The organism is Lysobacter sp. Root690, from assembly GCF_001427785.1.
Taxonomy (GTDB): Bacteria; Pseudomonadota; Gammaproteobacteria; order Xanthomonadales; family Xanthomonadaceae; genus Lysobacter.
Genome location: NZ_LMHM01000016.1, coordinates 206900 through 263493, shown reverse-complemented (window position 1 = coordinate 263493; position 56594 = coordinate 206900). Strand labels below are relative to the sequence as shown.

The 56594-nt window shown below is 66.0% G+C and carries 54 protein-coding genes (1 of these 54 cut by a window edge); 25 read left to right on the top strand and 29 right to left on the bottom strand.

Annotated elements, in window-relative coordinates:
* The 3 genes from ASD86_RS18815 to ASD86_RS18805 form a co-directional block, all read right to left on the bottom strand.
* Positions 1–381: the 5' end (the start) of a S8 family serine peptidase gene (locus tag ASD86_RS18815; RefSeq protein ID WP_056114130.1), read on the bottom strand. It extends 1269 nt beyond the left edge of the window; the window shows 381 of its 1650 coding nt (coding positions 1–381); the start codon lies at positions 379–381; its stop codon lies beyond the left edge, outside the window.
* 254 nt (positions 382–635) lie between these two features.
* Complete coding sequence (gene alr / locus ASD86_RS18810; RefSeq protein ID WP_056114127.1) at positions 636–1727, bottom strand: alanine racemase; 1092 nt, start codon at positions 1725–1727, stop codon at positions 636–638.
* Between the two features lie 190 nt (positions 1728–1917).
* Complete coding sequence (locus ASD86_RS18805) at positions 1918–2205, bottom strand: glycine zipper 2TM domain-containing protein (protein WP_235567838.1); 288 nt, start codon at positions 2203–2205, stop codon at positions 1918–1920.
* A gap of 658 nt (positions 2206–2863) precedes the next feature.
* Here ASD86_RS18805 and ASD86_RS18800 point away from each other — a divergent pair.
* Positions 2864–4318 carry an FAD-dependent oxidoreductase gene (locus ASD86_RS18800; RefSeq protein WP_056114120.1) on the top strand — a complete coding sequence of 485 codons (1455 nt, stop codon included), beginning with the start codon at positions 2864–2866 and terminating at the stop codon, positions 4316–4318.
* A gap of 10 nt (positions 4319–4328) precedes the next feature.
* On the opposite strand, the gene ASD86_RS18795 is transcribed toward ASD86_RS18800, so the two are convergent.
* From ASD86_RS18795 to ASD86_RS18780, 6 genes are all read right to left on the bottom strand, one after another.
* Entirely contained in the window at positions 4329–5177 is an 849-nt protein-coding gene (locus tag ASD86_RS18795; protein WP_162253696.1) for a class I SAM-dependent methyltransferase, read from the bottom strand.
* A gap of 70 nt (positions 5178–5247) precedes the next feature.
* Positions 5248–5400 (bottom strand): hypothetical protein, encoded by a 153-nt coding sequence (locus ASD86_RS27480; RefSeq protein WP_187313394.1) that lies wholly within the window; start codon positions 5398–5400, stop codon positions 5248–5250.
* Positions 5401–5525: 125 nt separating this feature from the next.
* On the bottom strand, positions 5526–5813 hold the full coding sequence (locus ASD86_RS27475) for a hypothetical protein (RefSeq protein ID WP_200899834.1): 288 nt from the start codon (positions 5811–5813) through the stop codon (positions 5526–5528).
* Positions 5798–6961, bottom strand: coding sequence for an HEXXH motif-containing putative peptide modification protein (locus ASD86_RS18790; RefSeq protein ID WP_200957266.1), 1164 nt, complete (start codon positions 6959–6961; stop codon positions 5798–5800). The genes ASD86_RS27475 and ASD86_RS18790 overlap by 16 nt, the downstream gene beginning before the upstream one ends.
* Positions 6958–8475 (bottom strand): PqqD family protein, encoded by a 1518-nt coding sequence (locus tag ASD86_RS18785; protein WP_056114114.1) that lies wholly within the window; start codon positions 8473–8475, stop codon positions 6958–6960. The genes ASD86_RS18790 and ASD86_RS18785 overlap by 4 nt, the downstream gene beginning before the upstream one ends.
* 412 nt (positions 8476–8887) lie before the next feature.
* Positions 8888–9631, bottom strand: coding sequence for a hypothetical protein (locus tag ASD86_RS18780; RefSeq protein WP_157476842.1), 744 nt, complete (start codon positions 9629–9631; stop codon positions 8888–8890).
* Positions 9632–9781: 150 nt separating this feature from the next.
* On the opposite strand from ASD86_RS18780, the gene ASD86_RS18775 reads away from it, so the two are divergent.
* Positions 9782–9988: a hypothetical protein gene (locus tag ASD86_RS18775; protein ID WP_157476841.1), complete on the top strand. Its 207-nt coding sequence runs from the start codon at positions 9782–9784 to the stop codon at positions 9986–9988.
* 94 nt (positions 9989–10082) lie between these two features.
* Here the strand turns inward: ASD86_RS18775 and ASD86_RS18770 are convergent, their stop codons facing one another.
* From ASD86_RS18770 to ASD86_RS18740, 7 genes are all read right to left on the bottom strand, one after another.
* Positions 10083–11498: a replicative DNA helicase gene (locus tag ASD86_RS18770; protein ID WP_056114106.1), complete on the bottom strand. Its 1416-nt coding sequence runs from the start codon at positions 11496–11498 to the stop codon at positions 10083–10085.
* Positions 11499–11857: 359 nt separating this feature from the next.
* Entirely contained in the window at positions 11858–12310 is a 453-nt protein-coding gene (gene rplI / locus ASD86_RS18765; protein WP_046656666.1) for a 50S ribosomal protein L9, read from the bottom strand.
* 202 nt (positions 12311–12512) lie between these two features.
* Positions 12513–12743: a 30S ribosomal protein S18 gene (gene rpsR, locus ASD86_RS18760; RefSeq protein ID WP_031372470.1), complete on the bottom strand. Its 231-nt coding sequence runs from the start codon at positions 12741–12743 to the stop codon at positions 12513–12515.
* A gap of 11 nt (positions 12744–12754) precedes the next feature.
* Positions 12755–13183, bottom strand: coding sequence for a 30S ribosomal protein S6 (gene rpsF, locus ASD86_RS18755; RefSeq protein WP_056114103.1), 429 nt, complete (start codon positions 13181–13183; stop codon positions 12755–12757).
* A 397-nt stretch (positions 13184–13580) separates the two neighbouring features.
* Positions 13581–15386, bottom strand: a complete 1806-nt coding sequence (locus ASD86_RS18750; RefSeq protein WP_056114100.1) for a DUF885 domain-containing protein — start codon at positions 15384–15386, stop codon at positions 13581–13583.
* A gap of 268 nt (positions 15387–15654) precedes the next feature.
* Entirely contained in the window at positions 15655–15993 is a 339-nt protein-coding gene (locus ASD86_RS18745) for an iron-sulfur cluster assembly accessory protein (protein WP_056114097.1), read from the bottom strand.
* Positions 15994–16316: 323 nt separating this feature from the next.
* Complete coding sequence (locus ASD86_RS18740) at positions 16317–17456, bottom strand: DUF2891 domain-containing protein (protein WP_235567837.1); 1140 nt, start codon at positions 17454–17456, stop codon at positions 16317–16319.
* Positions 17457–17653: 197 nt separating this feature from the next.
* Between ASD86_RS18740 and asnS the strand changes: the two genes are divergently transcribed.
* The 5 genes from asnS to ASD86_RS18715 all read left to right on the top strand — a co-directional run bounded on the left by asnS (position 17654) and on the right by ASD86_RS18715 (position 21447).
* Positions 17654–19054, top strand: a complete 1401-nt coding sequence (asnS, locus tag ASD86_RS18735) for an asparagine--tRNA ligase (protein ID WP_056114093.1) — start codon at positions 17654–17656, stop codon at positions 19052–19054.
* Between the two features lie 281 nt (positions 19055–19335).
* Complete coding sequence (locus tag ASD86_RS18730; RefSeq protein WP_056114090.1) at positions 19336–19641, top strand: hypothetical protein; 306 nt, start codon at positions 19336–19338, stop codon at positions 19639–19641.
* Positions 19641–19949 carry a hypothetical protein gene (locus ASD86_RS18725; protein ID WP_056114087.1) on the top strand — a complete coding sequence of 103 codons (309 nt, stop codon included), beginning with the start codon at positions 19641–19643 and terminating at the stop codon, positions 19947–19949. Before ASD86_RS18730 ends, ASD86_RS18725 begins: the two co-directional genes overlap by 1 nt.
* Positions 19950–19957: 8 nt before the next feature.
* Positions 19958–20593 (top strand): FMN-binding negative transcriptional regulator, encoded by a 636-nt coding sequence (locus ASD86_RS18720; protein ID WP_056114086.1) that lies wholly within the window; start codon positions 19958–19960, stop codon positions 20591–20593.
* 68 nt (positions 20594–20661) lie between these two features.
* The gene (locus tag ASD86_RS18715; RefSeq protein ID WP_056114082.1) at positions 20662–21447 is read left to right on the top strand and encodes an SDR family oxidoreductase; all 786 of its coding nucleotides are present in this window, start codon (positions 20662–20664) and stop codon (positions 21445–21447) included.
* Positions 21448–21507: 60 nt separating this feature from the next.
* Here ASD86_RS18715 and ASD86_RS18710 read toward each other — a convergent pair whose 3' ends face one another.
* The 9 genes from ASD86_RS18710 to ASD86_RS18670 form a co-directional block, all read right to left on the bottom strand.
* Positions 21508–23397, bottom strand: coding sequence for a carboxypeptidase regulatory-like domain-containing protein (locus tag ASD86_RS18710; protein ID WP_157476839.1), 1890 nt, complete (start codon positions 23395–23397; stop codon positions 21508–21510).
* 8 nt (positions 23398–23405) lie between these two features.
* Complete coding sequence (locus ASD86_RS18705; protein WP_056115156.1) at positions 23406–25598, bottom strand: hypothetical protein; 2193 nt, start codon at positions 25596–25598, stop codon at positions 23406–23408.
* Positions 25595–26803 (bottom strand): BatA domain-containing protein, encoded by a 1209-nt coding sequence (locus ASD86_RS18700; RefSeq protein WP_056114077.1) that lies wholly within the window; start codon positions 26801–26803, stop codon positions 25595–25597. The genes ASD86_RS18705 and ASD86_RS18700 overlap by 4 nt, the downstream gene beginning before the upstream one ends.
* Positions 26800–27681, bottom strand: coding sequence for a DUF58 domain-containing protein (locus ASD86_RS18695; protein WP_056114075.1), 882 nt, complete (start codon positions 27679–27681; stop codon positions 26800–26802). Before ASD86_RS18695 ends, ASD86_RS18700 begins: the two co-directional genes overlap by 4 nt.
* A gap of 19 nt (positions 27682–27700) precedes the next feature.
* Positions 27701–28723: a MoxR family ATPase gene (locus tag ASD86_RS18690; protein ID WP_056114072.1), complete on the bottom strand. Its 1023-nt coding sequence runs from the start codon at positions 28721–28723 to the stop codon at positions 27701–27703.
* Positions 28724–28943: 220 nt separating this feature from the next.
* The gene (locus ASD86_RS18685) at positions 28944–29618 is read right to left on the bottom strand and encodes a DUF4159 domain-containing protein (RefSeq protein ID WP_082578564.1); all 675 of its coding nucleotides are present in this window, start codon (positions 29616–29618) and stop codon (positions 28944–28946) included.
* An 89-nt stretch (positions 29619–29707) separates the two neighbouring features.
* On the bottom strand, positions 29708–31333 hold the full coding sequence (locus tag ASD86_RS18680; RefSeq protein ID WP_056114065.1) for a TldD/PmbA family protein: 1626 nt from the start codon (positions 31331–31333) through the stop codon (positions 29708–29710).
* 98 nt (positions 31334–31431) lie between these two features.
* Positions 31432–32766: a TldD/PmbA family protein gene (locus tag ASD86_RS18675; protein ID WP_056114062.1), complete on the bottom strand. Its 1335-nt coding sequence runs from the start codon at positions 32764–32766 to the stop codon at positions 31432–31434.
* Between the two features lie 20 nt (positions 32767–32786).
* Positions 32787–34415, bottom strand: coding sequence for a TldD/PmbA family protein (locus ASD86_RS18670; protein WP_056114059.1), 1629 nt, complete (start codon positions 34413–34415; stop codon positions 32787–32789).
* A gap of 579 nt (positions 34416–34994) precedes the next feature.
* Here ASD86_RS18670 and ASD86_RS18665 point away from each other — a divergent pair.
* The 12 genes from ASD86_RS18665 (at position 34995) to ASD86_RS18615 (ending at position 46125) form a co-directional block, all read left to right on the top strand.
* Positions 34995–36422: an aldehyde dehydrogenase gene (locus ASD86_RS18665; RefSeq protein WP_056114057.1), complete on the top strand. Its 1428-nt coding sequence runs from the start codon at positions 34995–34997 to the stop codon at positions 36420–36422.
* Between the two features lie 7 nt (positions 36423–36429).
* Entirely contained in the window at positions 36430–37158 is a 729-nt protein-coding gene (gene can, locus ASD86_RS18660) for a carbonate dehydratase (RefSeq protein WP_082578490.1), read from the top strand.
* A complete protein-coding gene (locus ASD86_RS18655) occupies positions 37155–37607 on the top strand; it encodes a RidA family protein (protein ID WP_056114054.1) in 453 nt (150 codons plus the stop codon). Before can ends, ASD86_RS18655 begins: the two co-directional genes overlap by 4 nt.
* A gap of 4 nt (positions 37608–37611) precedes the next feature.
* Complete coding sequence (locus tag ASD86_RS18650) at positions 37612–38142, top strand: 3-hydroxyanthranilate 3,4-dioxygenase (protein WP_056114052.1); 531 nt, start codon at positions 37612–37614, stop codon at positions 38140–38142.
* 43 nt (positions 38143–38185) lie between these two features.
* Entirely contained in the window at positions 38186–39028 is an 843-nt protein-coding gene (locus tag ASD86_RS26935) for a hypothetical protein (RefSeq protein ID WP_157476838.1), read from the top strand.
* A gap of 4 nt (positions 39029–39032) precedes the next feature.
* Positions 39033–40049 carry an amidohydrolase family protein gene (locus tag ASD86_RS18645; protein WP_056114048.1) on the top strand — a complete coding sequence of 339 codons (1017 nt, stop codon included), beginning with the start codon at positions 39033–39035 and terminating at the stop codon, positions 40047–40049.
* A 43-nt stretch (positions 40050–40092) separates the two neighbouring features.
* Entirely contained in the window at positions 40093–40479 is a 387-nt protein-coding gene (locus tag ASD86_RS18640; protein ID WP_157476836.1) for a hypothetical protein, read from the top strand.
* Between the two features lie 82 nt (positions 40480–40561).
* Positions 40562–41848: a kynureninase gene (gene kynU, locus ASD86_RS18635; protein WP_056114044.1), complete on the top strand. Its 1287-nt coding sequence runs from the start codon at positions 40562–40564 to the stop codon at positions 41846–41848.
* Positions 41849–41931: 83 nt separating this feature from the next.
* Positions 41932–42267 (top strand): GIY-YIG nuclease family protein, encoded by a 336-nt coding sequence (locus tag ASD86_RS18630; protein ID WP_343123611.1) that lies wholly within the window; start codon positions 41932–41934, stop codon positions 42265–42267.
* A 145-nt stretch (positions 42268–42412) separates the two neighbouring features.
* Positions 42413–43783, top strand: coding sequence for an NAD(P)/FAD-dependent oxidoreductase (locus ASD86_RS18625; RefSeq protein WP_056114037.1), 1371 nt, complete (start codon positions 42413–42415; stop codon positions 43781–43783).
* Between the two features lie 13 nt (positions 43784–43796).
* Positions 43797–45248 carry an exodeoxyribonuclease I gene (sbcB, locus tag ASD86_RS18620; RefSeq protein ID WP_056114034.1) on the top strand — a complete coding sequence of 484 codons (1452 nt, stop codon included), beginning with the start codon at positions 43797–43799 and terminating at the stop codon, positions 45246–45248.
* A 190-nt stretch (positions 45249–45438) separates the two neighbouring features.
* Positions 45439–46125 (top strand): DUF2461 domain-containing protein, encoded by a 687-nt coding sequence (locus ASD86_RS18615; protein WP_056114031.1) that lies wholly within the window; start codon positions 45439–45441, stop codon positions 46123–46125.
* 125 nt (positions 46126–46250) lie between these two features.
* Here the strand turns inward: ASD86_RS18615 and ASD86_RS18610 are convergent, their stop codons facing one another.
* A complete protein-coding gene (locus ASD86_RS18610) occupies positions 46251–46469 on the bottom strand; it encodes a hypothetical protein (protein WP_056114028.1) in 219 nt (72 codons plus the stop codon).
* A gap of 448 nt (positions 46470–46917) precedes the next feature.
* Between ASD86_RS18610 and ASD86_RS18605 the strand changes: the two genes are divergently transcribed.
* The 5 genes from ASD86_RS18605 to ASD86_RS18585 all read left to right on the top strand — a co-directional run bounded on the left by ASD86_RS18605 (position 46918) and on the right by ASD86_RS18585 (position 51935).
* Entirely contained in the window at positions 46918–48075 is a 1158-nt protein-coding gene (locus ASD86_RS18605) for an MFS transporter (protein ID WP_056114025.1), read from the top strand.
* A gap of 431 nt (positions 48076–48506) precedes the next feature.
* Complete coding sequence (locus ASD86_RS18600) at positions 48507–49358, top strand: hypothetical protein (RefSeq protein WP_157476933.1); 852 nt, start codon at positions 48507–48509, stop codon at positions 49356–49358.
* 11 nt (positions 49359–49369) lie between these two features.
* Entirely contained in the window at positions 49370–50545 is a 1176-nt protein-coding gene (locus ASD86_RS18595) for a DUF4785 domain-containing protein (RefSeq protein ID WP_056114020.1), read from the top strand.
* 240 nt (positions 50546–50785) lie between these two features.
* A complete protein-coding gene (locus ASD86_RS18590; RefSeq protein WP_056114016.1) occupies positions 50786–51337 on the top strand; it encodes a DUF2939 domain-containing protein in 552 nt (183 codons plus the stop codon).
* Positions 51338–51545: 208 nt separating this feature from the next.
* Positions 51546–51935 (top strand): lysozyme inhibitor LprI family protein, encoded by a 390-nt coding sequence (locus ASD86_RS18585; protein ID WP_036104107.1) that lies wholly within the window; start codon positions 51546–51548, stop codon positions 51933–51935.
* Between the two features lie 732 nt (positions 51936–52667).
* Here ASD86_RS18585 and ASD86_RS18580 read toward each other — a convergent pair.
* Entirely contained in the window at positions 52668–53588 is a 921-nt protein-coding gene (locus ASD86_RS18580) for a 5'-nucleotidase (protein ID WP_056114013.1), read from the bottom strand.
* A gap of 241 nt (positions 53589–53829) precedes the next feature.
* Here ASD86_RS18580 and ASD86_RS18575 point away from each other — a divergent pair, with 241 nt between their 5' ends.
* Positions 53830–55206: an amino acid permease gene (locus ASD86_RS18575; RefSeq protein ID WP_056114010.1), complete on the top strand. Its 1377-nt coding sequence runs from the start codon at positions 53830–53832 to the stop codon at positions 55204–55206.
* A 160-nt stretch (positions 55207–55366) separates the two neighbouring features.
* Here ASD86_RS18575 and ASD86_RS18570 read toward each other — a convergent pair whose 3' ends face one another.
* Together ASD86_RS18570 and ASD86_RS18565 are read right to left on the bottom strand one after the other, a co-directional pair.
* Positions 55367–55717 (bottom strand): hypothetical protein, encoded by a 351-nt coding sequence (locus ASD86_RS18570; protein ID WP_056114007.1) that lies wholly within the window; start codon positions 55715–55717, stop codon positions 55367–55369.
* Positions 55718–55724: 7 nt separating this feature from the next.
* Positions 55725–56504: an NAD kinase gene (locus ASD86_RS18565; RefSeq protein WP_056114004.1), complete on the bottom strand. Its 780-nt coding sequence runs from the start codon at positions 56502–56504 to the stop codon at positions 55725–55727.
* Between the last annotated feature and the right edge of the window lie 90 nt (positions 56505–56594).

The window sequence follows — 56594 nt, the reverse complement described above, 5'->3', positions numbered from 1 at the left end:
GGGAACGCTCTGCGCCATCGGATATCGCGGGTAGTCGATCTCGACCGATTCGACATCGGGATTGGCGCGCAAGGCCTTGATCGCGTCGGCCGACGGCAGGGTCAGCACCGCAGCATTGAGCTTGTCGAACTGGAAGTTCACCGCCGCATCGCCGGCCTTCAAGGCGGCCAGCTTGCCGCGCAATGCGCTCACCCGCTGCTGCAGGCTGAGCGGAACCGCGCCCGCGCTCTTGCCCAGGGCGCCGGCCGCGGTGGTGTTGTTCTGCTTGAACTTGACCCACACGCGGTTCGGATTGGGCTGTTCCTGCGCCATCGAAGTCGCCGACGACACCATCGCGGCCAGACCCAGGCCCAACGCGCATACCAACTTGCTCTGCTTCATCGATCCCCCTGCTTGCAACCATGGGCCGGACTCCGGGCGGAGCGGCCGCCGGCGCGCATCGCGCGCCCGACATGGGTGCAAACGGGCCGATGGATGAGCACCCCTACCCAGAAATCGCCTTTTCAGACCAATCCGAGCATCACGAGGCACAAAAGACGGACCTGATGCACAGAACACGCATGCATTGCAGGTATCGACCCGGCTGGTTCGCTGCAGGCCGAACACGGATGCAGTGACCGCAGCGTCCGGCCGGCTCAGCTCTCGACGAAACGGACCCGTCGGGTGATCGAACAGGTCAGCTCGTACCCGATCGTGCCGCTGACCTGGGCGATGCGTTCGACCGGCAGCTCCGGCCCCCACAGCACCACCGGGTCGCCGACCTTGGCCTGCGGAATGCCGCGCAGGTCGATGGTCATCAGGTCCATCGAGACCCGGCCGATGACCTGGGTGTCGTGCCCGGCCACGCGCACCGGCGTGCCCGAGGGCGCGGCGCGCGGGTAGCCGTCGCCGTAACCGATCGCGGCCACGCCGATCAGCATGTCTTCTGGGCATTCCCAGGTCGCCGCATAGCCGACGCGTTCGCCCTTGCGGACCGCGTTGACCGCGATCAGGCGGGTCGACAGGGTCATCGCCGGGCGCAGGCCGAAGTCCTCGCCGTTGCGGCCTTCGACCGCGCTGATGCCGTACAGCAGGCCGCCCGGACGGATCCAGTCGGCATGCGCGTCCGGCCAGCCGAGCACCGCGGCCGAATTGGCCAGCGAGCGCGCGCCGCTCAGGCCATCGATCGCGGCGGCGAATTCGCGCTGCTGTTCGCGAGTCTGGCGGTTGCCCGGCGAGTCGCCGTCGAATTCGTCGGAGCTGGCGAAATGGTTCATCAGCACGATGCCGTCGGCGACGCTGGCCGCCGCGCTCAGCCGCGCGTGCGCTTCGTGCAAGTGTTCGGGCGCGAAGCCGAGCCGGTGCATGCCGGTGTCGACCTTGAGCCAGCAGCGGATCGGATCGCCGTCGGCGGCCTGTTCCAGCATCTCGACCTGGCTGATGTGGTGGACCACGGTTTCGACCCCGAGCCGGCGCAGTTGCGGCAGATCGTCGGCTTCGTCGAAACCCGACAGCAGCACGATCGGCTGCGACAGCCCGGCCGCGCGCAGGCGGTCGGCGTCGGACAATGAGGCCACGCCGAAGGCGTCGGCGCCTTCGAGCGCGCGCGCGACGCGTTCGAGCCCGTGGCCGTAGCCGTCGGCCTTGACCACCGCCATCACCCGGCTGTGGGGGGCGAGCGCGCGGGCCTGGGCGAGGTTGTGACGCAGGGCGTCGGTGTGAATGAGTGCGGAAGTCGGTCGTGCCATGGCGCACATTCTAGCGAGACGGCTTCGCGCGCCGATGAGGCGAATGTGAAGTGCCGGGATTGGGGATTCGAGATTTGGGATTCGGCAAAGCCGACGCCACTAGGCCAGTCCGCGATCCTTCCCCCATAACGAAATCGGGACCGGCTTGCGCCGATCCCGAATCGCGAATCGCGAATCTCAAATCCCGGCTTCAATCACACCGGCGCTCGATCACGGTCTCGGTCTTGTTCTGCTGGTTTTCCTGGATCTTGCGACCGGCGAACGCACCGCCGACCGCGCCGGCCGCGGTGGCCAGCTTCTTGCCGTTGCCGCCACCGACCTGATTGCCGAGCAGACCACCCGCGACCGCGCCGATCGCGGTGCCGGCGATCTTGTGCTGGTCCTTGACCTGCTTGGGACGCTGCACTTCGACGTCGTAGCAACGCGGCGTCTTCGACTTGGAGGACTTGCTCTGCGCGGTAGCGGCGCCGGTCACCATGACGCAGGACATCAGCGCGGCGGCGATCACGGATTTCAGTTGGGTGTTCATGGACTCACCGATTGGGTTATGGGCAACGGTCACCATGCGCCGCGGCTCGTCACGAGAACGTCAAACCCCGTGTGGGGCGCCGCGGGCATTGCCGAGCGATCAGGCTAGTCCGCTACAGCTGAACGGGCGCATGTGCGCGCCAGCGGTCGCGAAATCGGCGAGGTGGAGCGTGCGCGGAGTCAAGGATCGCGGGGATCGGCGGCGAATTGGCGGCGTTGGAACTGTCTCGCGGCCGCATCGATGCGCGAAGGCGCGGGCTGATTGCGCGGAGCCTTTGCACGACGCACTTTCGTGATCAATCGACGTTGCACAGCGACGCGGACCACGGCATCCGCGCTGCGATGGAAGTGGATAGTGTCTGCAACTCTGTTCGGTATTCGTCAACCTGCACTTACTGATCGGGAGCGGCGGGCCGAGGCCGCTGTCGGCGTTTGCCGCTCGCCTTGTCACAGGTGAGACAAGTCCCCTCGCCCACGTACGCACCCGAGCATCGCGGCCCGAGCGCCGTCCGAACGCAGTCCGCATTCTGCGCAATCGGTCGCTCACATCGGCGTGAACACACCCGCATTATGGAAGGCCCGATAACGGCCAGCTCGATGGAGCGAACATGTCGACTTATGACGTCGTAGTAGCAGGCAACGGAGTGCTCGGCATGGCGACCGCGCGCGCCTTGCAATTGCGCGACCCGCGCTTGCGTGTGGCGGTGATCGGCCCGATCGGGCGCGGCGGCGCGGCCTCGGCGGCCGCGGGCGCGATGATGGGCTGCTACGGCGAAGTCACCGCGCAATTGCTGCGCACCGATGCGGGCCGGGCCAAGCTGGCGAAAGGCAAGCTCGCGACGCGGCATTGGCCGGACTGGCTGGATGGCATCAACGTCGAACTGGCCGAAACCGAGCGGGTATCGATGACGCCGGGCACGGTGGTCTTCAGCAACGCCAAGTCCGGCACCATCGAAGACGAAAACTATGCCGCCATCCAGCAGGCCCTGCGCGAAAGCGGCGAGGCCTGGGAAGAACTCGATCCCAACCGCATCCCCGGCCTGAACCCGGCGGAGGATTGCCGCCCCTCGCGCGCACTGTTCCTGCCCGGCGAAGGCTCGATCGACGCCGCCAGGCTGCTGCAGGCGATGACCACGCTGATCGAGCGCTCGGCGAACTTGAGTTTCGTCGACGCCACGGTGAAGGCGCTCGACATTCAGGGCGGTCAGATCAAGGGCGTGCGGCTTCAAGACGACAGCGTGGTGTCGGCCCCGCAGGTGGTGCTGGCGGCCGGCGTGTGGACCCAGACGATTCTCGACGCGCACCCCGATCTGGCGCGGCGCATCCCGCGCCTGTTCTCCGGCGGCGGAACCTCGCTGGTGCTGGAAACCGCGACGGCGACCGCGCAGCAACACGTATTGCGCACGCCCAACCGCGCCTTCGCCTGCGGACTGCACGCGGTGCCGCGCGGCGGCCGCCAGCTCTATATCGGCGCGACCAATACCTTGTTCGCGCAACCGATGCTGCGGACCTCGCCCGCCGATATGTTCTTCCTGCTCGAATGCGCGCTGGATCAGCTCGATCAGGACCTGTGCGCGGCGCAGCTCGTGACTTGGCAAGCGGGCAATCGGCCGGTCGCGATCGACACCTGTCCGCTGATCGGTCCGACCTCGGTCGAGGGTCTGTGGCTGCTGACCGGCACCTACCGCGACGGCCTGTTCCTGTCGCCGTTACTCGCCCAGCACATGGCCGACCGCGTCTGCGGCGGAGCGGGACTGTTCGAAGAAACCTTCCGGCCCGAGCGCAAGCCGATCCGCCTGTACACCCAGGAGCAGGCCCGCGCCGAAGCGCTCAAGCACTACCTCGCGATGGGCTCGGAACACGGTATCCGTTTGCCGCGGGTCGGCTGGCATCAGGCTTTTCCGCGTTTCTACGAGCAGATGCTCAATGGCCTGTACGAGGACCTGGGCGAGGACGAATATGTGTTGCCGCCGGAGCTGCTGGCGATCGTCGCCAGCGATCGCGCGAGGATGGTCCCGTTTTTCCGCGACTATTACGCGCAGGTTCGTCAGACCTGGGCCTGACAACACCTCGTCATTCCAGCAGCGACTCGGCTTGCGCATCGGCTGGAGCGAAACCCGGCCGATGGAACCACGCAGCGTAGCTGTTTTTCCATTCGCGGAAATATGCGCTGTCGAGTTTGGGCGCGATCGTCGCCGATCGCTTGTCCACCGGCACTCGCTGCGCATAGCCCAGGGTCGCCATCGCCTGCTCGATAAGCCGATCGCCGAGCACCAGCGAGAAACCGCAGTCGGGACGTTGGTTGTAGCGGTAATTGCAGCTGTTGATCATGTGCGGCACCACCACCCGCAGCTCGTCGACCCCATGGTTCAAGGTGTCGATCAGGATCCGCTGCGGCGCGAGATGGGCCATCGCCTCGAGCAACAGGAACGGATGCGCGGAGTGATACAGCACGCCCGCGCAGACCACCACATCGAAGCGATGCGGTTCGATCCGCCACAGCTCGTGGTGCATATCGCCTTCGACGACCTCCACACGATCACCGAATTTCCCGCGCAGATGGGCGACGCAGCGCGGGTTGTTTTCCAGGGCGGTGACAGAAGCGGCGTAGCCGAGGATCGATTCGGTCAGCCCGCCGGTATGCGCGCCGAGTTCCAGTACCGACTTGCCGCGCAACCATGCCGCGCAGTCGTCGATCAGATGCCGGCGCCGCACCGGCGTCGCGTGGGCGTGATCCGACTGTTCCAGCACGATCGCGAACCGCGAATGCCACTGCGCGGCCGGGGCGCTGCCGTCGCAGTCGGACTCGCCGTCCAGCCAAGCGTAGTCGATCGTTGCGTCCGAGCATCGCACTACCACGACGGCCTTGTCGCTGTCGTTCAAGGGGCGCCATATCTCGCCCACGGTCGGCGGAGCGCTCAAATCGCCAGTCCTTGCAAGCAGAAGAAAACCTGCCGCACTCGTGGTTGCGAGCGCGGCAGATCCCCGTTACCTAGGAACTCGCCGCCTGGGTCGGCGCAACGCTGTACGGAGGCCACCAGCGACGTTCATCGGCGGAGCCGGTGGTCACTTCCGATTCTTCTAGAGTCTTCTTGTTGCTCAGGAGGCTCTTCAGCGTCTCCAGGCAAGTTGATTCATTGTTCATGAACTATCTCCTCTGTGGTGGAAGTACTGCTTGCTTTGCTACGGTCGCGACATCCGTGTCGGCTGACTCCCCTGCTCCATGACTGTTCTGCTGCATGACTGTTCTGCTTCAGGCCGGCTCGTCCGTCACGCAGGCGCGGCTTCGATCAGCCGGCTGCCCAGCAACGATTCGAGTCCGCGCTGCGCCTGTCGGCGCGCGCCGTCTTCGTTCAACTTGTCGCCGGCGAGTTCGGCATAGCCGCGCTCCACTTGCTCGACCGTGCGGCCGTCGCACAGCTCGAACACCAGCCAGGTGTTGAGACCGAGCCAGTGGATCTTTCCCGACTGCGGCGAGAACACCATCAGGCAATCGGCCTGCGGCACCGGACGCGAGCGCAATCCACTCGCCTTGCGCACCGTCAATTCGTCGCGCATAGAGCCTCCGGCGCCTCGCTGAACACCGCCTCGTCGACCGGGTCGAGCGAGCTCTTGAGCCACCCCACGAAGTCGATCCCGCCGGCCGACAGCAGCGGCGACCACTGCGTCTGCAACATGTGGCCCAGATAGCGGGCGCGGTCGATGGAGCGGCCGTACTGCGCGGCGGTGTCGTTGTTGACCACCGACATCGCATGCGGCCGGATCACGTACGCCGACGGATCGCCGAACAGCTCGAAGCTGCGCTTGTCCGCGCACAGCGCCGCGGCCTTGAACAAGGACAGGTGCACGTAGACGTGATAGGCGAAGATCGCCCGCACGATCGACCAACGCACGTTGCGCCACGGCACCTGGATGGTTTCCTCCGGAGCCTTTGCCAGCGAGACCGAACGCGCCGCATCGAACAGCTTCATGTGCAGGCCTTCGTGCAGCAGGCAGCCGGCGATGTCCCAGGGGTTGCCGAGTTGCTCGAGCGAAATGAACACGGTCGACGGCGTCAGATCGCCGCCCGCGGCGGACAGCACGATGCCGCCCTCGAGCTGCGCATCCAGCAGCGCGATGGCGCCGACATGACGCAGCGCCGCGGCGCCGGCGTTCGGCAACAGCATCGACAACAGCGCGATCGCGTCCTGCACCTTGGATTGCGCGACGGCATCGGGATTGAGCAAGGTGCCGCGGTTGGCCGGGCTGGCCGAGAAAATGCCGTCGAACGCGGTCTGCAACTGCGCTGCGTATGGATCGGAACTGCCGGCGATCGCCCACATCCAATGGCGTTCGTCCGAACTCAGATCCCAACGCGCCAGCATATGCGACTGGCACAGGCCCGACGGCAACGCGGCGATCGCCTTCGGCAACAGATCTTCGAGCCGATGCGGCGATGCCAGTTGCCCGGTTTCCAACTCGGTGAAGGCATCTTCGGTCGCCAGACGAACCAGCGGATCGAAGAAGATGCGCCGCACGTCGGCGTCGGGCATCGTGTCCAGGCGCTCAAGCGTCGCCGCGACCCCGGGCAAGCGCTCGGCGAACAGTTCCGCGCCGAACCGATAGCGCGCGTACACCTTGGCCAGGATCCGATTGGAATCGCCGAAGTTCGGATGCTCGGACAGGATCCGATCGGCGGTGGCGACGACCTTCGCGGTCGTGCTCATGCCGCCCTGCCTTCACGCACCGTCGTCGCGTCGTCGATCGCTACGTCGTCGATCGGCACGATCATGCCGCTGGCGACAAGATGCTCCAGCATCGGTTCGATCTTCTGCCAGGCGCGATCCTCGGCGACGCCGGTGATCTGCGCATAGGCCTGGGCCAGGTCGCGCTCGTTGCGGCCGTCGCACAACTCGAACATCAGCCAAGCGGCGGTGTTGAGCTTGCGGATCTGCGGCTGTTCGATCACCGACGCGAACAGGATGCCGTGCTCTTTCAGCGGGCGCAGATGCAGCTTGGGATTCTTCGTGTAGCGGATCGTCGGTGCCGGCGCGGTAGCGGCCTGCGCCTCGCCTGCGGCCCGCGCCTCGTCGGGCCGTTCGATACGCATGTCGACCATCGGACCGATCGCTTCACACAACCAATCGACCATGCGGCGCGCGGCCGGGGTCAGGTACGACGCCCAGGTGGTCCTGAACTGCTCGCCCAGGTAGATCATGCGCTGATGGCCGCGCGAGAACGGCGTGGTCGCGGCGGTGTTGACCACCGACATCGCATGCGGACGCGTGTTGGCCAGATACGATTCCGGTGCGCCGTAGTCCGCGTAGTACCGCGGCCCCAGTTGTTCGACCGCGGTGCGGAACACCTGCAGATGCACGTAGGCGTGAAATGCGAACAGGCAATTCGATACCGTGATCTCCCGGCCCCACGGCAAGGTCACCATCGCCTCGTCGACGACCGCCGCGCTGGTGCGCACCATGTCCGACAATTTCAGATGCACCGCTTCGTGCATGATGTGAACGGCCGTGTCCCAGGGATTGGCCAGCTCCTCCGGCGCGATGAAGATCATGCATGGCGTGGAATCGCCGCCGGAGGCGGTGAGCATCGGCCCGCGTTCGTTGCGCATGTGCGCGATCACGGCCGAATGCAGGTGCGAGAACACGCTGTGCGCGACCTGCGGTGCCAGCGCCTGCAGCAAGTTGCAGGCGCGGTCGAGTTGCCGAACCATTTCCGGCGTCGGCCGGATGATCTGCGCCTCGCAATGCCCGCCGGGCATGAACCCCAGTCGTAGCGCCTCACGCAGCGCATCGGCCACCGGTTCGGATCCATCGGCAAGGTCCCAGACCCAGATCCGCCTGCCGTCGATCTCCGGCCCAACCTGAAAATCGCGTTCCATCGCGCCCGCGGACAGGCTTCTGGTTCCGTCTGCGATGGCCAGGCTGCGCTCCAGGCACCACACCAGACGTTGCGTGTCCTGAGTCGCCGAAGCATCGGTTTCCAGGCATTCGATGGCCGCTTCGAGTTCGGCCCGGACCAACAGATCGCCGAGGATCTTGTTAGCGAGCGGCTGATCCCATTGCTCGACCTGCGGCAACAAGGCCTGCAGTTTCGCGTCGTTCCGCGCGAGCACCGCCAGGGCGAATTTATAGCGTTCGATATTGAGCGCGATGATCTGTCGCGAATTTCCGAATTCTTCGTGAGCCTGCAGATTGGCGTCGACTTGCTCGATCAGATCTTTCATCTCAAGACCCTGTCCTTGCGCATCCAGCGTTCGAGTCGGAATGGCGAGCGCGGCGACGGATGCCGATGGATCGCTGCGCGGCCTTCATCTACTTGCTTGGCTTATAACAAGAACGCGTCACGCGCATAGGCGACGCCGATCGCAAAGCAACAAGGTCGTGCGTCGCATCGCCGATATGCGACATTCGACCGAGTGCGTCATGCGCGATTCAGCGAGAAAAACGCGATACAACGCGCAAAATCACACAATGATGCATTGCGCCACGCGCATGTTCGGCCGAGGCGAGTGCCAGTTCATCGTCGCGATTGCGCGACGCAGACGGAGACGATGGCCAGCGAGCGCCGAGAAAACCTAGGTGAATTCGCGCTGGAGACGGCAACGCGTCATCGCCGCGTGCATCGACATGAACCCGTCATTCCTCGAAGCAATACTCGAAATTCTGTTGCTCCATCGGCAGCGCGTTGAATTTCTTCACGAAGGATTCCGGCTTGAGCAAGAATCCTTCGAAACGCGCCTGACCACTGGAAACCGCATACGCCAGGGCGTCGTAGAGACTGTCGTCGCCACCGAGAAACAACTGGCGCCGCGCGGCTTTTTCCGCCTTCTCCACCGCGCGTTGCAGCTCGCGCCGCTTGCGCACGGCGGTGCGCAGCAGTCGGTTTACGTCCTGCAGCCGATAGCATTCGCGCAGGACCGATCTGACCGTGTCGGCGTAGTCGGCGTCCTGAGCGAATTTCGGCCAGTTCAGCGCCGCGACCACCGCCCAGAAATCCTTGGGGTCGGTCTTTTGCAGGCGCGACCGCAGCGTTTTCGCCCTCGGATGCGAATGCGGCGAAGCCTCCGCCAGCGGGCTGCTTTTCTTGAGCAGGCCGAGCACATCCTGTTCGGACAGGGAAAACACCAGGCGCGGGCCCAATTCGCGCACGATCAGGCGATAGACGCCTTTCTTCGACCCGGCCTGGCGCAGGCCGAAGATCCGGCCCTTGATGAGAGACTCGTTCCGGCCACGCGCATTCTCCAGGCGGTGAATCGCCTTGGCGTTGTAGACGCGCCATTCGTAAGCGGCATTGTCGACGATCGTCATGCGCTCAGCATCCGCGGCGGCCCGGCCTTGGGCACTCGCCGAATGATCCATGTTTCCGCGGCGTGGCGCCAATCCCGACAGCGGCCCGGCCGAGGACTCGGCCGCGGCGAGGCATTGCGATAAAGTCCGCGCGAGCCGAACGAAGGACGCGGCCGTGTCTCATCCGAACCTGTCTACCTCAACGCGCCAGCGCATCGATGCACTGCGCCCAGGCATCGCTTGGTGCTGCTCACGAATGGGGCGCCGGCCACATTGCGCTGCGGTCTTTCGCTCAGGCTGTGCGGGTTGCTCGACGATATCGGCCTGGACCATGCGCAGGTTGATGCCGGCGCCGATCTCAAGCTAGGCCGCGGCAGCGAGCGCCGACGCGAGTGGCTAGCGATTCCGCGGCTATATCTCGACGGCAATATCTCGCCAGCGGCGACCTGATCGAGAATGGCCAACGCCGGCGAACTTCACACCGCCCTGGGCCTGCCCGCGCCGCTCAGCGCGGCGCAGGTGTGCGACTCGAACCAACTCGCCGCTATTCGAAACTGCCGATCGAATCGTGGGCGAGATTGTCGAAGCGGGTGTATTCGCCGAAGAACTTGAGCTTGAGCGAACCGGTCGGGCCGGAACGCTGCTTGCCGATGATGACCTCGGCCAGACCTTTGTCGGGCGAGGTTTCCTTGTTGTAGTAATCGTCGCGGTAAATGAACACGATCACGTCGGCGTCCTGCTCGATGGCGCCCGATTCACGCAAGTCGGCCATCACCGGGCGCTTGTCGGCGCGTTGTTCCAAGGATCGGTTGAGCTGCGACAGCGCGATCACCGGCAGGTTGAGTTCCTTGGCCAGATGCTTGAGCGAGCGCGAGATCTCGGAGATTTCGGTCGCGCGGTTTTCGTTGTTGCCCGGCACCGACATCAGCTGCAGGTAGTCGATCACGATCAGTCCCAGGTCGTGCTCGCGCTTGAGCCGGCGCGACTTGGCGCGCAGCACTTCCGGCGACAGGCCCGGGGTGTCGTCGATGAAGATCTTGGCTTCGCGCAATTGCCGGATCGCGCCGGTGACGCGGCTCCAATCCTCGTCCTCGAGCTGGCCCGAGCGCAGGCGCTGCGCGTTGACCCGGCCAACCGAGGAGATCAGACGCAGCGCGAGCTGGCTGGCCGACATTTCCATCGAGAACACCGCGACTGCTTTCTTGGTCCGGAACGCGGCGTGCTCGGCGATGTTCAACGCAAACGCGGTCTTGCCCATCGCCGGACGCGCGGCCAGGATCAGCAGGTCGGTGTTCTGCAGACCGGCGGTCATCTCGTCGAATTCAGTGTAGCCGGTCGGAATGCCGGTGACCGAGCCGCCGTTGGCGTAGCGCGTCTGCAGCACATCGAAGGCTTCCGACAACGCCTTGGTGACCGGGGTGAAATCGGTGCGCCCGCGCGAGCCGGCTTCGGCGATCGCGAACACCTGCTGCTCGGCCTTGGCCAGGATCTCGCCGCTGTCGCGGCCATCGGGTTGAAAACCGTCGTTGACGATCTCGGTGCCGACTTCGATCAGCTTGCGCATCACCGCCTTGTCGCGAACGATCTCGGCGTAGGCGGTGATGTTGGCGGCCGACGGCGTGGTGCTGGCCAGTTCGATCAGATAGGCGCCGCCGGCGACCTCTTCGACCAGGCCCTGCGATTCGAACCACTCGCCCAGGGTCACCGCGTCGAACGGCCGGCTCTTTTCCGCCAGTTCGCGGATGGCGCGGTAGATCAGCTGGTGATCGCGGCGATAAAAATCTTCCTCGACGATCTGGTCGGCGACGCGGTCGTAGGCGTCGGGCGCGAGCATCAGCCCGCCAAGCACGGCCTGCTCGGCCTCGATCGACTGCGGCGGCACGCGCAACTGGTCGATGCGCTGCTCGGCGCGGGTCTCGAAACGTTTTTCGCCGCGGAATCCGGAACTACGTGCGCTCATCGGGGATGACGATCCTCGTCGTTCGGCCGTCTGCACAGCCAATCGAGCCAATCAAGGCCCAGGGATTCGGTGGCGTGCGGCCTGTCCCCGGCCGGCGCGGGCAGCGCCGGACGGCAAATCGGTACCGGACGCACAGGGTAGTCGCGTTGCGCTGCCATGCGTTGCATACAGAACTGTGGCCAAGCTGTGGATAACAGGTGGGCAGTTATGCGCATCGTTATGCCAGGCCTGGGTCTCAGTGCATGAGACTTCATTGCCGGGCGATCGTCCGAAGCGCGAATGTCCGCCCACCGCGCGATCGCCACAAAAACGAAAGGCGCCTTGCGGCGCCTCTCGTAAGTACCGCGATCAGGCTGCGATCAGGCGACTTCGCCGGCGACCGTGACCTTGACCGTGACTTCGACGTCGGCGTGCAGGTGGATCAGCACGTCGTATTCGCCGGTGCGGCGGATCGGGCCTTCGCCCATGATCACTTCCGACTTGTTGACCGGGAAGCCGGCCTTGGTCAGCGCCTCGGCGATGTCGCGCGGGGTCACCGAACCGTACAGCTTGCCTTCGGTCGCGGCGTTGGCGTGGACCGTGACGGCCGCGCCTTCCAGCTGCGCCTTGCGGCCTTCGGCACCGTCGAGCTGCGACTTGGCCTTGGCTTCGTACTCGGCGCGACGGGTTTCGAAATCGGCCAGGTTCGAGGCGGTGGCCGGAACGGCCTTGCCCTGCGGCACGAGGAAGTTACGGCCGTAACCCGGCTTGACGTTGACCTTGTCGCCGAGCTTGCCGAGGTTGGTGACGTTCTGCAGGAGGATCAATTGCATGGTCTTGCTCCGTGTTCGTTAGCGGGCCTTTAGGTCCGCAGCGGGATTCGCTGTCCGAAGAGCTGGAATCGATGAGTCGCGCTGGGGGTGTATGGCGGGACGCGATGCAGAGCGTCGCGACCTTGGCCCTCACCCCTGCCCTCTCCCGCGGGCGGGAGAGGGAGACAAAGAGTTCGTCCGTTTAGCGGACGAACTGCTTGTTTCAGGCGTTGTGGTTGTCGGTGTACGGGATCAGCGCGAGGAAACGCGCGCGCTTGACCGCCGTGGCCAGCTGGCGCTGGTACTTCGACTTGGTGCCGGTGACGCGGCTCGGCACGATCTTGCCGGTCTCGGTCAGGTACTGGCGCAGGGTGTTGAGATCCTTGTAGTCGATCTCTTTGACGCCTTCGGCGGTGAACTTGCAGAACTTGCGGCGACGGAAAAATTTGGACATGGGATCGATCCTCAGGCGGCTTCGGCGTTGTCTTCGGCGCTGTCGGCGGTGCCGACTGCGTTGTCGCTGTCGTCGTCACGACGACGGCGCTCACCGCGCTCGGGCTTGTCGCCCTTCTCGTCCTTGAACTTCATGATCAGCGACTGCTCGGTGTCGGCATCGTCGCGCTTCATGACCAAGTGACGCAGGATCGCATCGTTGAAACGGAAACCGTCGACCAGCTCGTTGAGCACGGCCTGGGTGACTTCGATGTTCAGCAGGACGTAGTGAGCCTTGACCAGGTTCTCGATCGGGTACGCCAGCTGGCGGCGGCCCCAGTCTTCGAGACGGTGGATCTTGCCTTCACCGGTTTCGATCAGCGACTTGTAGCGCTCGATCATGGCCGGCACCTGCTCGCTCTGGTCCGGATGGACCAGGAACACGACTTCGTAATGACGCATGGTGTGATTCCTTGTGGATGATGGATCGCCAACGGCGAACCCGTCGGCAACCCGGTTCAGCCCCCCGACGTCCGGTAGCGGATGCGGTGGAGCAAGGTCCCAGGAGGTCAGTGGCCTCTTGGGAGCCGCGTATTATGGCGGTGTTTGCCGGCTGGGAGCAAATCGTGGCTTGGCGCGGGCGCAGGCAGCCCCGTAAGCGGGTCCGTTTGACGGAGCAACGATGCCGGTTTGGGCGAAGACTCCGTTCCGTCGCGCAATCCTATGCGACTGATGACTTAGTCGCGATCCGTACCGGCCCGGCGACTCGATACCAACGTCTCAAGACCAGCTGCGACATCGCCTCGCACGAGCGACGGAACCGATCCGCCGCTCGCGCGATGCGATTCGTGGACGCCGATCAGCGCCCGGCTTTCTTGCTGACGATCCACTCGTCGATGTGCTTTTCCAGCACGCTGAGGGGCACCGAACCGGTCGAGAGCACTTCGTCGTTGAAGTCGCGCACGTCGAAGCCCTCGCCCAGCGCCCGCTGCGAGCGCTCGCGCAGTTCGGAGATCTTGAGCTGGCCGATCTTGTAGGCCAGCGCCTGACCCGGGGTACCGATGTACCGGTCGATTTCGTTGACGATGTCCTGCTCGGTCTTGGGCGCGTTGTCGGTGAAATACGCGATCGCCTTGTCGCGGCTCCAGCCCTTGGCATGCATGCCGGTGTCGACCACCAGCCGCACCGCGCGCCACATGTCGTAAGCCAGCTGGCCCATGCGGTCGTACGGGTCGTCGTACAAGCCCATGTCGTAACCGAGACGTTCGGCGTACAGGCCCCAGCCTTCGCCGTAAGCAACGAAATAGCCGGTGCGGCGGAACATCGGCGCGTCCGGCAGCTCCAGCCCGCGGGCGAACTGGAAATGGTGGCCGGGTACCGCTTCGTGCAGCGACAGCGGGATCATTTCCCAGGTCGGCCGCACTTCGGGCTTGTACAGATTGACGTAGTAGAAACCGGCCCGGCTTCCATCGACCGCGCCGGGTTGGTAGTACGCGGTGGTGGTGTCGGGCGCGACGTTGTCGGGGATCGGGCGCACGCCGTAGGGCTGGCGCGGGATGATCTTCGACACTTTCACCAGTTCCGGGTCGATGCGCTTGGCGGTGGCCTGGTAAGCCTCCAGCAGCTCGGCCGGGGTCTTGTGGTAGAACTTGGGATCGCTGCGCAGGTAGGTGAAGAATTCGCTTAGGCTGCCCTTGAACCCGACTTCGGTCTTGATCTTTTCCATGTCGGCGCGGATGCGCGCGACTTCCTTCAGACCGATCTGGTGGATCGCATCGGCGCTCAGGTCGGTGGTGGTGTAGTACGCGGCGAGGAAGTCGTAATAGGCCTTGCCGTCGGGCAGATCGCTGACCGCGATGCTGGTGACGGTGTGCGGCAGATAGTCCTTGTCGAAGAATTCGCCGAAGCGGCGATACGCGGGCACCAAGGTGTCGGCGATGACTTTTTTCGCTTCGGTCTGCAAGGCGGCGCGATCGGCGGCGGCGATGCTGTCGGGGAAACGGTTGAACGGTTTGTAGAACGGGCTCTGAGTCGGATCGGCGACCACCTGCTTGGCGATCTGCGCCGGCACGCGTTGCATCAACACGCGCGGCGGAGTGATGCCGGCCTTGACGCCCTCGCGCATCAGCGCCTGGTTTTGCTCGATCACCGCGGGCAAGGCGCGCATGCGCGCGAGCCAGTCGCGGTAGTCCTTGACCTGATCGAACTGCAGCACCTCGACCATGCCGTCGGCGCTCTGCACGCCGCCGGCCTGCCCGACCGGCGACAGGTATTCGCGGAATTTCTGCCGCTCGATGCTTCGCTCCAGGTCCCAGGCGAACACGTCGTAATTGAGCTGATCGGCGACCGACAGGTCGCCGCGGTCGATGGCCTTGAGTTTGGCCAGCGCGTCGCGATCGGCCTGGTTGCGCGCTTGAATCGCGGTCAGGCTGTAATCGGCCCAGCGGTCGTTGAAGCGCTTGTCGCCGTTGTAGCTGGCGTTTTCCGGGCTCTCGCGCAGGCCGCGTTCCCATTCGGCATCGAACAGGGCGTGCAGCGCCAACGCGCTGGGTTTGCGCGCGACCGGGCCGGCGGTGGTGGTCGATGCGGGCGCGGCGAAGGTGACGGGCGATGCGGCCAGCACCACGGCGGCGATCGCCGTGGCGAGCAGGACGGGACGGAGCATGCGGAATTCCCCTCGGAGTCAGCGTCCGAGTCTAGCCCGGTGGCGCGGGGGCGCCGCATGGCGAAAGTTGGGCTGGGTGCGGGGTGGCCTGCGGCGGCCGTTGCGTATCCGACTGCAAGAGCTGCGCGAGCTGCGACTGCGAATTCACGCGGGCCGGTGCGGGTTTCGATCAGGCGGGTTGGATCGCGGTCGCGGCTTGCGCCGCTGATGCAGGGGCGACGGCGCGGCGGTTTGACTCAGGTCGCTGCGTTTTACGCGGGCCGATGGATCAGGCCGCGTCGGCCTGAGTGGTGAAGCTCTCGCCGCAGCCGCATTCGGCGGTGGCGTTGGGGTTCTGGAACACGAACATCTCGCCCAGGCCCTGCTTGAGGAAATCGATGCGGGTGCCTTCGACCAGCGGCAGGCTGATCGGGTCGACGTAGATGCGCACGCCGTCCTGTTCGAACACGGTGTCGCCTTCGCGCTGTTCGCGGGCGAGGTCGGCGGTGTGCTGCCAGCCCGAGCAGCCGGTGCGGGTCACGCCGAAACGCAGGCCCAGGGCGGTCGGCGTTTCCGTCAGGAAGTGCTGGACGCGGGCAAGCGCGGCGGGAGCGAGGGTCACGGACATGGCGGTACTCGTAGGGTTGGCATGGGCGGCGCGACAACCGGTGGCGCTGAGCGGCTGGCCGACCGATCGATTCTCGATCAGATCGCATCCGCCGCGATGGTCTCGCGCATGCCCATGCGGGACATGCATTAATCAGACGATGCCGGAATGGTAGCAGCCCGGCATCCACGGGCTGTACCCGATATGGCGGCATGCGTCGCGGGTTCAAGGCGTGGCCAGATCTGCATGGCTGGCCGCGGGCGGTCGCGCCGGCTTCAGCCTGCCCTGCGCCGCTCCGTGCGCCGATTCCACAGGAACGGTCGGATCGGCCGCCCCGCCCCCATTCAGTCCCCGCGACCGCCCGCCGCGCCCGCCGCCGCTGCCGGCACCTCCGGCGGCGCCAGCAGATAGGTCGCAAAGCTGCCCAGCCAATGCGCGCCAGCGTAATGGGTGTCGCCGACCGCGATCAGGCCGAGCTTGCGATGCTCGGTCGCGGCCGCACGCAAGGCCGGGATCCGGCGGTCGCCCGGGGCCAGCCCGCGGGCGATGCCTTCCAGCATCCAGGCACGGCTGAGGTTGAGGCCGTCGAGATGGGCCAGCTTGCCGTCGGCCGGGTCCAGGACCAGTCCCGGCGTCAGCCAGTCGCTGCGGCTGCGGCGCGGGATCTGCGGCAGGAAGGTCTTGAGCCAGCGCGAGAATTCCTCCGGTGCCAGCACTCGCCGCATCAGGTCGGCCTCGGCCAGGCACGGCGACAGGAAGTCCTGGCCGGACGGCTCGTAGGCCAGCGGGCAATTGCGGTCGGCCAGGTAGTAGTAGCGCGAACGGGCGATCAGCGCATCGCGCAGAACCTGATCGCCGCTGACCCGGGTCCAGTCCAGGGCCAGCCCGAACGCGAACGCAGTCTGGCTGTGTTCGCCGACCCGGATCGGCTTGGTCAGCTTGGGCAGCCAGCGCAGCAGGCGGCCGGCGGCCTCGCGTTCCAGCGGCTCCAGCGCCGCCGCCCATTGCCGCGCCTGCGGGTCGTCCCAGCCGCGCAGTTGCGCGCCCAGTTGCAGCAGCCAGGCCAGGCCGTAGGGCCGTTCGAAACTGTCGTCGTCGCGGCGGCGCAGATAGGCCAGCTCGCCGGCGATGTTCTGCGCGGTCAGGTTGCGCGCCAGCGCCTCGCGCGCGGGCGCCGCGAACGCCGCCTGCGGGAAGCGCTGGGCCAGGCGCGCCAGCAGCCAATGGCCATGGACCGAGGAATGCCAGTCGTAGCAACCGTAGAACGCCGGATACAGCTGGCTCGGCGCCTGCACGTCGCGCGCGTTGTCCAGGCGGTGGGCGATCTTGTTCGGGTATTCGCGACCGACGCAGCTCAGCGCCAATCCGGCGAAATGGGCCGCGTGGGCTTCGTCGAGCACCACATCCGGCGCCGGCGCCGGGATCGGCAGGGCCTTGGGCACGGCCTCCTGCTGCTGCGCGATGGCCGCGCCCGTCCACATCACTACTGCCAAGATCAGGCTGCGTCGCAAGGTCGCACCCCACCCGTTCGCCCACGTCCGACCTGCCCCGCCCTTGCCCATGCCGCGTCCCCGCCCGTGATCGACTGCGCAGTCTACGATCGCGCGCGCCGGCGCGCTTCGCCGGAATCATCCGTTATGATCGCCGTCCCTCACACGCAACGCGCTCAAGGCGGCACGACATGACGGTGGTAAGCGTCGAACAGGCACTCGCGGGCAAGATCCCGGCGGGCGGCGAGGTCACGGTACGCGGCTGGGTACGCACCCGGCGCGATTCCAAGGCCGGACTGAGCTTCGTCAATGTAAGCGACGGCTCCTGCTTCGCGCCGATCCAGGTGGTCGCGCCCAATTCGCTGGCCAATTACGACAGCGAGATCAAGCATCTCACCGCCGGCTGCGCGGTGGTCGCCACCGGCAAGTTGGTGGCCTCGCAGGGCCAGGGCCAGGCGTTCGAAATCCAGGCCGAAACCTTCGAGGTGGTCGGCTGGGTCGAAGACCCGGAAACCTACCCCATCCAACCCAAGGCGCATTCGCTGGAATTCCTGCGCGAAGTCGCCCACCTGCGCCCGCGCACCAACCTGTTCGGCGCGGTCACCCGCATCCGCAACTCGCTGGCCCAGGCGACGCACCGCTTCTTCCACGAGAACGGCTACTTCTGGATCAGCACGCCGATCATCACCACCTCCGACGCCGAAGGCGCCGGACAGATGTTCCGCGTGTCGACCCTGGACCTGGCCAACCTGCCGCGCGACAAGGCCGGCGCGGTGGATTTCTCGCGCGACTTCTTCGGCAAGGAAACCTTCCTGACCGTGTCGGGCCAGCTCAACGCCGAGGCCTACGCGCTGGCGATGAGCAAGGTCTACACCTTCGGCCCGACCTTCCGCGCCGAGAACAGCAACACCACGCGCCATCTGGCCGAGTTCTGGATGATCGAGCCGGAGGTCGCGTTCAACGACCTGGCCGCCAACGCGCAACTGGCCGAGGATTTCCTCAAGTACCTGTTCCGCGCGGTGCTCGCCGAGCGCGCCGACGATCTGGCGTTCATCGCCGAGCGCGTCGAACCGACCGCGCTCACGCGTCTGGAAGCGTTCGTCAACGCGCCGTTCGAACGCATCGACTATACCGATGCGATCGCGCTGCTGCAGAAGTCCGGGCAGAAGTTCGAGTTCCCGGTCGAATGGGGCCTGGACCTGCAGACCGAGCACGAGCGCTGGCTGACCGAGCAGCACGTAGGCCGCCCGGTGGTGGTGACCAACTACCCCGAGCATTTTAAGGCCTTCTACATGCGCCTGAACGACGACGGCAAGACCGTCGCGGCGATGGACGTGCTCGCTCCGGGCATCGGCGAGATCATCGGCGGCAGCCAGCGCGAAGAACGCCTGGACATACTCGACGCGCGCATGGCCCAGTTCGGCCTGGACCCGACCCATTACGGCTGGTACCGCGATTTCCGCCGCTATGGCACGGTCCCGCACGCCGGCTTCGGCCTGGGCTTCGAGCGTCTGGTGGTGTACGTGTGCGGGCTGAGCAATATCCGCGATGCGATCGCGTATCCGCGCGCGCCGGGGAATGCGGAGTTTTGATTGGAGAGGCGCGCTGACATTGATCCGTCGTGCGCCTGCTTTTGCTTTCACTTTGGCTCGTCATTTGCTTTTGCTCGTCATTCCCGCGAAGGCGGGAATCCAGAGACTTCAGAGTCATGCCTGGGTGATGCTTTGGATGTTCGGCAGCGCCGAAGTAAAGCGGAGCCCGCCTTCGCGGGAATGACGGCCCAAAAGAATGACGGTCTGAAATAACGCGGCGATTGCGAAGCAACGCGGCCTTCCCTAGTAGCCGCTTCGCCCCGCCCATGAGGTAAAACAGCGTGATCCTGTTCCTGGCCCTGACCTTCGTAGGCATCGCGATATCGGCCTTCTGCGCGTTCGCGATCTTCTGGCCGCTGGCGCTGGTGCATCTGCGCGATCGCCATCCGCCGCTGCGGCACGCGCTCGGCGACGCGGCCTTCGTCAATCCGTCGGCATGGAGCTGGCTGCTGCGCCAGCGTTACCGCGCCGCCAGCGATCGCAATCTCGACGGCCTGGCCACGCCGGCGCGGGTCTCGTTGCTAATCGTTTTCGTGTCGCTGGCCTGCGCCGGCGTGTTGTGGATCCTGTCTGCGGTGGTGGCGTGATGAGCGAATATTCCGACGAGAGCTGGTGGCTGGCGACCTTGGGCCGGACCGTGGTGTGGGCGCGGCTGCGCGTGCGCGAGGCCGGTACCGCCGAGGTCTTCGACAGCGACGGCAAGATCCTGCCCTACGACAGCGAAGACACCGCGCGCGCGGCGTTGATGGACGCCGAGTTCGTCGAGCTCAACGGCCTGGACGACGAGGATGCGCAGGCGCGCGGTTTCGCCCTGGCCGAGTTGACGCCGCCGCGGGCCGGCGACGATGCCGCGCTGGCGCCGCTGATGATCCAGAAACTGCCGCAATCGCACTGAGCCCGGCCATGTACCTGCCGCGCGCCTTCGCCGAAACCGACCTGGGCGCGCTCGATCGCCTCGCCGAGCAGTACGACTTCGGCACCTTGATCACGGTGCGCGGCGAACTGCCGACGGTAAGCCATCTGCCGCTGCTGTACCGCCGCGGCGGCGACCAAGTCGAACTGCGTGGCCACTGGGCACGGCCGAACCCGCAGGCGCGGCACGCCGGCCCGGCCCTGGCGATCCTGCAAGGCCCTCAGGCCTATATCTCGCCGGGTTGGTACCCCGACAAGGAAACCGCGGCGCGGGTACCGACCTGGAACTACGCGATCGCGCATCTGCACGGCCAACTGGAAACCTTCGACGACGAGGCCGGACTGGCCCAGGTCGTCGACGATCTGAGCGTGCGCCACGAAACCCGCATCGGCAGCGACTGGCGCTTCGAAGTCGAGCGCGAGGAATTGCGCCGGCAACTGCGCGGCATCGTCGGCTTTCGCTTCCGGGTCGAGCGCATCGAACTCAAGTTCAAGCTCAGCCAGAACCATCCCCTGGCCAATCGCGAAAACGTCGCCGCGCAGTTGCAGGCACAGGATCGCGACGACAGCCGCGCGGTCGCCGCGTTGATGCGTGAACGCATGCGGAACACCGTCGCGGACGATTGACCGCGCATCATCTTCCACTCGCGGCGCGTATCGCACCGCGGATCACGCTGCCGTCATCGGAGATCGACATGGACCTCAACCTCACCGGCAAACACGCCCTGGTCTGCGGCGCGTCCGAAGGCATCGGCCGCGCCGCCGCGCACGAACTGGCCCTGCTCGGCTGCGACGTGACCGTGCTGGCGCGCCGCGCCGAGGTCCTGGCCGCGGTCGCCGAGGCCTTGCCGCGCAGCGGCGCGCAGGCGCACGGCTGGATCGCCGCCGACGTCGCCGATGCCGCCGCGCTGGGCGCGCAGGTCGAGGCGCTCGCCGCCGGCAAGCCGGTGCAGATCCTGATCAACAACACCGGCGGCCCGCCGGGCGGACCGGCGCATTCGGCGACCGACACGGCCTATCTCGATGCATTCGCCCGCCATCTGCTCGCCAACCAGACCCTGGTGCGCGCGGTGTTGCCGGGCATGCGTTCGGCGCAATGGGGCCGCGTGGTCAACGTGATCTCGACCTCGGTCAAGGAACCCATCGTCGGCCTGGGCGTATCCAACACGATTCGCGGCGCGGTCGCGAGCTGGGCCAAGACCTTGTCGCGCGAGCTCGGCGGCGACGGCATCACCGTCAACAACGTGCTGCCCGGTTACACCCGGACCGCGCGTATCGAACAGATCGTCGGCGATCGCGCGCGCACTACCGGCTTATCCGAGGAAGCCGTGATGGACGCGATGCGCAAGACCGTGCCGCTCAACCGCTTCGCCGACGCGTCCGAAATCGCCGCCTGCATCGCCTTCCTGTGCTCGCCGGCGGCGGGTTACGTCAATGGCGTGAGTCTGGCGGTGGATGGCGGGCGGATGCAGTCGATCTGAGGATTGCCAGATTGAGCGATCGCGCGGGTGTTTTATAGCGTCGACGCCATTGCTCAACGATCACGTCTGCTCGGCGGCCGCGGCGCCATAGCGGCCAAGGCGCGAGCGCTCCAGCCACCACAGCCCCGCGGCGCAGATCAGCCAGGCCAGGAACCATGGCCACGCGGTACCGCGCGGCACGTCGCTCGCGAACATGCTTTTCGCTCGATCGCGCGACGAGGCATCGGCGGCGGGGGCGGTGTTGGACTGCGACGACACCAGCGCCAACGTCGCTTCGCGCAATTCGTTCGCACGCAATCCAGGCGCATCGTCGCGGCCGAGCACGAAGAACGCGGTCGTACGCTCGCCTTGTTTCAACCCATGCCAGCCGGCCGCATCGGGCCAGAATGCGGCGCAACGCTCGGCGCCGCGCACCGGGTCGATCAACAAACTCAGCGATTTATTTTGCGGATCCGAAACCTGCGCATCGTCGGCCAGCCCGCACAGCGCCATGCGTTCGCCCTGCCGCGCCACGCCTTCGATACGCAATGTGTCGCGCGGCTTGGCCCGCGCCAAGGTCGCGAACGCCTGACTCCACAACTGCGCATGCAGATCGTCGCGCCCGGCCAAGGCCAGCACGAAGCTGTCGCCCAGGCTCCACAGGCCGATGCGGCCCTGCCCGTTCGCGCGCCAGACGGCGAAGGCATTGCCGTCGGCATCGCGCAGGAGGGTTTGCACCTTGGGCCCGGCCAGCGATAGATTCCGCCGGGTCAGGGCCGGCACAGCCGCGACCGGTTGATCGCGCGAACGCGGCGCGTGTTCGCTGCCGGGTCCGAGTCGAGCGCGTATCGCGTCTTCGTCGATCGCCGGCGCCGACAACCGCATCGCGATCGAATCCGCGCCCACGCCCAGTTCGAATCCCAGTTCGCGCAGTTGTGCGCGCATGCGCGGCGACAACGGCCCGGCGATGCGCAGTATTACGCCTAACCCCGTGCGCATCGCCGCCATCAACGCCTCGCGCTGCGGCGCGCCCAACGCATCCCAGGCGCGTTCGTCGAGCACGACCAGATCGAACCCGGCCAGGGTCGCGGCATTCAGCGCAACCGGCGCATCGCCCAATTGCATGCCGGCGCCGACGCTGATCTGAGTCTGCAGCTTCAGCCCCGCATCCAGGGCCCAGCGTCGCAGGTATTTGAGTTCCGGCCCGGGCGCGCCGGCCAGCACCAATACCTTAGGCTGTGCATCGGGCAATACCGAAATCGGCAACTCGATCTTTTCGATCACACGTTGGCGAGCATCACGCAGCCGCAGGGTGAATCCGGTCAGTCCGGGACCACGCGCGACCGCGCTGAGCGCGAATCCGCCATCGCGATCGGGCGCGATCCGGTCCACGCGCTGCCGGCCCGGATCGAGCAGTTCGACCGTGCCGTCCTGCAAGCCCTGCACTCGGCCATGTACCGCGAAGGTCGCGCCGACACCGACCCGCGACGGCGCCCACACACCGACCACGCCGCGCGGCAACGCGGGCGGCTGGAATTCGATCGCCAGTCCGCGCGCGGCGTCGCGATCGCGCGCTTCCAGTCCCGCGCCGATCACCCGCAATCGTTGTGTTCCGGGATGACGCCGCAGAGCCGTAGCGAGATCGGGTACGCGCTCGCGCTCCGCCGACAACGGCGCTTCCGGCAGTCCGATCTGCACCTCGCCCACGATCGCAGCACCGCTTTGCGCCGCGCCCGCGGTCGCGACCACCATCGTGCCGGCCTGGGTGCGCAACGGCGGCGGCGGCAAGCTCAGATACAACAAGACCGCGAGGATCGGCTGCGCCGCGAGCAACAACGCCAGGCGCCAGCCGCGCGAACGCGCAGGCCGATCGCTGCGGCGCTGGCGATGGATCAGGCTCGCCATCGCGATCAACACCGCCAGGCCTAGCACCCCGGCAATAACGATCGGCACGTTAGCGGCCCAGTTCATCGGCGAGTTCATCGTCCGCCCTCGCCTTGCAGCGCTTCGAAATAGCGCCGGTCGATCGCATCGCCAGCATCGCGCGGCGTGACCGAAGCCGGCGGCCGGGTCAGCAACGGCCACAGCAGACTGCGCAGTTGCGCGCGGCACGAGGCGCAATCGGGTTGATTGCGCAGGCTGTCGAGCGCGGCCGCGAACGCGAGCGGATCGGCGACTCGCGCATCGTGCTCGCCAAGCCAGCGTTCAAGCGCGCCGTAATCGATGGCCGCCGCATCGCCGCTGCCCGGCGCGGCCTGCAGTTGCAGCCACAGTGATCCGAGCAAGGGATCGGCCGCATTCGCCGCGATCAAGGCATCGTCGCGCCGCGCCAGACCTTTGCGGTCGCCGCTCAGCCGCCGGCTCTCGTCGATCGGCGGCAGCTCCGGCCCGACCCGCGCCAGATAAATGCGGCTGGCCTGCTGCACCTGTTTGATGAATCCCAACGCCTTGTACGCGTACGGCAAGGCCGCCTTCGGCTCGCCCTGGCGCAGATGCAGCTCGGATTGCCACATCTCGTCGAGCGCGGCCTTGAGCAACTTGCGTGTTCCCGGATCGAGCAAGGTCGCGGCCTCGGCGTGATCGTGGGTGTGGCCGTATTCCTCGAGCACCGCGCCTTCTTCGCCGAACTTCGCCGGTGCCGCGTTGGGCGCATGATCGTGATCGTCGTGCGGCGCGGCCGACGTCGCATCGGCTTTGTCGCCGTGCTCGTCGTCGTGATGCTCGCCCTCGGCCGCGGGCGCTTCGTCGTTGGTCGGCAAACGCGGCTCGCCTTCGGCCTCTTCGCCGAGGAACTGGCCGTAGCGCAGACGCAACAGGCGCTGGTCGACGCCGATCGCGTCGGAGCGCTTGAGGAACTCGTCGGCGCCGAGCTTGCGCCGCTGCGGGATCAAGGCTTCGGCGTCGATGATGATCTGCCGCTGGCTGCGGAAATACGCCGGCAAGGTGGTCTTGACCATGCCCTCGATGCCGGTGGCTTCACTGCCCAGATCGGCCGGCCAGCGCAGGATCAGGCTCGGGCTCAACGCAGTCTGCGGCTGCGGGCTGCGGTTGTCGTCGACGCTGAGCTGCACGATCAGATCGTCGCCGACCGCGAACCCCAGCGCGGCCAGATCCAACCGCTGCGCATAGCGTTTCTGTATAGCTGCGCCGGTGCCGCGCAGGCTGATGCGCTGTTCGCGGAAGGTGATGTTCTCGCCGCTGCCCTGGGCCAGGGTGATGCGCAACTGCGCGGTGGCGGCCAGACCGTAATCGTCGGTGGCTTCGAACACCAGCGGCCACACGCGCTGCCCTTGCGCCATCAGGGTCAGGCCGCGATCGGGTTCGAGCACGCGCAATTGCGGAGCGCGATCGGGGGTCACGTCGAGTCGATACAGGCGTCGCGACTGAGCGGGCGCCGCGCCAGCCGCTTCGATCCGGTAGAGCGCCGACTTGGGCAGGCTGCGCTGGGCGATCCAGTCCTCGCCCTGGCGGCGCAGCGGCAGGCGCAGGCCATCGTGGAATACCAATGCGGCGCTGGCCGGTTGCGGTTGGAAACGCAGGGTCCAGCGCAGGTTCGAGGCCTGCGGCACGCGCGCTTCGAGCGTCGGTTCGCTGCTAGGCGGCAAGCGCGTATAGGCTGGTGGATCGACCCGCAATGCCTGCTCGGTCAATCGCGGCTGACCCGGAAGCGCGGCGACGGCCGGCGCGGGCGACAGCGCGTCCAACGTCGGCGCGGTGGGTTTGGGCGCCGGCCATAGCACTATGGTTGCGAACACCAGCGCGGCTATCAGCAGCGAGAGCAGCGATCGCTTAGTCGACCACATCGGTCGCAGCTCCGCCGGCGCTCCGCGGACGAGACGGTCCTGCAAGCGCGCAAGCTGCAAGGTCTGCAAGCCGCTGAGCCCCTGCGGCGACGCGAACAGCAGATCGGCGCTGTCGTCCATGTCCGCGCGCAGCGTGTTGAGACGGCGGATCAGCCACAGCGTATCCAGGCGCCGAGCGCGTTGCGCACTTAACACCGCGATCAACGCGAGCGCGACGATCAACGCGATCAATGCGGCCGCTATGCCATGGAAACGCCACACCATCGCCGCGACGACCCCAGCCCACGGCGCGCAGCTCAGCGCCAGATCGAGCCCGCGCCGAGTGCGTACGCCGCGCAACATGTCGCGTAGTTGTTCGCTGGCGTTCATGGCGCCGCTCCACGCCGCGGCCGCGTCGCCAGCCAACGTTCGACCAGGAAAACCAGCGCGATCAACAATGCCAGCCACAGCCGTAGATCGCGCGGCGGCAACGCGAACGCGGCCGCGCCGGTCGACGGCACATGCTCGCGCGCCATCACCCGCGACGGCGGTTCGCGCGGCGGTTCGAACAAGTTGCGCAAGTGACCGGCGAATCCGGATTCAAGCAATTCCGGCAATGCCTGCGGCGTCAAGGCGCGGGTCCAGCGCATGACCTTGCCGCGGCCGTAACGCGCGCCTTCGACCAGGACCGCGCCGTCGGCATTGCGCCATAGCGGCACCGGTACGATCGCCTTGCTCTCGCCTGCGCCCTCGCCGCTCGGCCAGGCGCTGGCGGCATCGAGCAGAACCGTGCCGCCATTGGCGATCCATTCGCTCACCGCGTCCGGCAGCGGGCCGGGCTTGAGCCACATCAATTGCCTGGACGACGCGTCCAGCGGTTGCGTGTCGAGCGCGATCGAACCATTGACGCGACCCGCCGCTACCGCGCCGGGCTCGCGCCACGACGCGATCGCCGCGCGCAGGTACGGCAGCGCCGCCGCGCGATCGGCGGCGTAGCGGATCGAGGGATCGGGCACGGCAATGGCTTGCGCGTTGCGCGCCGGCATCGCGCCCGGCAGCACCCGCCATTCGACTTGTCGCGACAAGCGCGGCCGCTGCGCGTCGGCGCCTTGCAGTTGCTCGGGCACCAGCACGGTCACGACGACTTGCGCCGGCAACGTGGCATCGAGTTCGCGCAGCAGGCTCGATACCGGCAATTCCGAAGACGTCGGCGGTACAGGCGCGGCCGGATGGAACTCGGGAAATCCCGGCGCCAGCCAACGCACGCGTGCATCCGCGGTCCGTTCCAGCGCCGCCACTGCCTGCGCCTGCACACCCGGCACCACTGCAATCCACGGTGCCTCGCTCTGCGCGCCGTACAACGCCGGCCGCGCCAGCAACAGCGCCAGCAAGGCCAACAACAACAAACGCACCGCCAGCAGCAGCCATTCGTCGAAGCGAATGCGGTGGCGCGGCGTGGGTCGCTGCCGCAGCCAGCGCAGGGCGGCGAAATCGGTCGGACGCTGTTCGCTGCGCCGGGCCAGATGGATCAGCAACGGCACGATCAACGCGGCCAGCGCGACTAGACCGATCGGCAGCAACAGGATCGAGTTCACGCCGCCCCCGCGCCGAACAATCGCCGCAAAGGCAGATCCAGCGCTTCGTCGAGCACGTACTCGGCGTGACGAATGCCGCTGGCGTCCAGGCGCGCGTCAAGTGCGGCGCGCGCGGCGGCGAAGCGGCGCAGGAAGTCCTCGCGCAAGGCGGTGCCGTCGCCGAGCAACTCCTCGCCGGTTTCCTGATCGCGGAAGCGGTAGCCGCCGCGGAACGGGAAATCGCGTTCCTCGGCGGTCAGGATGCGGATGCTCAGCACTTCGCGCCGTGCCGCGGCGAGCCGTTCGGCGACTGCGAGCGCGCCTTCGTCGAAGCCGTCGCCGATCATGATCACCAAGTCGCCGGCGCCGATGCGTTCCCACAACGGCCGCAGGCTGTCGGCCGCGGGCCAGGCGCCCTGCGCCGACAAGCCATGTAATTCCAGCAGCAGGCGATCGCGCTGCCGCACACCGGCCGCGGGCGCGACCAAGCGCAGGCCGTCGCCGCGCAATGCGATCAGTCCGAACCGGTCGCCCTGACGCAGCGCCAGTTCGGCCACGCAGGCCGCCAGCGCCTTGCCCGCGTGCAAGCGCGACCAGCCTGGCCGCGTCGCATCGCCCTGGCTCATCGACGCGGTCGCATCGAGCAACAGCCACACCGCGAGCGGACTTTCGCGTTCGGCCTCGCGGACGAAGAAGCGGTCGGAGCGTGCGTACAGTTTCCAATCGACCTGACGCAGTTCGTCGCCGGGCTCGTAGGCGCGGTATTGGGCGAATTCCAGCCCCGCGCCGCGACTGCGGCTGCTGTGCAGGCCGATGCCATGGTTGCCGACCGCGCGGCGCGACAGCAATTGCAGGCTGCGCAAGCGCGCCCGCACCTCGGGAGGAATCAGGTCGTTCACCGTGCTGTCCGCGCCGTGCTCAGCCGCCCTGCGCCGCGCCGGGCAGCGGCACGCCGCGCAGCAAGGCCGCGATCACGTCGTCGGCGCTCTTGTTCTCGGCTTCGGCCGCGAACGACAGCAGCAGGCGATGGCGCATCACCGGAGCGGCCAGCGCGGCGATGTCCTCACGGGTCGCGGCGAAACGGCCGTGCAGCAATGCACGCGCCTTGGCCGCGAGCACCAGCGATTGACCGGCGCGCGGACCGGCGCCCCACTTAACCCACTGCCGCACTTCCAACAACCCGCCTTCGTCGGGGCGGCTCGCGCGCACCAGTCTCGTGATCCACAGCAGCAGATCGTCGGCCAGATGCACTTCGCGCACCCGCGCCTGCAACGCCAGCACGTCCTCGCCGCCCATCACCCGCGGCACCTGCGCGCTGTGCGCGCCGGTGGTCTGCTGCAGGATGTCGTGTTCTTCGCGTTCGCTCGGATAGCCCACGCGGATGTGCAGCAGGAACCGGTCGAGCTGCGCTTCGGGCAAGGGATAGGTGCCGGCCTGTTCGAGCGGGTTCTGGGTGGCGAGCACGAAGAACGGCGACGGCAAGGTGTGGGTCACGCCGGCATAGCTGACCGTGCGTTCCTGCATCGCTTCGAGCAGCGCCGCCTGGGTCTTGGGCGGGGTGCGGTTGAGTTCGTCGGCGAGCAGCAGGTTGGTGAAGATGGGCCCGGGCTGGAAGCGGAAATGGCGATGGCCGGTGCCGTGGTCTTCCTCGAGCAGTTCGGTGCCGAGGATGTCGCTGGGCATCAGGTCGGGGGTGAACTGCACGCGCCGGAACTGCAGTTCCAGCGCCTGCCCGAGCGAGCGCACCAGCAAGGTCTTGCCGAGTCCGGGCACGCCTTCGAGCAGGCAGTGGCCGCCGGCGAGCAAGCCGATCAGCAGCTGCTCGACCACGTCGTCCTGGCCGACGATCGCCTGCGCGATCGCTTGGCGCAATGCGCCTAGACGATCGAGTTGGGCTTTGAGTTCGGCTTCGCTGTTGTTGTTTGCCGCGTTCGTAGTCATTTCATCGTCCCGGAAGCCAACGCCACATCAGTCACCACGTCAAAGCCCCCCTTTGTTGAGGGAGGTTAAGGGGATTTGCTTTTGCCTTCAGAGCCAACAGCCAAAGCAAAATCAAAAGCAAATCCCCCGCGTCCGCCGCGCGGTCGCCGCCCCCTTTTTCAAAGGGGGCAAAAGCAACAACCCGCTGCTGATTTACCAATCTCGAATACCAAATCCCGAATCACGTCCCTAAGGCATACATCACGATATTGACCCCGAACTTGGTATTGTCCTCAGCCAAAAACCGCTTGTTGCGCCAGTCGTAATCCCATTCGCAGCCGTAATCCTTGTTGCTGTACAGCACACCCAGCCGGCCGTCGATCTCGATGCCCTGCAGGTAGTCGTGAACCAGGTCGTCGCCCCAGCCGTTCAATTCGAAACCGGTCGCCGGCGGGCCGTCGAACACGAAGAAGCTGCGGTAGATCGGGTGATTCTTCGGCAGTCGCTTGAGCGCCTTGGCGCCGAAGATCTTGCCCATCTGCGCCTCGAACGACTTGGCGAACAGGCCGTCGATGTCGTGGTTGCAGTCGTCGACGAAGACGAAGCCGCCGTTGCGCACGTAGCGTTCGAAGTTGCGCCGCTCGTCGGGGTTGAACTCGACCAGCTTGTGCCCGGCCAGGTAACAGAACGGCGCCGCCAACATCTTCGGATCGGCCAGCGCCAGCACATGCTCCTTCGGATCGACGCGCAGGTTGGTGTAATCGATCAGCGAAGTGATCAGATTGGCCGGCATGCGCTGGTCGACGTCCCAGTCGCCGGAGTCGTACTTGAGCCGGGTGAACCAGAAGTCGTAATCGGCCGCGGCCTGCGCCAGCGGCGAACGCGCGAGCCAGGCGCCGGCCACGCCGCCGAGCATCAGGCGCAGGAACTGCGCGCGATTCACCGCGATGCATCCTTGCGCGCGATAATCGGCAATGACGCACCCTCGCCCATCGGCTTCATCGCCTACAGCGCACGCGCGGTGTTGATGACATTGATACCGTTGAACCGCGTCGTGCTCGAGCCGTGCGACACCGCCGAGACCTGACTGGGCTGGCCCTTGCCGTCGAAGAACGAGCCGCCGAGACGGAAATCGCGTTCGTCGCACACCGCCACGCAAGCGTTCCAGAACTCCGGCGTGCGGATCTGGTACGCCGCATCCTCGATCATCCCGGTCACTTCGCCGTTCTTGATCTCGAAGAACAACTGGCCGCCGAACTGGGCGTTGTAGCGCTGCTGATCGATCGAATACGAACCGCGGCCATGCACGTACAGGCCGCGCTCCACGCCCTTGATCATCTGCGCCACGCTCAACGGGGTCTTGCCCGGCTTCAGCGAGACATTGGCCATGCGCTGGAACTGCACGCTCGACCACGAATCGGCGTAGCTGCACCCGTGCGACTGCTTGTGACCGAGGATATGCGCCTCATCGCGCGTCGCCTGATAGTCGACCAGGATGCCGTCGCGGATCAGGTCCCATTCGCGGGTCTTGACGCCTTCATCGTCGTAACCGACCGCGCCCAGGCTGCCCGGGCGGGTCTTGTCGGCGACGAAATTGACCACCTCGCTGCCGTAGCGATAACCCTGATCGCGCTTGTCCAGGGTGGCGAAACTGGTGCCGGCGTAATTGGCTTCGTAGCCGAGCACGCGGTCGAGTTCGAGCGGATGGCCGACGTTCTCGTGGATCGTCAGGAACAGATTCGACGGATCGAGCACCAGATCGTACTTGCCCGGTTTCACCGACGGCGCCTTGAGTTTGGCGCGGGCGTGGCCGGCCGCGGCGACCGCGTCGGCCATCACATCGTAGGAGCGGCCATAGCCGACCAGACCACCGGGCAGCGACACCCGGCCCGCCGGATCGGCGTCGAGGTATTCGTAGCCCATGCCCATTGGCGCCGACAGCCCGTCGCGGGTGCGGAACTTGCCGGTGGCCTTGTCGACCGCGGTCGCGGTTAACGGCAACCAGATGCGATGCACATCCTGGTCGATGTAGCTGCCGTCGGTGGACGCGAAATATTTTTGTTCGTTGATCACGAACAAGGTCGAATTGACGTAGTCGGCGCCGGCCTTGAGCGCGGCCGCGTTGACCGAGAGCAGCAGGTCGACCTTGTCCTTGATCGGAACCGCCATCGCGTTCTTGCGGATCGGGGTTTTCCACGCGACCTCGCCCACGCCGGTGACTGGCGCGAGTTCGACCTTGCGGGTCTGCGCCCGCGCATTGGCGCGCGCGATCGCCACGGCCTGGCGGGTCGCGGCGGCCACCGCGTCGGCGTTCGACGACGCGGTGGCGGCGAAGCCCCATGCGCCTTCGCACAGCACGCGGATACCGACACCGGCGGATTCACCGTTGACGATATTGCGCACCTGCGCCTCGCGGGTGATCACCGACTGGCGCAGATAACGCCCGATGCGCACATCGCAATAACTCGCGCCGCCTTCGCGCGCCGCGCTCAACGCGGTGTCGGCCAGTAGCCGGCGCTTGGCCTGGTCGGCCGGTTCCAACAGCGCATCGGCCGCGATCGCGCGGCCGTAGGGAAGCGCCAGGCCGGCCAGGCCCAGACCGGTGAAGCTCAGGAAATCGCGTCGTTGCACAGGCGGCTCGCACTCATTGGATCGGATACATCGGGAAAGTCACGCGGCGATGGCGAGTGGCGGACCGCGATGCGGCCGCGCCACCCGCCCGGCATCGGTCAGACCGCGTCCGACAGCGAGGTGAAGGTGAAATCGCGCAACTTCATCGGCGGGATCATCATCACGAAGCCCGACTCGTCGCCGGCCACGCGCACCGGGCGGCCGAGTTCCTCGATGTTGTTGAGCATGATCACCGGCGATTCGTTGAAGCGGAAATTCTTCACCGGATGCTTGATCACCCCGTTCTCGATGTAGAAAGTGCCGTCGCGGGTCAGGCCGGTCAGCAGCACGGTCTGCGGATCGACCATGCGGATGTACCAGGTGCGGGTGACCAGGATGCCCTTCTGAGTGCCCTTGATCAGCTCGGCGGTGGACTTGTCGCCGCCGGCCATCAGCAGGTTGCCCGGCGAGCCGATCGCCTTCTTGCCCTGCTTCTTCGCCCAGAAGCGCGAATAATCCAGCGCGGCGACCTTGCCGTTGTCGATGATCGCCATCTTCTCGCGCGGCAGGCCTTCGTTGTCCCACGGCAGCACCGAGGCGCGCGGGTCCCAGGGATCGGCGCTGATGTTGACGCGCGGGTCGTAGACCAGTTCGCCGAGCTTGTTGCCGCCGCCCTTCTTGGACAGGAAGCTGCGGCCTTCGTCGGCCTGGCGCGCGTCGAAGAAATTCATCATGAACGAGATCAGGCCGGCGGCCGCGGCCGGTTCCAGGATCACCGTGTACTTGCCCGGCTCCAGCGCCTTGGCTTCGGCCGATTCGGTGGCCTTGCGCATGGCGATGCGCACGTCGGCATCGGTCTTGAACTGGCCCGAGTCCTGCAGATTGCGCCCGACCCAACCCGAACCGCGGCCATCTTCGGTGCGCACGGTGCAGGTGTAGTTGAAGTTGGTCGCCTGCTGATAGCCGAAGTTGCCCTTGCTGTTGGCGAAGGCGACGAAGCTCTGGCCGTCCTCGAGGAAACCGGCGGCGACGAGCTTGCCATCGCGGCACGGCGCGATCGAGTCGGTCGCGACCTTGGCGCGGAACTCGGGCGTGATCGCCGCGGTGGCGGCGCTGAAGGTCGAGCTGGGCTTGTAGCTCTGCTTGTCGATCGCCGGCATGAACTCGGGGTTTTCCGGCGCCAGTCGCGCCAGATCCTCGGCGCGGCGGACCACGCGTTCGAGCGCGGCGTCGTCGAACTCGTTGATGGTCGCGGTGCCGGTGCGATTGCCGAAGGCCACCTGCACGGCGAGATCGGCGTTGCTGACGATGCCGCTGGTCGACACGTTGTTGAGGGCGAACCGGATGTTGCCGTCGATTGAACCGGTCAGGGTCGCGGTGCATTCATCGGCCTTGGACAGGGCGATGACTTTGTCGAGGATGGCCTTGGACTGCGCTTCGGTAAAGATGCTCATTAGTGATTCTCCTGCGCCGGTCAGCCGAGCTTGCGGGCGGTGTTGATGACGTTGACGCCGTTGAAACGCGCCGTGCTCGAACCATGCGAAACCGCCGAGACCTGGCCGGGCTGGCCCTTGCCGTCGAAGAAGGAACCGCCCATGCGGTAATCGCTGTCGTCGCAGACCGCGACGCAGGAATTCCAGAACTCCGGCGTGCGGATCTGGTAGGCCACGTCCTCGAGCATGCCGGTGATCTTGCCGTTCTTGATCTCGTAGAACAGCTGGCCGCCGAACTGGGCGTTGTAGCGCTGCTGATCGATCGAGAACGAACCGGCGCCGACGATGTAAATGCCATTCTCCACGTCCTTGACCATGTCGGCGACGCTGAGCTTGTTCTTGCCCGGCGCCAGCGAGACGTTGGCCATGCGCTGGAACTGCACCGACGACCACGAGTCGGCATAGCAACAGCCGTCGGATTCGGTCTTGCCCAGGATGTGGGCCTGATCGCGGATGGTCTGGTAGTCGACCAGGATGCCGTCCTTGATCAGGTTCCAGCGCTTGGTCTTGACGCCTTCGTCATCGAAGCCGACCGCGCCGAGGCTGCCTTCCTGGGTCTTGTCGGCGAACACCGTGACCTGGTCGCTGCCGTACTTGAAGCCGGACTTCTGCTTGTCGAGGGTGGCGAAGCTGGTGCCGGCGTAATTGGCTTCGTAGCCGAGCACGCGGTCGAGTTCGAGCGGATGGCCGATCGATTCGTGGATGGTGAGCCAGGTGTGCGAGGGATCGAGCACCAGGTCGTATTTGCCCGGCTTGACCGTGGGCGCGGTGAGTTTCTGCTGCGCCTGCTTGGCCGCGGCGACCGCGTCGGCACGCATGTCGTAGGACTTGTTGTAGGCGACCGCGCCGTTGGGCAGCACGACCTTGCCCGAGGCGTCGCCGTCGAGGTATTCGAAGCCCATGCCCATCGGCGCGGACAGCCCGTCGCGGGTGCGGAACTTGCCGCTGGCCTTGTCGATCGCGGTGACCGTCATCGGCGCCCAGATGCGATGCACGTCCTGGTCGATGTAGGAACCGTCGGTGGAGGCGAAGTACTTCTGTTCGTTGACCAGGAACAGCATCGAGTTGACGAAGCTGGCGCCGGCATTGATCGCCGCGGCGTTGACCCCGAGCAGCAGGTCGGCCTTTTCCTTGATCGCCACTTCCATCGCGTTCTTGCGGATCGGGGTCTTCCAGGCGACCTCGCCCACGCCCGGCGCCTTGGCCAGTTCGACCTTGGAGGTCTGGGTCTTGGCGTTGGCGCGCGCGATCGCGGCGGCCTGCTGCGCGGCCTTGGCAACGGCGTCGTTGTTGAGCTGATTGGTGGCGGCGAAGCCCCAGGCGCCGTCGACCAGCACGCGGATGCCGATGCCGGTGGATTCGGTGTTCACCACGTTCTGGACCTTGTCCTCGCGGGTGATCACGAACTGGCGCAGATAACGGCCGATGCGCGCGTCGCAGTAGCTCGCGCCGGCGGCCTTGGCCGCATTGAGCGCGATGTCGGCCAGGGTCTTCTTCCTGGCCACGTCCAACGGCACCAGCAAGGCCTCCGCGGCGATCACGTTGCCGAAGGGAATCATGAGCCCGGCGATGCCGAGCCCGGACATGCTGAGGAAATTGCGTCTATCCACGTGATGGTTCCGCCGTAGTGAGCCCCGCAAGCGCGCTTCGGCGATCGCCAGGCATGGATGAAAGTGACCCCGCCGGAATGTGCGCAGCGTCGTACTTGCGCGTCAAGTGCCGAGAGGCGCGCATGACCATGACCATGCCGCGCGCGACGCATCCATCTGCGCATGAATTACGCGTTGTTTCGCGGCTCATGCATTCGGAGCATGACTTTCGACCTAGACGACATTGCACAGGCCATGATCGGCAAACTCGGGCAGCCGAGCTGTTCCAATGCCTCCACGTCTTTTACGGGTGAGAGCTTCGACCCTGCGCTCTGCGCTCTGCGCTCTGCGCTCAGGCGCCGCGATCGGACAGAAAGACGTCGGGACTGAAGCTTCCACCCGGACGAAGACGTCATGCATTCGCAGGTCGTCGGTTTTTGGTGGGGCGCGATCGCCATCACGTCAGCGCAAACCACAACCACCGTCGCAAGTCCCAATCGAGCGGTCGTTCATCAAACCCAACGTCTCCAACGCTCGCGCCCGGCGCGACCGCCAGCCCGGGCTATGGGCGTGTCCGCGCCCACGCGTTAAGCTTGGCGCATGCAGAAATTCCGGCACTGGATCGACGGTCAGGCGCGCGATGCGGCCGGCGGCCGTTGGCTCGACGTCCACGATCCGGCCAATGCGCAGGCGTATGCCCAGGTCGCCCGCGGCGAAGCGGCCGATGTCGAGGCCGCCGTCGCCGCCGCGCAGGCCGCATTCCCGGCTTGGTCGGGCCTGCCCAACAGCGAACGCGCGCACTGGCTGGACACGCTGGCCAATGCGCTGGAAGCGAATCTGGAAGCCTTCGCCCAGGCCGAATCGCGCGACGGCGGCAAGCCGATCGCGCTGGCCCGCAACGCCGAGATTCCGCGCGCCGTGTCCAATCTGCGGTTCTTCGCCCAGGCCGCGGCCCAGTTCGCCAGCGAATCCCACCACGGCCAGGCCGGGCTCAACTACACCCTGCGCGCGCCGCTGGGCGTGGTCGCCGCGATTTCGCCGTGGAATCTGCCGCTGTATCTGTTTACCTGGAAGATCGCGCCCGCGCTCGCGGCCGGCAACACCGTGGTCGCTAAACCGTCTGAAATCACCCCGGCCACCGCGACCATGCTCGGCGAACTCGCCGCGCAGATCGGCTTCCCGCGCGGCGTGCTGAATATCGTGCACGGGCTGGGACCGGAGGTCGGCGAACCGCTGATCGGCCATGCGGCCGTGCGCGCGGTCTCCTTCACCGGCAGCACCGCGGTCGGTCGCCGCATCGCCGCCATCGCCGCGCCATTGCTGCGCAAGGTCTCGCTGGAACTGGGCGGCAAGAACGCGAGCCTGATCTTCGCCGACAGCGACTGGCGCGCGAACCTCGACACCCTGGTGCGCTCGGCGTTCCAGAACTCCGGGCAGATCTGCCTGTGCGGCTCGCGCATTTTGATCGAGCGTTCGATCTACGACGAGGTCCGCGATGCGCTGGTCGAACGGGTCAAGGCATTGAAGATCGGCGAACCATCCGACGAAACCGCCGCGCTCGGCCCACTGGTGTCGCAGGCGCATTACGACAAGGTCGTGGCCGCGCTCGATCGGGCCCGCGCCGAAGGCGGCCAGGTGCTGTGCGGCGGCCACGCGCTCGACCGTCCCGGTTGGTACGTCGCGCCGACCCTTATCGAGGGCCTGGGCCCGGACTGCGCCAGTAATCGCGAAGAAATCTTCGGCCCGGTGGCGACCCTGCAAGCCTTCGACGACGACGAACATGCGCTGGCCCTGGCCAACGCCAGCGACTACGGCCTGTGCGCCTCGCTGTGGACCCGCGATCTCAACCGCGCCCATCGCCTGGCCGCGCGGCTCAACGTCGGCATGGTCTGGATCAACACCTGGCTGCAACGCGACCTGCGCACGCCGTTCGGCGGCACCGGCGCGTCCGGCCTCGGCCGCGAAGGCGGCGCCGAGGCGATGCGTTTCTTCACCGACGCCAAGAACGTCGGCCTTCATCTGGGATGAGTGCTGCATGAGTGCTAAGGATTCAAATTCCGAGGGTTCCAACGTGACCGGCGCGGTCGACGCCGGCTCCTCCATCACCTTGGACGAACTGCTCGAACGCAACCGCGAGTGGTCCGAGCGGGTCAACGCCGAAGACCCGGACTTCTTCAATCGCCTGTCGCAACAGCAGGCGCCCGAGTACCTGTGGATCGGCTGCTCGGATTCGCGGGTGCCGGCCAACCAGATCATCGACATGGCTCCGGGCGAAGTGTTCGTCCATCGCAACATCGCCAACGTCGTGGTCCACACCGATCTCAACTGCCTGTCGGTGATCCAGTTCGCGGTCGACGTGCTCAAGGTCAAGCACATCATCGTGGTCGGCCATTACGGCTGCGGCGGCGTGCATGCGGCATTGCACGGGCTGCGCGTCGGCCTGGCCGACAATTGGATCCGTCATGTCGGCGACGTCGCCGACAAGCACGCCGACTGCATCGCCCACGTCCATGAAAGTGAGCGCCACGATCGCCTGTGCGAACTCAACGCGATCGAGCAGGTGCAGAACGTATGCTTGACCACGATCGTGCGCGACGCCTGGAGCCGCGGCCAGCCGCTCAGCGTGCATGGCTGGGTCTACAGCCTGCGCAACGGCCGGGTCCACAACACCGGCATGGACGTGGATTCGTTCGACACCCTGCAGTCGGCCTACGCCCGCGCGATCGCCACGGTTCATGCCACCCACGGCGGATCGCCGCGATGAGCGATTCGCACGGCAACGGCAGCGTCCGCGCCGACAGCGCGCCCAAGCCGGTCGGCTCGTACCCGCATGCGCGCCGGGTCGGCGAGCTGTTGTTTCTGTCCGGGATCGGCCCGCGCGACGCGGCCAGCAACGCCATCGTCGGCAATGTCCACGATGCGCAGGGCCGGCTGATCGCCTACGACATCGAACTGCAATGCCGCGCGGTGTTCGCCAACGTGCGCGCGGTGCTCGAAGCCAGCGGCGCGGGCTGGGACGATCTGGTCGACGTGACCGTGTACCTGACCGACATGGCCCGCGACTTCACGGCCTACAACGCGGTGTGGGCGGAGTATTTCCCCGACATCGACCGCGCCCCGTGCCGGACCACCCTGGGCATCACCGCCCTGCCGACCCCGATTGCGATCGAACTCAAATGCATCGCGCGCCTGCGCGGCGCGGCCACGGAGTAACCGCATGCTTCCCGCACCGCTCAATCTCGCCGCCTGGATCGACGAACACCGCCACCTGCTCAAGCCGCCGGTCGGCAACAAGGTGATCTATGCCGGCGATTTCATCGTCATGGTGGTCGGCGGGCCGAACCAGCGCACCGATTACCACTGGGATGAAGGCCCGGAGTGGTTCTACCAGCTCGAAGGCGAGATGGTGCTGCGCATCCAGGAAGACGGTGCGGTGCGCGACATCCCGATCCGCGCCGGCGAGATCTTCCTGCTGCCGCCGCGCGTGCCGCATTCGCCGCAGCGCATGCCCGACTCGGTCGGGCTGGTGATCGAGCGCAAGCGCCTGGCGCACGAAGACGACGGCTTGATGTGGTTCTGCGAACAGTGCAACCACAAGATTTACGAAGAGTATTTCCACCTGCACAACATCGAGACCGACTTCCCGCCGGTGTTCGAACGCTTCTATTCCTCGCGCGAGCATCGGACCTGCGGTAACTGCGGCCATCTGAACCCGGCGCCGGGCCGCTATGTGATGCCCGACACCTGAGCAAGGTGTGAGGTGCATTTATGCCAGAAGGAGACGGCAAGGTATGCGATTTTCTGAACGCAACGGTCAGTCAACGATCAGGACAGGCATTCAATTTGAGTCTATGGATGACCCACTAAGAAATTCCCTTTGGAATGCGTTACAGATTTTCGTTTGGGATATCTACAGCTACGACGGCATTAATTCCCAGACATCTAGATCCGGCCTCAATAGATTCTTTCGCTCCTTATGGATCGATTTTTTCCTAATCCCCGCAGATACGATTCCATTCCGCACACGCGACGCCATAGCCTCTATCCGCGAGCACTTCTTTACAAGTAAGTGGTTCAAAGTCTATGACTTGATTGAATTCGTCATTCCGACACTTGAAAAAAACAAAGGCGATTTTATCAAGTATTGCAATAAGGTTCTTGAGCGAGAGATTGCCGGATATCAAATAGTTGGGGAGCGAGTCACTCCAGTTACAAGCGTCTCAGAAGTTCGTGCAATAGAGACTGCATTGTTACAGAACGTGCCAGGATGCAGTGCTCAAGTACACATTCAGCATTCACTCGACCTGTTAAGTAAGAAGCCATCCCCGGACTATCGGAACTCCATCAAAGAATCAATTAGTGCCGTCGAGTCTGCAGTCAAGTATCTAACGGGCGACGCTTCGGCAACGCTTGGTGCTGCACTAAGCAAATTATCCAAGCAGCATCCAATTCATCCGTCGTTTGAGAAAGGGCTTAAGGCTTTGTATGGATACACGTCCGATGCAAATGGCATACGACATGCACTAACCGAACAATCCAATTCAACATTCAGTGAGGCAAAGTTCATGCTGGTTGTTTGCTCCGCTTTCGTTAACTATCTGCTAGAAAACTCCGCTAATTCGCAGCAACCATAGAGCTATGTCAGTGCTCAAGATCGACACCCACGCCCATTACCTGCCGCGCGACTGGCCCGACCTGGCGCGCAAGTACGGCGACGACCGCTTTCCGGTGATCCATCACACCGACGACGGCCGTCATCGCATCTACAAGGACGGCAAGTTCTTCCGCGAGATCTGGTCGAAGACCTGGGACCCGCAGGAACGCGTCGACGATTACGCGCGTTTCGGCGTGCAGGTGCAGGTGATCAGCACCGTGCCGGTGATGTTCAGTTACTGGGCCAAGGCCAATCAGGCGCTGGACCTGCATCAATCGCTCAACGACCACATGGCCGCGACCTGTCGCGAGCATCCGCGCCATTACGCCGGCATCGGCACGGTGCCGCTGCAGTCGCCGCGTCTGGCCGTGCAGGAACTCGAACGCTGCATGGATCAGCTGGGTCTGCAGGGATGTCAGATCGGCAGCCACGTCAACGACTGGAATCTCGACGCGCCGGAGTTGTTCGAATTCTTCGAAGCCGCCGCCGATCTCGGCGCGGCGATCCTGGTCCATCCCTGGGACATGATGGGGACGCCGAGCATGCCCAAGTACTGGCTGCCGTGGCTGGTCGGCATGCCCGCCGAGCAATCGCGCGCGGCCTGCTGCCTGGTGTTCGGCGGCGTGCTCGAACGCCTGCCGAAGTTGAAGATCTGCCTGGCCCACGGCGGCGGCAGCTTCCCTTACACCATCGGCCGGATCGAACACGGCTTCAACATGCGACCCGATCTGGTCGCCACCGACAACCCGCGCAATCCGCGCGATTATCTGTCGCAGTTGTATTTCGATTCGTGGGTCGCCGACCCGCGCGCGCTGCAATACCTGCTCGACACCTGCGGCGTGTCGCGGGTGATGCTCGGCACCGACTATCCGTTCCCGCTCGGCGAACAATCGCCCGGCGCCGGCATCGCTTCGTTGCAGTTAGGCGAGGTCGATCAGGCGCGGCTGTATCACGGCACCGCGCTGGAATGGCTCGGCTTGTCGAAAGCACGGTTCGACTAGGCGCGTCCGGTCGCGCCGCCCGCTCATGATCGATACCGATAGCTTGCTCGCCGCGATCGAGTCCACGGCGTGGCACCTGCGCCAGCGCGACCAAGATGACGATGAAGACCTCATCGCCCAGTATCTCGATTGGCGCGACCAGCCACCCTTCGATTCGGACTGGGCCGCCGCCGATGCCTTGGTCCAAGCGCGCAAGCTCGACCTCTCGCCCCAGTCCGTCGAAACGATCGACGCGCAGTCCAGGCAAGTGCGTCAGACCGCGTTCGCGCGGGCGTTGCGGGTCAGTGAGCACGACGAATTGGCCGCATACCTGTCCGACGACGCCGGGCTGATATTCGAATCCGACCGGCTCGGCATCGACTCGGCCTGGATCACCGCGTTGCTACGCCGCTACGAACGCCACGCGGCGCCGTTCGGAGCTTTGCTTTGATCACACTCGCCTGCCTCGACCTCGCCCGCCCGTCCCCGCGCCCATCGCGCCACGCCCGCCCACGCAGCGAAGCTACTCACTCATGACCGAATTGCACTCACCCGCTCACGCCGCCGCCCTCGATGCGGCCGATCCCTTGCCGACGCTGCGCGCGGAGTTCCTGATCCCACGCCACGCAGATGAAGAGCAGGCGTACTTCGTCGGCAACTCGCTCGGCCTGCAACCGCGCGGCGCACGCGCGCATGTCGAGGAAGTGCTGGACAAGTGGGCGATGGAAGCGGTCGAAGGCCATTTCACCGGCCAGGCGCAGTGGATGCCGTACCACGAACTCGTGCGCGAACCGCTGGCGCGGCTGGTCGGCGCGCTGCCGAGCGAAGTGATCGCGATGAACTCGCTGACCGCGAATCTGCATTTGATGATGGTCAGCTTCTACCGCCCCACCCGCGAACGGCCGGCGATCCTGATTGAGGCCGGTTCGTTTCCGTCCGATCGTTATGCGGTGGCGTCGCAGATCGCCTTCCATGGCTTCGATCCCGACACCGATCTGATCGAGATCGAGCCCGATGAACCTGGCGGGTTGATCTCGATGGCGAGCATCGAGCGCGCGATCGCCGAATACGGCCCGCGCCTGGCCCTGGTGCTGTGGCCCGGCGTGCAGTACCGCAGCGGTCAGGCCTTCGACCTCGACGCAATCGTGCGGCTGGCGCATGCGCAGGGCGCGGTGTGCGGGTTCGATCTGGCGCATGGCGTGGGCAATCTGGAACTGGGCCTGCACGACAGCGGCGTCGATTTCGCGGTCTGGTGCCATTACAAATATCTGAACTCCGGCCCCGGCGCGGTCGCCGGCTGCTTTGTTCACGACCGTCACGCACGCAGCGAGCTGCCGCGTTTCGCCGGCTGGTGGGGGCACGAAGCGACGACCCGGTTCCGCATGGGGCCGCAATTCGTGCCGACCCCAGGCGCGGAAGGCTGGCAACTGAGCAACCCGCCGATCCTCGGCTTGGCGCCGCTGCGCGCCTCGTTGGACCTGTTCGACCGCGTCGGCATGCGCGCCCTGCGCGAAAAATCCCTGCGCCTGACCGGTTACCTGGAAACGCTGATCCGCGCGCGTCTGGCCGATACCTTGGACATCGTGACCCCGGCCGATCCGGGCCAGCGCGGTTGCCAGCTGTCGTTGCGGGTGATCGGCGGTCGTGGTCTCAGCGGCCGCGCGGCGGGGCGCGATCTGTTCGATTACTTGGCGCGCAACGGCGTGCTGGGCGATTGGCGCGAACCGGATGTAATCCGGATTTCGCCTGCACCGCTCTATAACACGCATGGGGATGTGTCGAGGTTTGTGGCGGCGGTTGAGGGTTGGCGGGCCGCGTGATCCTCAACAATGTCACCTCCATGAATATAGAACATCCGACAACCACGTAACTCCAAACCGTCATTCCCGCCAAGGCGGGAGTGTTGAAAACTGGAGAGACGCATTACTTTCAGGTCGTCATTCCCGCGAAGGCGGGAATCCAGAGTGAGGCCGATGTGTCGAGATCGCCCGCCGTTTACCTGCTCGCCAGCGCCAAACGCGGCACCTTGTACACCGGCGTCACCTCCGACTTGATTCAACGAGTGTGGCAACATCGGGAACACTTGACGGCGGGCTTCACCGATCGTTACGACGTGGACCGGCTAGTGTGGTACGAAATGCACGAAACCATGGAAAGCGCGATCCTGCGCGAGAAACGCCTGAAGAAATGGAATCGCGAATGGAAGATTCGGCTGATCGAGCAGACCAATCCGGAATGACGGGACTTGTGGAACGACATCGTGGCGATACGCTGAAGTCTCTGGATTCCCGCCTTCGCGGGAATGACGATTTCGGGGGCTTCGTTGCCGCTCAGCCCATGATTTCTTGCAGTAAGTTTATAGTCGCGACCAGAGACTCCATTCCTTGAACGCACCCACCCACCCCAAGCACATCACCCTCATCGGCGCGGGCCTGGCCGGCGCCCTGCTCGCCACCCTGCTCGCGCGGCGCGGCTGGCAGGTCGACGTGTACGAGAAACGCGGCGATCCGCGCCTGCAGGGCTATCAGGGCGGGCGTTCGATCAACCTCGCCCTGGCCGAGCGCGGCCGCCACGCACTGCGTCTGGCCGGCGCGGACGAGGCGGTGATGGCGCAGGCGGTGATGATGCGCGGGCGCATGGTGCATTTTCTCGACGGACGCACCGATCTGCAGCGCTACGGCCGCGACGACAGCGAGGTCATCTGGTCGGTGCATCGCGGCGAGTTGAACCTGATCCTGCTGCAGATCGCCGAAGACGCCGGGGCCAGGCTGCATTTCCATCGCGGCCTGAGCGAGGTCGATTTCGACCAGCGCATCGCCCGCTTCGTCGACGATCGCGATGGCGGCACACACGAAATCGTCTTCGACAGCCTGGTCGGCGCCGACGGCGCGGGCTCGGCGCTGCGTGGAGCGATGAAGCAGGCGACCGATCTGGGCGAGCGCACCGAGTTCCTTGGCCATTCCTACAAGGAACTGGAAATCCCGCCCTCGCCCGACGGCGGTTTCAGCATCGAACCCAATGCGCTGCATATCTGGCCGCGCGGCCGTTATATGTGCATCGCGCTGCCGAACGACGAACGCACCTTCACCGTCACCTTGTTCCTGCCCAACGAAGGCGATCCGAGTTTCCAGACCGTCCGCGACGGCGCCGACGCGCGCGCCTTGTTCGAACGCGACTTCGCCGATGCGCTGCCGTTGATTCCGAACCTGGAACACGATTTCGAACACAACCCGGCCGGTCTGCTGGCGACCTTGTACCTGGACCGCTGGCATCTGGACGATCGCGCGGTGCTGCTCGGTGACGCCGCGCACGCGATGGTGCCGTTCCACGGCCAGGGCATGAACTGCGCGTTCGAGGACTGCATTGCCCTGGCCGAGCATTTGCTCGCCGGCAACGACCGCGCCGATGCATTCGCCGCATTCCAGCAACAACGCCTGCCCAGTACCCGCGCTATCCAGGCGATGGCGCTGGAAAACTATCTGGAAATGCGCGACCGCGTCGACAACGACGACTACCTGCTGCAGCGCGCACTGGAGCACGAACTCGCCCAGCGCCACCCCGAACGCTTCATGCCGCGTTACGCGATGGTGACCTTTCACCGCATGCCGTACGAGGTCGCGTTCGAACGCGGCCAGCGCCAGCGCGAGTTGCTGGTCGAACTGACCGCCGGCCACGAACGCCTGGACACGCTCGACTGGGACCACGTCGACGCGCTGGTGCGCGAACGTCTGTCGCCCCTGCCCACGGACGAATGAGCGCCGACTGACCATGCCCGCCAGCTTCCTGTTCTACGATCTGGAGACCTACGGCTCCGATCCGCGCACCACCCGCATCGCCCAGTTCGCGGCGATCCGCACCGACGCCGATCTCAACCAGATCGACACGCCGATCAGCGTGTTCGTCAAACCCGCCGACGACCTGCTGCCCTCGCCGATCGCCACCGTCATCACCGGGATCGCGCCGCAGGACGCGCTGCGCGACGGCGTCAGCGAAGCCGAGATCTTCGCGCTGATCTTCGACGAAATGGCGCGACCGGAGACTTGCAGCGCCGGCTACAACTCGCTGCGCTTCGACGACGAGTTCGTGCGCTACGGGTTGTTCCGCAATTTCTACGACCCGTACGAACGCGAGTGGCGCGGCGGCAATTCGCGTTGGGACCTGCTCGACGTGCTGCGGCTGGCGCATGCGCTGCGACCCGACGGCGTCGTCTGGCCCAAACGCGAGGACGGCGCGACTTCGTTCAAGCTCGAACACCTGGCCGAGGCCAACGGCGTGCGCGAAGGCGACGCTCACGAGGCGCTGTCGGACGTGCGCGCGCTGATCGGCATCGCGCGCAAATTCAAGGCCGCCCAGCCCAAGTTGTGGGAATACGCGCTGCGTCTGCGCGACAAGCGCTTCGCCGGCTCGCTGCTCGACGTGATCGCGATGACCCCGGCCCTGCACGTGTCGCAGCGTTATCCCGCCGCGCGGATGTGCGCCGCGCCGGTGATTCCGCTCGCTCGGCATCCGCGCATCGACAATCGCGTGCTGGTGTTCGATCTGGCCCAGGATCCGGCCGCGCTGCTGCGCCTGGCGCCCGACGAAATCGCCGACCGCCTGTACACGCCGACCGCCGACCTGCCCGAAGGCGAGGAACGCATCGCGCTCAAGGAAGTGCATCTGAATCGTTGCCCGGCGCTGATCGCGTGGAATCATCTGCGACCGGCCGATTTCGAACGCCTGCAGATCGATCCGGCCCAGGTCGGACGCCATGCCGCGCAGATCCGCGAGGCCGGGCCGGAACTGGTCGAAAAGGTCCGCCGGGTGTATGCGAACGATCGAGCGCGCGATCCCTCGGACGTCGACGCCTCGCTGTACGACGCCTTCATCGGCGACGGCGATAAGCGCCTGTTCCGCAACGTGCGCACCACCGCGCCCGAAGCGCTGGCCAAGGCCGCGTTCGAATTCCGCGACACGCGCCTGCCCGAACTGCTGTTCCGCTACCGCGCGCGCAACTGGCCGCATACCCTCAGCGCGGCCGAGCGCGAGCGTTGGGACGCCTATCGTCGTCATCGCCTGGTCGACGACTCGGGTCTGTCGGAGTTCAACTTCGAACGCTTCGCGATCGAGCTGCAGCAAGCCCGCGCGATGGTCGGCGAAGACGGAGCCAAGCAGGCCCTGCTCGATCGGCTTGAGGATTGGGCAGGCGCGATCGAGCGCGATCTGAACGCTTCAGGGTGAACCGCGCCGTCTGCGGACGGGGGCGCAAAGCCGCGATTCGGCTCGGCGTCTCTTGGATTTTGCGTATCCATCGCTATTTTGTGGGGATCGAACGAATCCGCCCCGGGCCCGTCGCGACACAGGTCAATGACCTGGACGCCGCGCCGCATCGTTCGCCCCACCTTTCGCTCCGAGCTTTCGAGACTGCCGCATGAGCCGATACTTCTCCGATGCCAGCTTCAAGTTCCTGCGTTCGCTGGCGCGCAACAACAATCGCGAATGGTTTCACGAGCACAAGGCCGCCTACGAGAGCCATGTGCGTGGCCCGTTCCTGCGCCTGCTGACCGATCTGCAGCCGGCGCTGGCCGAGATCAGCCCGCATTACCGCAGCGAGCCCAAGAACGTCGGCGGTTCGCTGTTCCGTATCCATCGCGACACCCGTTTCGCCAACGACAAGGCGCCGTACAAGAGTTGGCAAGGCGCGCGCCTGTTCCATGAGCGCAAGCGTCAGGTCGAAGCGCCGTCGTTCTACATCCACCTGCAGGGCGGCGAATGCTTCATCGCCTCGGGCGTGTGGCATCCCGAGCCCGATTCGCTGCGCAAGATCCGTCACTTCGTGCTCGACAACCCGGGCAGCTGGAAGGCGGCCGCGCACGATCCCAAGTTCCGCAAGCGCTACGACCTCGACGACAGCGAGATGCTGACCCGCGCGCCGCGCGGTTTCCCGGCCGAGTTCGAATTCGCCGAGGATCTGCGGCGCAAGAATTTCGTGGCGTTACGATCGATCGACGACGACACCATGACTGGGCCGCGGTTGCTCAAGACGCTGGAGAAGGATCTGGCCGGGCTGGCGCCGTTTACCGACTACTTGTGCGCCGCGTTGGATCTGGAGTTCTGAAGTCGGGTTCCATCCGCGATCGCGGCGCACGACCTTCGCGAAGAGCCGCAAACGGTCGATCTCTCAGGCCCGATGCGAATCGGCGGCGGGTGCTCTCCGCCGCCGATTCGTCGCACCGCTCGCGACTACGGGCAGTTGAGATAGGTCACGTGGACCGAGTCGCCGAACTCGCCTTCGCTGTTGAAAAAGCCGTCGCAATCGCGCTGCGCCCAGCCCACTTCAGTGCCGTTGCGGTAATAGGTATGACGTTCGCCGATCTCGACCCGGACGATGTTGGCCGAAGCGGTGGTGACGATCGCGATCAAGGCCAGTCCCAGGCCGAACAGCAGCTTCTTGCTTCGCATTTCTCAGCTCCTTGCTGTGGATGCCGGCTGGGTTGCCGGCGAGGTCGATGCTAGCAGTGCGGTGTCGGGGCGGTTGCCGGGACGCGGGATGGGGTTCGCGGGGCACTGTTGACGATTGGGTTCCGGGGCTAAAAGCGAATCCCCCCTGCCCCCCTTTTCCAAAGGGGGGAACAGCAAAAATCATGACCCTGCACGGCCGAGCGAATCACTGAGTCATGCAATCGCACGCGAATCCCATCGCCCACTTTGTAAAAGGGGGCAAACGCCCGGCGCGAGCACGAAGCTGAAGCGTTCCACAGCGCGGGGGATTCGCTTTTGCTTTTGCAGTTGCTTGGCTTTTACCCGCTACACCAGCGATAAACCTACGCAAACGCTCCGCAGATCGCCCCGACAAACCCCAAGCTTCCGGTATCGTGACCGCTCCGCCCCACACCGCCGCGAGCCGCGCTTGTCTCCCGCCGAATTCCGCCGCTACGCGCTGTTCTACCTCGGCTACTACGGCGCGCTGGGCGCCTACACCCCCTACATCGGCCGCTGGGTCAGCGCCAACGGCCACGGCGGTTATGCGGTCGGAGCGATGCTGGCGCTGTGGTACGGCGGCCGCATCCTGGCGCCGCCGACCTGGGCGCGGCAGGTCGCGCGCAGTCCCGCGCCGGGGCACTGGCTGGTCGCCGGTTGCGCCTTGGCACTGGCGGTGTTCGCCGCGTTCACCCGCTTCGACCACGGCCTGATGCTGTTCGTGGTCATGGGCGTGTTCGCGCTGTTCTTCAACGCGGTGATGCCGCAGTTCGAGGCGATGACCTTGAACGCACTGGGCACGCGCAATCACGACTACGGCAAGATCCGCATGTGGGGATCGGTCGGTTTTCTGCTGGTCGCGGCGAGCTACGGCTGGCTGCTCGACCGGCTCGGCAACGATGCCTTCATCTGGCTCACTTTGCCGTGGCTGGCTTTGACCGCCGCGGCCGCGTGGCTGCACCGCGCCGATCCGCCTGCGCCCGCGATCGATCCGGGCGTGGCCCGCGAACGCCTGTGGCGACGCCCCGGCACGCGCCGCCTGCTATGCACCGCGCTGCTGATGCAACTGGGTTTCGGCCCGTTCTATGTGTTCTACACCTTGCAACTGCAGGCGCACGGCCACGACGGTTTCGCGGTCGGGCTGCTGTGGGCGATCGGGGTGATCTGCGAGATCGCGATGTTCTGGCAGGCGCCGCGACTGGTGCAGCGCTTCGGCGCGCACAAGCTAATGGCGGCGTGCCTGATCGCGACCGCGTTGCGCTGGACGCTGGTGGCCTTCTTCGCCGATTCCTTCGCCTGGATGGCGTTGGCGCAGACCGGACATGCGCTGAGCTTCGCCGCGTTCCACGCCGGCTGCATGCGACGCATGGCCGAGCTGTTCCCGGCGCGCCGTGACATGGCCTCCGCGCAAGGCATGCTGTACGGCTTCAGCGGCGGTATCGGCGGCGTACTCGGCGCCGGCATGGCGGCCTTCGCCTGGCAACACGGCGGTGGCACCGCGGCGTTCGTGGCCGGTGCGGCTTGTGCGTTGATCGCGTTGTGCGTGCATCTGGCCACGCAGCGATTTGCACGGCCGGTGCCTGCCTGAGATAGGCATCGCTCTACAGCGAAAGCTGACCCGCCTGATCGTCCAAACGGTTTCCGCATCGCTGCATGCGGCTTCTACACCGCGCCTGCGCAGCAAAGCCGTCGGACGAATCACGCCGCACTCGCCTAGTCGGCGACCGCGCTGACCTGGCGTGTTGCGATGATCCCCGGCGCCCACTTGCGCTGGCGTTTTTCGCAACTGTGCGCACCGTCGTTTCGCGATCGACCCGCGGTCACGCTTTGCTTCGATTGCATGGCGCATTGCCGCATGACAGCAACATTCGGCTACGTATGCTCGATCGACCGCCGCGCAGGGACGCCGCGGCCAACGACCGGGGGCATGCGGGCACGACGCCGGCGCAGGACGTTCTCGGCAATCGGGGAGGATTCATGGATAAGTTTTCAATCGCGCGGCGGCCCTTGGCCGCGGCGATGCTGGCGGCCGCGTCGTTGCTCGCCGCGCCGCTGGCCGCGAACGCCGCCGCCACCGGCGTCGCCTTCGTTCACGGCACCGGCAATCAGAGCAACGCGTATCAGGATTACTGGCAGCCGGCGATGGTCGACAGCGTGCGCGGCGGCCTGGCCAATCCGTCCAACTTCGTCGTCATCAACTGCGATTTCGAGCAGTACATGTGGGACAGCCGCGCCGCCGGCTGTCTCGCCCAGCAACTGACCAGTTTCATCAGCGCCAAGGGCATCACCCAGCTGATCGTGATCACCCATTCCAACGGCGGCAACGTGATGCGCTGGATCATGTCGAATCCGACTTACGACAGCCGCTATCCGAACATCATCAGCAAGATCGTGCGGGTCAACGCGATCGCGCCGTCCTCGGCCGGCACGCCGCTGGCCGATGCGGCGATGAACGGCAACGGCTTCGAACAGGCGGTGGGCTGGCTGCTGGGCTACAAGTCCGACGCGGTGAAGATGCAGCAGGTCAGCTGGATGGCGACCTACAACGCCAACAATCTGTACGGCACCGCCGGTCGTCCCGCGTTGCCGAAGACCTTCCGCAGCGTGGTCGGCACCGACGTGGATTCGTCGCCGTTCGACAGCGACAGCTACTGCGGCGGTTATCCCGAGAACGTCGGCCTGGAAACCACCCAGAACTGGTTGAACAGTTGTTCCGACGGCTTCCTCAACTGCTCCAGCCAGTCGGCCGCGGGCAGCGTGTGGTTCCAGGACAAGCAGCGCACCGCCGGCGCCGAACCGCTCAGCCACAACCAGAGCCGGCGCGCCTGCTTCAACCTCAACACCATCCTGCGCAGCGACATGACCCCATGAGGCCGACGACCATGCGAACCCTTTTGACTCTCGCCCTGCTCGCCGCGCTGTCGAACGCACATGCAGCCGATGCGCCGATGTTGCCGGCGACGACCTCCGATCAAGTGCCGCAACGTCTGGCGGTGCTGGCCGCGCCAAAGAGCGCGGCCGAACGCGCGCCGGTGCAGTTTTCCTGGGCGCTCGATCCCAACGCCGCGCTGACCAGCGACGCGAAACCGGCGGTGATCGAAAGCCGCGAGTACTGGCAGGAAACCGACGGCGCCGCGCTGCAACGCGGGCTCGATATCGCCACCAGCGCGCCGGGCGCGTTGATCCGGGTCAGCCCGGTCACCGGCGCGGCCAAGGTGTCGGCCGATTCGGTGCGGATCAGCCGCGCCGGACGCGCTGTCCGCGCGGCCAAGCGCACCGACGCGGCGCAGTTGCAGTCCGCCGGGCTGGCGGTCGGCGAAGGCACCGCCGCGGTGCAGCTCGCCGACGAGGCCGGCGCCGGGCATTACGCGGTGCAGGTCGCGCAGGCGCGCGGCCGCTACGTGGTGCATGTGTTCGAACCGCGCAGCGAGGTGCGCCTGCTCGCGGCGCTGAGTCACGACCATGGCCTCGCCGGCACCAGCCGCGAAGTGGTGGTCGATCTGCAGCGCGGCGATACCCGGCTCAAGGCCCAGGGTGGCGCCTTGCTGGTTGCGCCGTCGGGCCGCAGCTGGCCGTTGAACCTGAAGGCCGGCGACGACGGTCGGTTGCGCGCGGCGGTGAGCTTGCCGAGCGATGCCGGCGAGCAGCCGCCGGGCCTGTGGGAAGTGCAGGTGTTCGCCGGCGACGGCGAAATCCAGCGCGACGCGCGCACCGCGATCGCGGTGGCGCAGCCGACCGCCAAGCTCGATGGCGGCTATCGTTTCGACGCGGCCAAGCTTAGTTTCGATCTGCCATTGCGCGCGGCTTCGCCGGGCCGTTACGAAGTGCGCGGCACCTTGTACGCCACCGGGCCCGGCCGCGCACTGCGTCCGGTCGCGATCGCGCACAGCGCACGCTGGCTGGATGGCGGCGCGGGTCGGATCGAACTCGCCTTCGATCGCGCGCAACTGGCCAAGGGTTATGGCGCGCCGTACGAGCTGCGCGATGTCGAACTCAACGACCAGAGCCGGTTGGCACCGGTCGAGCGTCGTCAGCGGGTGGCGCGGATCGCGCGGTGATTCAACAAAGCCCCTCTCCGGCTTTGCGGGAGAGGGGTTGGGGTGAGGGCACGCGAAATTACCTGCCAAGCCTCAAGCATTCGCGCAGCCCTCATCCGCCCTTCGGGCACCTTCTCCCGCAAGCGGGAGAAGGACTCGAGTACGGCTTCTATGCAAACAAGGGGCGGCTCGTCCTCTGCGCTTAAGCCCAGGTAACCCCAGCAGCGCTACTCTGGCCATCCGCAACCCGGACTGCCTTCGATGAAGAAATGGATCGCCCTGTTCGTCCTCGTCCTGGCCCTGCTGCTCGGCTATGTCGCCGCGGGCCCGTTCCTTACCGTCCATGCGATCCGCACCGCGGTCAAGGAAGGCAACACCGGCGAGCTGTCCAAGCACGTCGACTTCGCCGCGATCCGGCTCAGCCTGAAGGCCCAGGTCGAGGACTACATCGTCCGCCGCGCCGGTCCGCAGGTGCAGTCCAGCCTGTTCGGCGCGCTGGGCCTGAGCGTGGCCAGCGGCCTGGCCGGCACCGCGGTCGATGCGATCGCCACGCCGATGGGCATCGGCGCGGTGCTCGAAGGCCGCAAGGTGTTCAAGCGCTTCGACGGCAGCGCCGCCCGCCGCGACGCCTACGAACCGGTGGCGCCGGCCGAGCCGCTCAAGGACCTGAGTTACCGCTACGAGTCGCCATCGCGCTTCACCGCCACGGTCAACAACGCCGACGGCGATCCGGTGGTGTTCGTGCTGACCCGCAAGGGCCTGAGCTGGCAGGTTACCGACGTGCGTTTGCCGATGGACAAGCTGCTGCCCTGAGTCCCGGCGAAGCGGTCCGACGGTCGCTCGCGAAGACGCCGAGGGCCCGAGCGTCGCACCGAGCGTGGTCCCGATCCCGCTCGCGCTGGCCTGCGTATTGCGACAGCGTGCATACTTCGCGCGGGCCCGCTTCGGTTATCCGCGGCGGGCTGGGACAGGCTAGTCCCGTATCGATCGCCACCTCAGTACCCCTTTGGACAGGAACGCCATGAAAACCATCTTCTGCGCCGCGGCGCTCGGCCTGCTCGGCCTCGCCTCTTTCGCCGCCAACGCCCAGGGCGAGTGCGACAAGTACCGCACCAGCTACGACAAGACCTACTGCTTCGCCAAGCTGTTCCTGGAGTCGGACAAGGAGCTCAACACCGCCTACAAAGATCTGCGCGCGGTGGCCAAGGAAGCCGCCAATCAGAAGCTCAAGGCGACCCAGCTGGACTGGATCAAGTACCGCGACGCCACCTGTGAGTCCTCGGGCAGCATCAACGTCGACTGCAACTACCGGGTCAACCGCGAGCGCACCGAGTACCTGCGCGACCGCGCCCGCGAGTGCAAGGCCGGCACCTGCCGCGACGAGATGATCGGCAAGAAGTCCTGGAACTGATCGGATCGCGATCGCTTCGTCCGGGCTCGTACCGATCGAGGCGATGCGGATATTGACCGACGCGATGGATTGAGCGCGCTCGGCGGTTTCTCGAATGCATAACGGCGGGTCGGAAACGGCCTGCCGTTTTCTTTGGGCCGGTGGTGGTGGCTGGAAACGCCCGCTTATGTTTTTGCGCCCCGACGGTTGCGGGATCTGCCGTGTTATCGCGCGACGGCTGTGGGATGCGTTGTTGATGCGGGTGCGCCGATTGCGTGGCGAACGGCGCGCCTTGCGTCGGTTGTGTCGGTCGTGTCGATTGCGCCGGCAAGCGAGGTGTCGCGGTCGCNNNNCGCTCCTACAGGGCGCGATCAAGGTTTCGTATCTACCTGTAGGAGCGGCGCAAGCCGCGACCGCGACAACTCGATTACCGCGAACGCAATCACCGCGCGGCATGTCGCGACAACCCGCTTTTGCCCCCTTTGCAAAAGGGGGCGGCGACCGCGCAGCGGACGCGGGGGATTCGCTTTTGGTTTTGTTGTTGCGGTTGCTCTGGCTTAGAGCAACAAAGCAAAAGCGAATCCCCCCTGCCCCCCTTTTCCAAAGGGGGGAAAACCGATCTGGTGGGTTTGCCTCGAACTCGATCGTTCATCGCCCACACCCATCCGCCCACACCGCTCAACGCCGGGCACCGGGCGCGACCGCCGTCAATCGTCGTCAATCGTCGTCAATCATGCCCAGACAAACCCGCCCTCAACGATTCGCAACCCCGTGCGGCACATGCCCCGCCGCGACGTGATCGCGCGCCGACAGGATGTTGTGCTCGGAATCGTCGAAGAAGATGTCGGCGCCGAACGCTTCCAGGAACGGGCCCTTGGAACGCCCGCCGAGGAACAGCGCTTCGTCAAGGCGGATGCCCCACTCGCGCAAGGTACGAATCACCCGCTCGTGCGCCGGCACCGAGCGCGCGGTGACCAGCGCGGTGCGGATCGGCGCGTCCTGGCCGACCGGGAACGCCTTCTGCAGGCGATGCAGGGCATCCAGGAAGCCGCGGAACGGCCCGCCCGACAGCGGTTCGCCGGCGTGGCTGCGTTCGTGTTCGGCGAATGCGGCCAGGCCGCCCTCGCGCGAAACCCGCTCGCCTTCGTCGTCGAAGATCACCGCGTCGCCGTCGAAGGCGATGCGCAACTGGTCCGGACGCAGATGCGGCGCCAGCCGCGACGGCGGAATCGCCGGCAACAAGGTCGCCGCGGCGACGCCAGCGGCCAATGCGGCGCTGACGTCCTCGGCGTTGGCCGACAGGAACAGGTCGGCGCCGAACGGGCGGATGTAGGGAAAAGGCGGCGCGCCGTTGCTGAAGGCCGCGCGCTTGATCGACAGGCCGTGATGGGCGATCGAATTGAAGATGCGCAGGCCGCTGTCGGCCGAGTTGCGCGAGATCAGGATCACTTCGACCCGCGGCGCCTCGGGCGGCGCGCCCGCGTTGAGCGCGAGCAGCTTACGCACCAGCGGGAAGGCGATGCCCGGGCGCAGCACATCGTCCTCGTGCTCGCGCTGGAAATCGGCATAGGCGTCGATGCCCTCGCGTTCGAACAGCGAATGGCTCTCTTCCATGTCGAACAGGGTTCGCGAGGAGATCGCGACGATCAGGGGGTCGGCATCACGGTCGGGCATGCGGCTATTAGAACAGGAGTGAGTGGAGAGGAGTGAGGAACGAGTGAGAGCCCGCTGGCACTCCGTCTTCCGGGGACTCTCAAACTCGGCCATGCCCGGAATCGCGCGAGCCGGTAATGGCAGGAGTCAGTGGAGAAGAGTGAGGAACGAGCAGGAGCCGCCGTTACTCATTCCTCACTCCTCTCCACTCGTTTCTAGGTCCTGCTATGGTTCCGCACCGCCTCCCGGCCCGGAACCGCCCATGTCGCCCAGCCCCGCCGCACCCGCCGCCGACGCCTCGAAACTCGGCCACGCCCTGAAATCGCGCCAGCTGGTGATGATGGGCCTGGGCAGCGCGATCGGCGCCGGCTTGTTCCTCGGCTCGGGCCTGGGCGTGCAGACCGCCGGTCCGGCGGTGCTGCTGTCGTATCTGATCGCAGGCGTACTGGTCATCATCGTGATGCGCGCGCTCGGCGAAATGGCTGCGCTGCGGCCCACCAGCGGCGCGTTCTCGGTCTACGCCGCCGATGCGATGGGACCGACCGCCGGCGCCACCCTCGGTTGGCTGTGGTGGGCGCAGCTCGTGATCGTGATCGCGGCCGAATCGGTCGGCGCCGCCGGCCTGTTGGCGACGGTGTGGCCGTCGTTGTCGGTGGCGGCGGCCTCGCTGGTGTTCATGAGCGTGTTCACCGCGATCAACCTGCTCGGCGTGCGCCATTTCGGCGAGTTCGAATTCTGGTTCGCGATCCTCAAGGTCGTGGCGATCTTGGCCTTCATCGCGATCGGCGCGGCGCTGCTGCTGGGCCTGCTGCCCGACGTGCCCTCGCCGGGCCTGGGCAATTTCACCGAGCACGGCGGTTTCGCGCCCAAGGGCTGGGGCGGCATCGGCGCGGCCCTGCTGCTGGTGGTGTTCGCGTTCGGCGGCACCGAGATCGTCGCGGTCGCCGCGGCCGAAACCCAGGACCCCGAGCGCAGCATCACCCAGGCGATCCGCACCGTCGCCTGGCGCATCCTGGTGTTCTACATCGGCTCGCTGGCGGTGATCATCGCGGTGGTGCCGTGGACCAGCGAGGCGCTGAAATCGCCGTTCGCTGCGGTGCTCGATGCGGCGCGGATTCCAGGGGCGGGCACGGCCATCACCTTGGTCGCGGTGGTCGCCCTGCTGTCGGCGCTCAACGCCAATCTGTACGGCGCCTCGCGGATGATCTATTCGCTGGCCGAACGCGGCGAAGCGCCGCGCTGGCTCGCGCGCCTGACCGCTAACCGGGTACCCGTCATCGCGGTGCTGGCGAGCGTCGCGTTCGGCTTCATCGCCACCGGCCTGGAGCTGCTGTACCCGGACAAGGTGCTGCCGGCGCTGCTCAACGTGGTCGGTTCGACCTGTTTGCTGGTGTGGACCTTGTCGCTGGTCGCGCAGTTGATCCTGCGCCGCCGCGCCGACCGCGCCGGAATCGAACTGCCGTTCAAGATGTGGGCGTTCCCGTACGTGACCTGGCTGGGCCTGGCCATTCTCGGCATGGTGTTCGTGCTGGCCCTGGTCACCGAGGGCTCGCGGACCCAGTTGCTGTCGACCGTGGTGCTGACCCTGTGCATCGCCGGGATCAGCGAAATCGCGCGGCGGATGCGGGCACGGGGTTGAGGTTGCTCTATCTTCGCGCCTGCGAGCCGATCAGTTAAACGACTTCACATGTGAAGCGTAATTTACTGAATTTTATAGACTTACAAACTTAATGTAAGTTCTTAAGTCAGGCGCCAGGGCATTCAGTGCTCCGCCCATCGCCGACTCGTGCGGTAATGCCTCAATCGGCCGCCGAACCGTCCGCGGCCAACAGACGCTCCAGCCCGGCGAGCAGCAGCTTGCGCTGCGCCGCGTCCAGTCCATCGAGCTGCAGTTTGAGCGAGCCCGGCTGGCGCCAGTAGAACGCGACGCCCAGGGTCTGCCCGCCCTGCCCGTCGTGCCAGATCAACAGGCCACCGTCGTCGAGAAATGGCCGCGCCTGATCGGCCGAGGCCAGCACCTGCACGTCGCCCTCGCCGTCGATGCCGCTGATCCGCCCGGCGGCGTCGGTCAGGCGCCAGCCCAACTCCGGCAACCCGGCCAGAACCCGTTCGGCGTGGTCGGCGGCGATCAGGACTTCGTATCCGCTCATCGAGGCATCAACCGCTGGTGAACTGCTCGATCAGCATCCGCTCTTCCAGGTTGTGCTCCGGATCGAACAGCAAGGTGACCGTGCGGTCGCGCGATTCGCGGATCATGACTTCGACCACGTCGCGGACTTCGTGCGAGTCGGCGGTGGCGCTGACCGGGCGCTTGTAGGGATCGAGCACGCGAAAGCGCACTTCGGTGTCGGCCTTGAGCAAGGCGCCGCGCCAGCGCCGTGGGCGGAACGCGGCGATCGGGGTCAAGGCGATTACCGCCGAACCCAACGGCAGGATCGGTCCGTGCGCGGAGAAGTTGTAGGCGGTGCTGCCGGCCGCGGTCGCGACCAGCACGCCGTCGCAGATCAGTTCGTCGAGCCGGGTCTGGCCGTTGAGGTCGATGCGCACATGCGCGGCCTGACGGGTCTGGCGCAGCAACGAGACCTCGTTGTAGGCCAGCGAGCCGAAGGTCGCGCCCGACTCGGTCTGGGCGACCATTTCCAGCGGACGCAGTACCGCAGGTTCGGCCGCGGCGAGGCGTTCGAACAAATCGCCGGCGCCGTCGGCGTATTGGTTCATCAGGAAACCGACCGTGCCCAGCTTCATGCCGTACACCGGTTTGCCGAGCGCGCCGTGGCGGTGCAGGGTCTGCAGCATGAAGCCGTCGCCGCCGAGCGCGACCAGTACGTCGGCGTCGTTGGGTTCGTGCTGTTCGTGCTGGGTGATCAGCGCGGTCAAGGCGCGTTGCGCTTCGTCGGTATGACTGGCGAGGAAGGCGATGCGTGGCGTCGCGGTCATCGGCGGCTCCGGGAGGATGGGCTCAGCATAACCCGTGGGCCATAAAAGAACCCTTGGCAAAGCCCCCTTCTCCCGCCATGTGGGAGAAGG

What these genes read in the sequence shown, in the direction of transcription:
- ASD86_RS26935 (WP_157476838.1), top strand. Translation starts at nt 38,186, where the DNA reads ATGCGATTTTCTGAACGCAACGGTCAGTCAACGATCAGGACAGGCATT.
- ASD86_RS18675 (WP_056114062.1), bottom strand. Translation starts at nt 32,766, where the DNA reads ATGAGCATCTTTACCGAAGCGCAGTCCAAGGCCATCCTCGACAAAGTC.
- ASD86_RS18615 (WP_056114031.1), top strand. Translation starts at nt 45,439, where the DNA reads ATGAGCCGATACTTCTCCGATGCCAGCTTCAAGTTCCTGCGTTCGCTG.
- ASD86_RS18800 (WP_056114120.1), top strand. Translation starts at nt 2,864, where the DNA reads ATGTCGACTTATGACGTCGTAGTAGCAGGCAACGGAGTGCTCGGCATG.
- ASD86_RS18725 (WP_056114087.1), top strand. Translation starts at nt 19,641, where the DNA reads ATGAGCGAATATTCCGACGAGAGCTGGTGGCTGGCGACCTTGGGCCGG.
- ASD86_RS18665 (WP_056114057.1), top strand. Translation starts at nt 34,995, where the DNA reads ATGCAGAAATTCCGGCACTGGATCGACGGTCAGGCGCGCGATGCGGCC.
- ASD86_RS18790 (WP_200957266.1), bottom strand. Translation starts at nt 6,961, where the DNA reads ATGAGCACGACCGCGAAGGTCGTCGCCACCGCCGATCGGATCCTGTCC.
- ASD86_RS18770 (WP_056114106.1), bottom strand. Translation starts at nt 11,498, where the DNA reads ATGAGCGCACGTAGTTCCGGATTCCGCGGCGAAAAACGTTTCGAGACC.
- ASD86_RS18645 (WP_056114048.1), top strand. Translation starts at nt 39,033, where the DNA reads ATGTCAGTGCTCAAGATCGACACCCACGCCCATTACCTGCCGCGCGAC.
- ASD86_RS18690 (WP_056114072.1), bottom strand. Translation starts at nt 28,723, where the DNA reads ATGACTACGAACGCGGCAAACAACAACAGCGAAGCCGAACTCAAAGCC.
- ASD86_RS18650 (WP_056114052.1), top strand. Translation starts at nt 37,612, where the DNA reads ATGCTTCCCGCACCGCTCAATCTCGCCGCCTGGATCGACGAACACCGC.
- ASD86_RS27475 (WP_200899834.1), bottom strand. Translation starts at nt 5,813, where the DNA reads ATGCGCGACGAATTGACGGTGCGCAAGGCGAGTGGATTGCGCTCGCGT.
- ASD86_RS18745 (WP_056114097.1), bottom strand. Translation starts at nt 15,993, where the DNA reads ATGTCCGTGACCCTCGCTCCCGCCGCGCTTGCCCGCGTCCAGCACTTC.
- ASD86_RS18655 (WP_056114054.1), top strand. Translation starts at nt 37,155, where the DNA reads ATGAGCGATTCGCACGGCAACGGCAGCGTCCGCGCCGACAGCGCGCCC.
- can (WP_082578490.1), top strand. Translation starts at nt 36,430, where the DNA reads ATGAGTGCTAAGGATTCAAATTCCGAGGGTTCCAACGTGACCGGCGCG.
- alr (WP_056114127.1), bottom strand. Translation starts at nt 1,727, where the DNA reads ATGGCACGACCGACTTCCGCACTCATTCACACCGACGCCCTGCGTCAC.
- ASD86_RS18595 (WP_056114020.1), top strand. Translation starts at nt 49,370, where the DNA reads ATGCGAACCCTTTTGACTCTCGCCCTGCTCGCCGCGCTGTCGAACGCA.
- ASD86_RS18785 (WP_056114114.1), bottom strand. Translation starts at nt 8,475, where the DNA reads ATGAAAGATCTGATCGAGCAAGTCGACGCCAATCTGCAGGCTCACGAA.
- ASD86_RS18590 (WP_056114016.1), top strand. Translation starts at nt 50,786, where the DNA reads ATGAAGAAATGGATCGCCCTGTTCGTCCTCGTCCTGGCCCTGCTGCTC.
- ASD86_RS18750 (WP_056114100.1), bottom strand. Translation starts at nt 15,386, where the DNA reads ATGCTCCGTCCCGTCCTGCTCGCCACGGCGATCGCCGCCGTGGTGCTG.
- ASD86_RS18580 (WP_056114013.1), bottom strand. Translation starts at nt 53,588, where the DNA reads ATGCCCGACCGTGATGCCGACCCCCTGATCGTCGCGATCTCCTCGCGA.
- ASD86_RS18715 (WP_056114082.1), top strand. Translation starts at nt 20,662, where the DNA reads ATGGACCTCAACCTCACCGGCAAACACGCCCTGGTCTGCGGCGCGTCC.
- sbcB (WP_056114034.1), top strand. Translation starts at nt 43,797, where the DNA reads ATGCCCGCCAGCTTCCTGTTCTACGATCTGGAGACCTACGGCTCCGAT.
- ASD86_RS18575 (WP_056114010.1), top strand. Translation starts at nt 53,830, where the DNA reads ATGTCGCCCAGCCCCGCCGCACCCGCCGCCGACGCCTCGAAACTCGGC.
- ASD86_RS18585 (WP_036104107.1), top strand. Translation starts at nt 51,546, where the DNA reads ATGAAAACCATCTTCTGCGCCGCGGCGCTCGGCCTGCTCGGCCTCGCC.
- ASD86_RS27480 (WP_187313394.1), bottom strand. Translation starts at nt 5,400, where the DNA reads ATGAACAATGAATCAACTTGCCTGGAGACGCTGAAGAGCCTCCTGAGC.
- ASD86_RS18570 (WP_056114007.1), bottom strand. Translation starts at nt 55,717, where the DNA reads ATGAGCGGATACGAAGTCCTGATCGCCGCCGACCACGCCGAACGGGTT.
- ASD86_RS18710 (WP_157476839.1), bottom strand. Translation starts at nt 23,397, where the DNA reads ATGAACTGGGCCGCTAACGTGCCGATCGTTATTGCCGGGGTGCTAGGC.
- ASD86_RS18720 (WP_056114086.1), top strand. Translation starts at nt 19,958, where the DNA reads ATGTACCTGCCGCGCGCCTTCGCCGAAACCGACCTGGGCGCGCTCGAT.
- asnS (WP_056114093.1), top strand. Translation starts at nt 17,654, where the DNA reads ATGACGGTGGTAAGCGTCGAACAGGCACTCGCGGGCAAGATCCCGGCG.
- rpsR (WP_031372470.1), bottom strand. Translation starts at nt 12,743, where the DNA reads ATGTCCAAATTTTTCCGTCGCCGCAAGTTCTGCAAGTTCACCGCCGAA.
- ASD86_RS18685 (WP_082578564.1), bottom strand. Translation starts at nt 29,618, where the DNA reads ATGCTCGGCGGCGTGGCCGGCGCCTGGCTCGCGCGTTCGCCGCTGGCG.
- ASD86_RS18705 (WP_056115156.1), bottom strand. Translation starts at nt 25,598, where the DNA reads ATGAACGCCAGCGAACAACTACGCGACATGTTGCGCGGCGTACGCACT.
- ASD86_RS18565 (WP_056114004.1), bottom strand. Translation starts at nt 56,504, where the DNA reads ATGACCGCGACGCCACGCATCGCCTTCCTCGCCAGTCATACCGACGAA.
- ASD86_RS18805 (WP_235567838.1), bottom strand. Translation starts at nt 2,205, where the DNA reads ATGGTGACCGGCGCCGCTACCGCGCAGAGCAAGTCCTCCAAGTCGAAG.
- ASD86_RS18600 (WP_157476933.1), top strand. Translation starts at nt 48,507, where the DNA reads ATGCTGGCGGCCGCGTCGTTGCTCGCCGCGCCGCTGGCCGCGAACGCC.
- kynU (WP_056114044.1), top strand. Translation starts at nt 40,562, where the DNA reads ATGACCGAATTGCACTCACCCGCTCACGCCGCCGCCCTCGATGCGGCC.
- ASD86_RS18610 (WP_056114028.1), bottom strand. Translation starts at nt 46,469, where the DNA reads ATGCGAAGCAAGAAGCTGCTGTTCGGCCTGGGACTGGCCTTGATCGCG.
- rpsF (WP_056114103.1), bottom strand. Translation starts at nt 13,183, where the DNA reads ATGCGTCATTACGAAGTCGTGTTCCTGGTCCATCCGGACCAGAGCGAG.
- rplI (WP_046656666.1), bottom strand. Translation starts at nt 12,310, where the DNA reads ATGCAATTGATCCTCCTGCAGAACGTCACCAACCTCGGCAAGCTCGGC.